Raw genomic sequence first — 57,671 nt, 5'->3', positions numbered from 1 at the left:
AATCAACCCTTGGAAATGAATGCAACTAGCCAAAATAATGATGATTTGGTTTTGTATCTAGTAAAGGAATTCGGATAAGAGACAAGGATTTTATTGGGGATGTGGGATTTCTCTACTTTATGGTATAATGGAAAGAGTGAATTGAAGGAGGAAAGGTGATGGATGCGAAATTAAGATATAAGGCAAAAAAGATAAAGGTTATTTTTTTTGATATTGATGATACGTTGAGAAACTCAAAGACTGGTTTTATCCCCACCTCAATTTCAACTGTTTTTAAACAATTGCGTGAAAAAGGTATTTTGACTGGGATTGCGACTGGTCGTGGGATTTTCGGTGTCGTGCCAGAGATTCGCGAGCTAAAACCTGACTTTTTTGTTACCTTGAATGGTGCCTATATTGAGGATAAAAAAGGCAATGTGATTGATAGTAACAAAATCGCTAAAGATAAAGTTGAAACCTATATTGCTTGGACCAAGGAAGTTGGGATTGAATATGGTTTAGTTGGTAGTCATACTGCTAAACTCTCCACTAGAACTGAGTTGATTAGTGAGGCCATTGATCCAATTTATCCTGACTTGGATGTTGATCCTGATTTTTATGAAAAAGAAGACATCTATCAGATGTGGACTTTTGAGGATCAGGGAGATGACCTGACTTTACCTGAAAGTTTAGCATCGACTTTGCGTATGGTACGCTGGCATGAACATTCGTCAGATGTGGTGCCGATTTCTGGCTCAAAAGCAGCTGGGGTTGCAAAAGTTGTAGACCAATTAGGTTTTAAATCTGAAAACGTCATGGTTTTTGGGGACGGACTTAACGATTTAGAACTCTTTGATTATGCAGGTATTAGTGTTGCTATGGGAATTTCTCATGATAAAATCAAAGAAAAAGCAGATTATATTACAAAAACATTAGAAGAAGATGGCATTTTTGATGCCTTAGAAGGATTTGGTATGGTAGAAAAAGAATTACAGTTTCCGCAAGTAGACATTGAAGCAGTAGAAGGTCCGATTGCGACTATTAAGACAAATCATGGAGAGTTGCGCATTAAGCTTTTCCCTGAACATGCACCAAAAACAGTAGCCAACTTTATCGCTCTGTCAAAAGATGGTTACTATGACGGGGTAATTTTCCACCGTATTATTAAAGACTTTATGATTCAAGGTGGAGATCCAACTGGAACTGGTATGGGTGGCGAATCAATCTATGGTGAGTCATTTGAAGACGAATTTTCAGAGGAACTTTACAATATTCGCGGAGCCCTTTCTATGGCTAATGCTGGACCAAATACAAACGGTAGCCAGTTCTTTATCGTGCAGAATCAACACTTGCCATATTCTAAGAAAGAAATTGCTCGTGGTGGTTGGCCAGAACCAATTGCGGAAATTTATGCGGAACAAGGTGGAACTCCTCACCTTGATCGTCGTCACACAGTTTTTGGACAGCTTGCAGATGAAGCTTCTTATGAAGTTCTGGATGCAATTGCAGGTGTAGAAACAGGTGCAATGGACAAGCCAGTTGAAGATGTCGTTATCGAAACGATTGAAATCGAGGACTAGGATGAAAATAGGTGATAAGCTAACAGGGCGAATTACAGGGATTCAGTCTTATGGAGCCTTTGTGGAGTTAGAGACTGGTATCACGGGCTTGATTCATATTTCTGAAATTCGTACAGGATTTATTGAGAATATCTATGATGTACTGAAAATCGGTGAAGAAGTTCAAGTCCAGGTTGTCGATTTGGACGAATATACAGGGAAAGCAAGTCTTTCTGTTCGGACTTTGGAAGAAGAGAAACATCAATTACCGAGACGGAGACGTTTTTCAAGTGACCGTGTCAAATACGGATTTGCTCCTTTGGCTCGCATGATGCCTATCTGGACCAAGGAAGCTATCTCTAATCTAAATAAGAAAAAGTCTTAATTGATTTCTCTCTCTTGAAATGTTAATATAGTTTGTTATAATAGAAGTATGGTAGAAGAATTATTAAAATCAGGAGAGAGAATCAATCAGCTCTTTTCTACAGATATCAAGATTATTCAAAATAGAGAGGTTTTCAGCTATTCGGTGGATAGTGTACTTTTGTCACGCTTTCCTCGCTTTCCTAAAAATGGCTTGATAGTGGATTTTTGTGCGGGTAATGGAGCTGTTGGACTTTTTGCCAGTAGTCGTACTAAGGCGAAAATTCTGTCTGTTGAAATCCAAGAACGATTGGCGGATATGGCAGACCGGTCAGTCCGATTAAATGGCTTAGAAGAACAGATGCAGGTCATTTGTGATGATTTGAAAAATATGCCTGCTTACATTCAAGGGAGTAAGGTTGATTTGATTTTATGCAACCCTCCCTATTTTAAGGTGGACCCAAATTCTAATCTGAACGAGAGTGAGCACTATTTGTTGGCTCGGCACGAAATTACGACCAATCTTAAGGAAATCTGCCGTAGTGCCCAAAGTATTCTCAAATCCAATGGGCGTCTAGCCATGGTTCATCGTCCAGATCGATTGTTAGATATTTTAGACACGCTTCAACAGCATAATCTAGCTCCAAAGCGTCTGCAATTTGTTTACCCTAAACGGGAGAAAGAAGCCAATATGCTTTTGATCGAGGCTATCAAGGACGGCTCCACTAGTGGTTTTAAGGTTCTGCCACCACTCATTGTTCATAATGATGATGGTTCCTATACTCCAGAAATTCAAGAGATTTACTATGGATCATAAGGCTTACATGTATGTGGTAGAGTGTTGTGATGGTACCTACTATACTGGCTATACAACGGATGTCAAAAAAAGAATCGCCGTTCACAATAGTGGTAAGGGAGCCAAGTACACACGAGCTCGGTTGCCAGTAAAACTTATCTATGTAGAAGGTTTCGATAGTAAAGAAGAAGCCATGTCAGCCGAAGCTCTTTTCAAGCGCAAGACACGTCTGCATAAAGTAAGCTATCTAAATGACAATCAAGATAGGAATTTAGCCAATATTTTCGAGATCTAGTGAGGAGTCCTTTGACTCCTCTTACTTTTGTCAAAAATTGAAAAAAATGCTACAATAGAGTGAATAAAGAAACGAGGTATTATCATGTCTAAGATTCTAGTATTTGGTCACCAAAATCCAGATTCAGATGCCATCGGGTCATCTGTAGCCTTTGCGTATCTTGCAAAAGAAGCTTATGGCTTGGATACAGAAGCGGTAGCTCTTGGGACTCCAAATGAAGAAACAGCTTTTGTTTTGAACTATTTTGGTGTGGAAGCACCGCGCGTGATCACATCTGCTAAAGCGGAAGGTACAGAACAAGTTATCTTAACTGACCACAATGAATTCCAACAATCTGTATCAGATATCGCTGAAGTAGAAGTTTATGGTGTTGTGGACCACCACCGTGTGGCTAATTTTGAAACTGCCAGTCCACTTTACATGCGTTTGGAACCAGTTGGATCAGCATCATCTATCGTTTACCGCATGTTCAAAGAACACGGTGTAGCTGTTCCAAAAGAAATCGCAGGTTTGATGCTATCAGGTTTAATTTCAGATACTCTTCTTTTGAAATCTCCAACAACACACCCATCTGATAAGGTGATTGCGCCTGAATTGGCTGAATTAGCTGGTGTGAACTTGGAAGAATACGGTCTTGCAATGCTCAAGGCTGGTACAAATTTGGCAAGCAAGTCAGCAGAAGAATTGATCGACATCGATGCAAAGACTTTTGAATTGAACGGTAACAACGTACGTGTTGCCCAAGTGAATACAGTTGATATTGCTGAAGTCTTGGAACGCCAAGCTGAAATCGAAGCAGCCATCCAAGCCGCAAATACAGCAAATGGCTACTCTGACTTTGTCTTGATGATTACTGATATTGTCAACTCAAACTCAGAAATTCTTGCACTTGGTGCCAACATGGACAAGGTAGAAGCAGCTTTCAACTTCAAACTTGAAAGCAACCATGCTTTCCTTCCAGGTGCCGTTTCACGTAAGAAACAAGTGGTACCACAATTGACTGAAAGCTTTAATGCTTAATTGTAATATAAAAATGGGGATACCCATTGTTAAAAAGGAGTCAAGACTCCTTTTTTGCTAGGAGAGAAGTATGTTAGAAAATGGCGATTTGATTTTTGTGAAAGATGATTCGGATATAGGACAGGCCATCCAGGAATCTACTGGTCACTATAGCCATGTAGCCATCTTTTTGGACGGACAGGTTTATCATGCAACGGTTGAAGGTGGTGTCATTGCACAATTACCTGAAGATTTCTTTGAAGACGGGAAAGTATATGACCTCTATAGCTATCCAAAGATAGATATTCAAAAGGTAAAGAAAAGAGCAGTCCAGCATCTGGGAGCTCCTTATAATTTTTCTTTTTATCCTGATGGGGATGGTTTCTATTGTTCCCAATATATCGCAGACATTCTACCGATTTTTGAAACCATTCCTATGAAATTTGGTGATGGGGAGCAGGAAATCAGTGATTTCTGGAGAGAATATTATCGAGATTTGGGGCTTCCTGTACCTCTGAATCAGCCTGGCACTAACCCGAGTCAATTAGCAGCATCACCACTTTTAGTTTGTAAAGAAAGGAATCTTCATGATTCAGATTTTTAATCCATCTCGTTTGACGCGACAACCATTCTTTAGAGATTTGGTAGACTATCTTGATCAGCATGATGATGTTATCCTACGTGAAATCAAGGCTCAGTTTTCAGAGGTTCCAGTTGACAAGTATTTGGAGGAATACATTAAAGTGGGCTTGATCTTGAGAGAAAACAAACGCTATTATCTCAATCTTCCCTTTCTAGAATCTACAGAATCTCTTGAACTAGACCAAGAAATCTTTGTGAGAGATGATAGTCCCATCTATCAAGAAATCCTGGAGAAACATTTTCAAACTGAATTGCGCAATCAAACAAATACAGCTATCCTGAAAGAGCGTACGGATTTTGCTAGGGAAAAGATGACCTTGTCTAATTATTTTTATAAGGTTAAGCATCAGTATCCTTTGACGGAAGAACAGCAGGCGCTCTATGGAATTTTAGGAGATGTCAACCCTGAGTATGCCCTTAAGTATATGACTACTTTTTTGCTCAAGTTTCTTAAGAAAGATCAACTCATGCAGAAACGACGTGATATCTTTGTTGATAGTTTAGTCTTATTAGGCTACATCGTTCAAAATGAAGATGGAAAATACGAGTTAGCTGTCGAATTTGATAAAGAAAGACTCATCTTTATAAAAAAATAGAAGAAGGCTAGGAAATTTCCTAGCCTTCTTTAAATTTACTATAGATAACGTTCAGCGATGGCTGCATCACCTGGATAGTCTTCTTTCTTGCCTTGGATGATTTGGTAGCAGTCAGCTCCTTTACCAGCGATAATGACAGCATCCAGTTCTTGATCTGTAACAGACATCGCAGCCTTGATAGCTTGCTCACGGTCAGCAATCTTTTCAACAGGATGATGGATGTAGCTACTGATTTCATCTGCAATGGCCATCGGATCTTCGTAGTTTGGATCATCAGCCGTTAGAAAGACTTGAATTTCAGGGTGTTGATTGAGAAGAAGTCCAAAGTCCTTACGACGGCTTTCTCCCTTGTTTCCAGTTGAGCCAAGTACTAGAGCAATTTTTCCAGTCTGATGTGTTTCAACAACTGAGATTAGTTTTTTAAGACTGTCACCATTGTGGGCATAGTCAATGAAAACTTTTGCGCCATTTTTCTGAGTGAGAACTTCCATACGACCAGGGACGCGAGTAGACGCAATCCCTTTTTTGATATCTTCAAGACTAGCACCTAAACGAAGACAGGCAAGTCCAGCAGCGATTGCATTTTCTTGGTTGAAATGTCCAATCAACTGGATATCATAGTCTCCAGCTAATTTACCAGTAGCTGAGAAGCTAAAGGCTTTGGAGTTTTCGATCTGGTTATTTGACTGGCTACCGTAGAAGTCATGCTCTTGGTTCACAACTTGTTCTTTCAGAACAGAGAAGTGGTCCATATCGCTATTAATGACAACTGCTCGGCTATTTTTCATCAAGAGACGCTTGTGGTAGAAGTAGTCTTCAAAGGTTGGATGCTCAATAGGACCAATATGGTCAGGACTGATATTGAGAAAAACTCCTACATCGAAAGTGAGACCGTAGACTCGTTTCACCAAGTAGGCTTGACTGGATACTTCCATGATAAGGTGAGTTCTTCCATTGTCAACCGCTTGAGCCATCATGTCAAAGAGGTCGATACTTTCAGGGGTTGTCAGAGCAGACTTGAAGAAAGTTTTACCGTCCAAAGTTGTATTCATGGTTGATAACATTGCTGGACGATATTGCTGATTTAAGATATTGTAGGCGAAGTAAGCTGCCGTAGTTTTTCCTTTAGTACCAGTGAAAGCAAGGATTTTCAGTTTCTCCTGAGGGTTGCCATAAAACTCCATGGCAATCAAACTCATAGCTTTTTTAATATCGCTAACGACAATAACAGGAATGCCTACTTCGTAGTCCTGCTCGGCTACATACCAACCGAGTCCTTGTGAGATTGCCGAAAGAAGAAATTCCTTCTTAAAAGCAGCTCCTTTTGCAAAAAAGAGGCTATTATCTTGTGCTTTTCGGCTATCGTAGCAGATGCTATCAAAGGTTACATCCCTGAAATGATAGTGGTAATGTCCTTGGTCGATAATCTCACGGAAGAGATCGTCTTTCTTTAAAATATCTAATACGGTTTCAATCTTTATCATACTTTCTATTGTAAACCGAAAGTCTGAATTTTACAAGTAACAAGGAAAAGTTTATAATGGAAGATAAGGAACATTTCCGTTATTAAAATTGAATGAGGAAGTTATGTCTAACGAAAATAATCATCAGCAGGCCCAGATGTTACGCGGAACTGCCTGGCTAACGGCTAGTAACTTTATCAGTCGCCTGCTCGGGGCCATTTACATCATCCCTTGGTATATCTGGATGGGGACTTATGCTGCTAAGGCTAATGGTCTCTTTACTATGGGTTACAATATCTATGCTTGGTTCTTGTTGATTTCGACAGCAGGTATCCCTGTTGCAGTCGCAAAGCAGGTTGCCAAGTATAACACTATGCAAGAAGAAGAGCATAGTTTTGCTCTGATTCGGAGTTTCCTGGGCTTTATGACTGGACTAGGTCTTGTCTTTGCTTTGGTCTTATATCTCTTTGCGCCTTGGTTGGCAGATCTTTCTGGTGTCGGTAAGGACTTGATTCCCATTATGCAGAGTCTAGCTTGGGCTGTCTTGATTTTCCCGTCTATGAGTGTTATCCGTGGATTTTTCCAAGGGATGAATAATCTCAAGCCTTATGCCATGAGTCAAATCGCTGAGCAAGTTATCCGAGTTATTTGGATGCTCTTAGCAACCTTTATCATCATGAAGCTTGGTTCAGGAGACTATCTAGCAGCGGTTACCCAATCTACCTTTGCGGCCTTTGTGGGAATGGTAGCTAGCTTTGCTGTCTTGCTTTATTTCCTCTATAAAGAAGGAATGCTTCAAAAAGTCTTTGAAACACGAGATAAGATTGATAGCAAACATCTGTTAATGGATACGATTAAGGAAGCTATTCCTTTTATCATAACAGGTTCGGCTATTCAACTCTTCCAAATCTTAGACCAGATGACCTTTATCAATAGTATGAAGTGGTTTACCAACTACAATAATGAAGATTTAGTTGTCATGTTTTCTTATTTCTCTGCCAACCCTAATAAAATCACCATGATTTTGATTTCGGTTGGAGTTTCGATTGGTAGCGTTGGGCTGCCTCTCTTGACAGAAAACTATGTCAAGGGGGATCTGCCAGCAGCAGCTCGTTTGGTTCAAAATAGTATCACCATGCTTTTCCTATTCCTCTTACCTGCAACGGTTGGAGTAGTCATGGTAGGAGAACCACTCTATACAGTCTTTTACGGTAAACCAGATAGCTTGGCGATGGGCTTGTTTGTTTTTGCAGTTTTGCAGTCAACCATTCTTGGATTGTACATGGTCTTGTCCCCTATGCTTCAGGCTATGTTTCGTAACCGCAAGGCAGTCTTGTATTTTGTTTATGGCTCAATTGCTAAGATTGTTTTACAATTACCATCAATAGCGCTTTTTCATAGTTATGGTCCTCTCATTTCAACGACTATCGGTCTTATCATTCCAATTGTTTTAATGTATCGCGAGATCTGTCAGATTACAGGGGTTCATCGAAAGATCATCCTAAAACGAACAATCCTAGTGATCATTTTAACTCTTGTCATGTTTATCTTGGTAGGCTTCTTACAATGGATGATAGGATTTGTCTTCCAACCAAATGGACGTTTTTGGAGCTTCATCTATGTCGCCCTAATCGGAACAATCGGTGGTGGACTCTACGGATTCATGAGTCTCTATACTCGTCTCTTAGATAAGGTTATTGGACAGGCAAAAGCTGACCAGTTACGAGCACGATTAAAATTATCATAATGCTTTATAAATAAAATGAACAATTTGAACTTTCAACTCTAAAAAAGTTTAAATTGTTCATTTTTTATTTAAAAAAGAGAGAAAAAAATAAAAAATGTAGAAAAAAATAAATTTTTAACACATAAACGCTTGACTAAAAAAAACTTTAACTGTATAATGATACAAATATTTAAATTTGGAGGTTCTGTTTATGAAAAAGTCTAAGGCAAAATATATGGCGCTGGCAGGTGTAGCTCTAAGTGCTGGTCTGCTATTGGCGGCTTGTAGCAATTCAACTAGTTCTACTAAAACATATAACTATGTCTATTCTAGCGATCCGTCTAGTTTAAACTATCTTGCTGAAAACCGTGCAACTACTAATGATATTGTGACTAATCTAGTAGATGGTCTCATGGAAAATGACCAATACGGGAACTATGTTCCATCCTTGGCAGAGGACTGGAGTGTATCCAAGGACGGTTTGACCTATACTTACAAACTTCGTAAGGATGCTAAATGGTATACCTCTGAAGGTGAAGAATATGCTCCAGTAACTGCCCAAGATTTTGTAACTGGTTTGAAATATGCAGCTGATAAAAAATCCGAAGCTCTGTATCTAGTTCAAGACTCTGTTGCTGGTTTGGATGACTATATCAACGGAAAAACAACTGACTTTTCAACTGTCGGTGTTAAGGCGATTGACGACCAAACAGTTCAGTACACTTTGACACGACCAGAATCTTATTGGAATTCTAAAACAACATCAACCATTCTCTTCCCTGTCAATGCAGACTTCCTGAAATCAAAAGGGGACGACTTTGGTAAGGTAGACCCTTCTAGCATTTTGTACAATGGACCTTTCTTGATGAAATCCTTTGTTTCAAAATCTGTTATCGAGTTCAAGAAAAATCCCAACTACTGGGATGAAAAAAATGTCTTTGTAGATGATGTGAAATTGGCCTATTATGATGGTAGTGACCAAGATGCACTAGCTCGTAACTTTGTAGAAGGAGTCTACAGCTACGCACGTCTCTATCCAAATAGCTCAAGCTTTGAAGGAATTAAAGAGAAGAACAAGGATAACATCATCTATAGTATGCAAAATGCAACTTCTTATTACTTGAACTTCAACTTGGACAGAAAGTCTTATAACTTCACTTCTAAGTCCTCAGATATCGAAAAGAAATCAACTCAAGAAGCAGTTCTAAATAAAAACTTCCGTCAAGCCTTCAACTATGCTTATAACCGTACAGCCTATGGAGCTCAATCTCAAGGGGAAGACGGAGCAACGAAGATTATTCGTAACCTAGTTGTACCTCCTACATTTGTAAGCATCAACGGAAAAGACTTTGGTGATGTTGTTTCAGAAAAGATGGTCAACTATGGCCAAGAATGGCAAGGAATCAACTTTGCAGATGCGCAAGACCCATACTACAATCCTGACAAGGCTAAGGCTAAATTTGCGGAAGCCAAGAAAGAATTGGAAGCTAAGGGTGTGCAATTCCCAATCCACTTGGATGTAACAGTTGACCAATCAGCTAAAAAAGGTGTACTTGAAGCAAGCTCTTTGAAACAATCCATCGAATCTGTTCTAGGAGCTGAGAATGTGGTTATCGATATCCAACAATTATCAACAGATGATTACGATAATTCTGGCTACCTCGCTCAAACTGCAGCTCAAAAAGACTTTGATATCTATAATGGCGGTTGGAGTGCGGACTACTTGGATCCATCAAGTTATCTTGATATCTTAAATGTCAATAACGGTGGTATGTTGCAAAACATTGGTCTAGAACCAGGTGAGGTAAATGACAAGGCTAAGGCAGTTGGTCTGGATACTTACACTCAAATGCTAGAAGAAGCGAACAAGGAGCAAGAACCAGCAAAACGTTATGAAAAATATGCTGAAGTTCAAGCTTGGCTCGTTGATAGCGCCCTTGCTATTCCAAACGTTTCTCAGGGTGGAACACCGACCTTGAGAAAGACAGTTCCATTCTCATCGCCATTCTCACAAGCTGGAAATAAGGGTGTCGAATCATACAAGTACCTCAAGTTGCAAGATAAGACTGTAACGGCTGATGAGTATGAAAAAGCTAGACAAAAATGGCTGAAAGAAAAAGAAGAATCTAATAAAAAAGCCCAAGAAGAATTAGCTAAACACATTAAATAATCAGTCTATTCAACAGGAAAAACGATAGTTTCTCAGGAAGCTATCGTTTTTATATAGTTTGAAACTATAACTAGCTCTTGAAAACAAGAAAACGAAGGATCCAAAATAAGTGGTACAATAGTTACTATAGATTTGGAGGTATTGTATGAGTAAATCATTTCACATCAACACAATTTTAGCACAAGCAGGGATCAAGTCTGATGAGGCAACAGGTGCTTTGGTTACACCTATTCACTTTTCAACGACTTATCAGCACCCAGAATTTGGTCAATCAACTGGATTTGACTATACCCGCACCAAAAACCCAACTCGTAGCAAGGCAGAGGAAGTTTTGGCAGCTATTGAATCAGCCAAGTATGCTTTGGCGACTAGTTCAGGTATGTCTGCGATTGTGTTAGCCTTTAGCGTTTTTCCAGTAGGAAGCAAGGTTTTGGCTGTCCGTGACCTTTACGGTGGTTCTTTCCGCTGGTTCAATCAAGTTGAGCAGGAAGGACGATTCCACTTTACCTATGCAAACACGGAAGAAGAGTTAATTGCCGAGCTAGAAAAGGATGTGGATGTACTTTATATCGAAACACCAACCAACCCTTTGATGTTGGAATTTGATATTGAAAAATTGTCAAAATTAGCTCATGCTAAGGGTGCTAAAGTTGTCGTGGACAATACCTTCTATAGCCCGATTTACCAACGTCCAATTGAAGATGGAGCAGATATTGTCCTTCATTCAGCGACAAAATACCTTGCAGGCCATAATGATGTTCTAGCTGGTGTAGTTGTGACAGATAATGCTGATTTGTACGAAAAACTCTTTTACAATCTCAACACGACTGGGGCTGTTTTGTCACCATTTGATAGTTATCAATTGATTCGTGGTCTTAAAACCTTGTCACTTCGCATGGAGTGCTCAACAGCTAATGCTCAAGAGATTGTAGCCTTTTTGGAACAATCACCTGCTGTCAAAGAAGTCTTGTATACAGGTCGTGGGGGAATGATTTCCTTTAAAGTGGCAGATGAAAAACGAATCCCTCATATCTTGAATACTTTGAAAGTATTCTCTTTTGCTGAAAGCCTGGGTGGTGTTGAAAGTCTGATTACCTACCCAACCACTCAAACCCATGCAGACATTCCGGCAGAGGTTCGTCATTCTTATGGACTGACCGATGACCTTTTACGCTTGTCTATTGGTATTGAGGATGCTAGAGATTTGATTGAAGACTTGCGTCAAGCCCTGGAAGGATAAGACTATGGGAAAATATGATTTTACAACTTTGCCCAATCGTTTTGGACACCATACCTATAAATGGAAAGAAGCAGAGACTGACCGTCAAGTATTGCCGGCCTGGATTGCTGATATGGATTTTGAGGTTTTACCAGAGATTCGTCAGACTGTCCATGATTATGCAGAGCAATTAGTCTATGGCTATACCTATGCTAGTGATGGATTGATTGAAGCTGTTCAAAACTGGGAGGAAAAACACCATGGTTATGGCTTTGAAAAGGATGCTCTAGTCTTTATCGAAGGGGTAGTGCCAGCTATTTCAACAGCCATTCAAGCCTTTACCAAAGAAGGTGAAGCGGTTCTGATTAACACACCGGTTTATCCTCCTTTTGCTCGGAGCATTAAGCTCAACAATCGTCGATTAATCACCAATTCTCTAGTAGAAAAAGATGGACTTTTTGAGATTGACTTTGATCAATTGGAGAAAGCCTTTGTCGAAGAGGATGTGAAGCTCTACGTTCTCTGTAATCCTCATAATCCTGGTGGACGTGTTTGGGAGAAAGAAGTCTTGGAAAAGATTGGACAACTGTGTCAAAAACATGGAGTTTTGCTAGTATCTGATGAGATTCACCAAGATTTAGCCTTGTTTGGAAATAAACACCAATCATTCAATACGGTAAATGAAGATTTTAAAGAATTTTCACTGATTTTAAGTAGTGCGACCAAGACCTTTAACATTGCTGGAACGAAAAATTCTTACGCCATTATCGAAAATCCCAAGTTGAGAGTGGCTTTCCAAAAACGCCAGCTGGCTAATAATCAACATGAAATCTCAGGTTTGGGATATTTAGCAACAGAAACTGCCTATCGCTATGGTGAAGATTGGTTGACAGAACTCAAAGAACTGATTGAGAAACACATCGATTATGTAGTGGATGTATTTGGTAAAGAAACTAAAATCAAGGTCATGAAACCTCAAGGGACCTATCTCATTTGGCTTGATTTTTCAGCCTATGATATTAGCGATGAGGAGCTAAGAAAGCTTTTAAGAGATGAAGCCAAGGTTATCCTGAATAGGGGCTTGGACTTTGGTGAAGAAGGAGCTCTACATGCTCGCTTAAATGTAGCCATGCCGACATCTGTCTTGGAAGAAGTTTGTCAACGAATCCTAACCACTTTCGCTAACCTTTAACAAGCTAGCCTTCTGGGGGAAAAGTACCCTAGAAGGCTATTTTCATAGGAAGAAATGTGGTATAATTAGGAGATAAAGAAAAGGGGAACATATGGCTAAATTGATTCCAGGTAAGCTTCGAATGGAGGGAGCTCAACTCTACGAAACTAGTCAGATTGAAATTATCAAAGAGAAAGACCATCGTCTCTATGCGCGTGTAGCAGATGAAGAAATTCGCTATAGCCTGGATGATGATTTGGTTTTTTGTGCTTGTGATTTTTTCCAAAAAAGAGGGTTTTGTGTGCATTTGGCAGCACTAGAACATTACCTTAAAAATGATCCGATTGGCCAGGAACTCTTAGGAAATCTGGAAAATGTGCACGAAAAGAAAGAAGAAGTTGAAACTCAGGTTACTTTTGGAGGAAAGTTTTTAGAATCCGTCCAAATTCCGAAACTTTCTGAAATCTATCAGTTGTCTGCTCAAGGGCAGGTTGAAGCAGGGACTAATCGTATTATTTGGACTTTGAGAGTCGGTCTTATTCAGATACAGAAATTCTATATAATCCGAGATATACCCCTTTTTCTGAAGGTTTTAGAAACTAGCAAACCCTATATGATTGGGAAGTTATATGAAACTTCCTTGAATATTCGTCAGTTTGATGAAAGTAGCCAATTTGTTCTGAATTTCCTTCAAGGAATTCTAGAAGATGATGCTGAAAATGCCCTCTTTTTCCAGAATCAAGGTCGTCATCTCTATTTCCCGCTGTCTTTTTTTGAGCAGGGTGTTAGTCTGCTGATGGGTTTAGATGCATTTCAATTTGACCATCAGATTTCGAATTATCACCACCTTGTATTTCAAGATTTTGATGGTCAAGCAGGTTTGTTTACCTTTCAAATTGAAGAAAAGTCCAACTATTATGAGATGGAAATTGTTCAACAGGTAGGGCTTAATTCGTTTTATAAGGGACAAGTCTTGTTTACTAAAGGTACATTTTATCTTCTGTCTAAAGAACAAGCTAGACTTATAGAAAAATTAAAAAAAGTATCTATCGATAAAAGTGGTAGAAAGATTTTACAATTTGATACCAGTGATCGAGACCTTTTAGCTTCGACCTTGTCGCAGTTTAAAGACATAGGAGAGGTAAAAGCCCCTGATGCGCTTCAAATTCAGTCTTTCCGTCCTTCTTTCTACATGGAAGGAGAAGAAGACGGTTCTATTCGTTTGGATATGCAGTTTCAGTATGAAACTTGCCTAGTAAGGAATTGTAATGAACTAGAGAATCTTCCTTTTGCTAGCGATATTCAACTAGAGAAAGAGATTTTTCAACTAGCTCTATCAGCTGGATTTGAAGCAGATTTTCGTTCATGGCGTCAAAGTTTGAAAGCTGATGCAGTCCATGCCTTCTTCCAGGAAGTTTTGCCAGCCTTTGCAGCACTTGGAGAATTAAAGATTTCTGAGAGCTTGCAAGACCTTTATCAGGTTCAGAAGCCTCAAGTTCACATCTCATCCAAGGGAAGCCTATTAGAAATTCAATTTGATTTTCAAGATATAGATCAAGAAGAAATCGATCGAGCGATGAAAGCACTAGTTGAGAAGCAGGATTATTACATCAGCTCTTCGAATCAGGTTTACTATTTCGATGATCAGACCAAGCGTATCCGTCAGGATTTAGAAGAATTAGGGATAGAGGACCTACAAGATGGAGCTTTTCGAGCTCGTAAATCCCTAGCTTATACCCTATCTCATCTATTTAAGGACCAGGATCAAATTTCTTTCACCGAAGAATTTCGCAATCTGGCCCATGATTTGACGCATCCAGAAGATTTTCCGATGAAAGTGCTGAATATCCAAGCAGAACTTAGAGACTATCAGAAAAAGGGAATTCAGTGGCTTCAAATGCTTCACCATTATGGCTTTGGTGGGATTTTAGCAGACGATATGGGACTTGGGAAGACCTTGCAAACCATCGCCTTTTTAAGTAGTCAGGTTCAAACAGATACTAGTGTCCTAATCCTTGCTCCATCTGGCTTAATCTATAACTGGGCTGATGAATTTCAAAAGTTTGCTCCAGATTTGGATGTAGCGGTTGTGCATGGCTTAAAATCTCATCGAGAGTCAATTTTGGCAGAAAATCATCAGATTTATGTGACAAGCTATGCTACTTTCCGTCAGGACAGTGAGATTTATCGAGACCTATCTTTTGATTTTCTTTTTCTAGATGAAGCTCAAGTGATGAAAAATGCACAAACGAAGATTGCTCAAAGTTTGCGACGATTTGTGGTTCCATCCGTCTTTGCACTATCAGGAACACCGATTGAAAACCATCTGGGAGAACTCTGGTCGATTTTTCAGATTGTCTTACCAGGCCTCTTACCTGCTAAGAAGGAGTTTATGAAACTATCAACTGAGAGAGTGGCTCAATTTATCAAACCCTTTGTCATGAGACGCAAGAAAGAAGAGGTTTTGACAGAGTTGCCTGACTTGATTGAAGTCGTCTATAAGAATGAACTGGAGGATCAACAAAAAGCTATCTATCTTGCTCAGCTGCAACAGATGCAGGAGCGTCTGGGACAGGTAAGCGATTCGGAATTTCAACGAAATCGCGTCGAAATTTTGACTGGTCTCATGCGTCTGCGTCAGATTTGTGATACACCTGGGCTCTTTATGGAGGACTACCAAGGAGAGAGCGGGAAACTGGATAGTTTACGAGATTTGCTGGTTCAGATTGCTGAAGGTGGACACCGTGTACTTATCTTCTCACAATTTAGAGGTATGTTGGATCGGATTGAGCAAGAGCTACCTGACTTAGGCTTGACTTCCTTTAAAATTACGGGTTCAACTCCTTCTCAAGAACGTCAGGAAATGACCAAGGCTTTTAACCAAGGAGAGCGCGATGTATTCTTGATTTCTCTAAAGGCTGGTGGGGTTGGACTCAATCTCACTGGTGCGGATACGGTCATTCTAGTAGACTTATGGTGGAATCCTGCAGTTGAATCTCAGGCTATCGGTCGAGCCCATCGTATGGGGCAAGAGCAGGCTGTTGAAGTTTATCGCCTTGTGACTCGAGGTACAATTGAAGAAAAGATTCAAGAATTACAAGAGAAAAAGAAAAATCTTGTTTCTGAAATCTTGGATGGAACAGAGTCTCGAGGAAGTCTGAGTCTAGCTGAAATACGAGAAATTTTAGGGATTTCATGAGCCTATACTTGAAAAATCAAGACATTACGCTATAATGGAGTATTGAAAGGAAATAAATATGACACAAAAACGATTTCCAATAGTGGCAGATGATGAAGTCATGTTGACAGAAATGCCAGTTATGAATCTCTACGATGAGTCTGATTTCATCAGTAATATCAAAGGTGATTATCAAGATAAAAACTACTTAGAGTGGTCTCCAATCACTGAAGAAAAAAAGCAAGAGAAAGCCAAGCCTCTTGTAAAACCGATTGAGAAAAAAGAAAAATCCTATGCTGAATTAGCACGTGAAGAAGCTCGTGCGGATTTGAAAAAGAAGCGCTCGGCTCGATATTTGACTCAGGATGTGAGTCATACGAGACGTCAAACGAAACCAAGCCAGGTGCGTCCAGCAAATCAACCGACAGCACCTTTTCAAAAGGAAAATCCAGGAGAATTTGCGAAATATAGTCAGAAGTTAGGTCAATCTCACTATATTTTGGCAGAAACAGTTTCTCAAGTGGAACATCCAATTTCAGACGGTGAAACAAGTCGTTCCAAGAAAAACAATTATGACTTTTTAAAGAAAAGTCAAATTTATAACAAAAAAAGTAAACAAAAAGAACAAGAACGTCAAGTGGCCCAAGAGCTTAACTTGACTAGAATGAGCGAATAGAGGGGAAGAAAATGGCAAAAACCTATCATTTTATCGGAATCAAAGGATCAGGTATGAGTGCCTTGGCTTTGATGTTGCATCAAATGGGGCACAAGGTGCAAGGTTCTGACGTTGAAAAGTACTACTTTACACAACGTGGACTAGAGCAAGCAGGAATTACAATTTTACCTTTTGATGAAAAAAATCTTCAAGGCGATTTAGAAATTATCGCTGGTAATGCCTTCCGTCCAGATAACAATGTTGAAATTGCTTATGCTGATCAAAATGGTATCAGCTACAAACGTTACCATGAGTTTCTTGGTAGCTTTATGCGTGACTTTATCAGTATGGGAGTTGCTGGTGCCCACGGTAAGACGTCAACGACTGGTATGCTTTCTCACGTCTTGTCACACATCACTGATACAAGCTACTTGATCGGAGATGGTACAGGTCGTGGTTCTGAAAATGCCAAGTATTTTGTCTTTGAATCAGACGAGTATGAGCGCCATTTCATGCCATATCACCCAGAATATTCTATCATTACGAACATCGATTTTGACCACCCTGACTATTTCACAAGCTTGGAAGATGTCTTCAACGCCTTCAATGATTATGCTAAACAAATTACCAAAGGTTTGTTTGTCTATGGTGAAGATGCTGAGTTGCGTAAGATTACAGCAAATGCCCCAATCTATTATTACGGTTTTGAAGCAGACAACAATGACTTTGTAGCTAGCGATTTACTTCGTTCTACAACAGGTTCAACCTTTACCGTTCATTTCCGTGGTCAAGAGTTGGGCCAATTCCACATTCCAACTTTCGGTCGCCACAACATCATGAATGCCACTGCAGTAATTGGTTTGCTTTATACTGCTGGCTTTGATTTGAATTTGGTACGTGAACACTTGAAGACTTTTGGTGGAGTGAAACGTCGCTTTACAGAAAAGATTGTCAATGATACGGTTATCATCGATGACTTTGCGCATCACCCAACTGAAATCATAGCAACTCTAGATGCCGCACGTCAAAAATACCCAAGCAAGGAAATCGTCGCTATCTTCCAACCGCATACCTTTACTCGTACAATTGCTTTGTTGGACGATTTTGCCCAAGCCTTGAATCAGGCTGATGCGGTTTACCTCGCACAAATCTACGGTTCAGCTCGTGAGGTGGACCATGGTGATGTCAAAGTAGAAGACCTTGCCAATAAAATCAACAAGAAACATCAAGTTATCACAGTTGAAAATGTTTCTCCACTCCTAGACCATGACAATGCTGTCTATGTCTTCATGGGAGCTGGCGACATCCAAACGTATGAATATTCATTCGAACGTCTCTTGTCTAATTTGACAAGCAATGTTCAGTAAGGAAGATCATGGAATTTCCAATTAAAATCAGGGAAGCTCAGCAATCAGATATTGATCAGATTTGCTTGATACAAGAAAGTATTTCAAGCTCCCTAGAAATATTGAATAGAAAAATAATAGAAGAACGTATCCGCAACCATGCGGGTACGTTTCTCTTAGCTAGCCTGGATGATCAAGGGATTGCTTATATCACTGCGACGATACTTCCTTTTCCCTCTTTAAGAAAATGGATGCTTGAGATTGGAGGTGAGAAATTCATTAATGAGAACTCAATCATCCTTGAAGATTTAGCTGTTCATCCAGATTACCAAGGGCAAGGTTTTGGAACTTTGTTGCTAGCAGCTTTGAAGGAAGTTACCCGTCAGCAAGATAGACCAGGTATTTATCTGCTTTGTGAGGATGAGTTGTTAGCCTACTTTGAAATGAATGGATTTGTAGAACAGGGGATTGTAGATGGAGAAAGGAGCAGTGAAGTTGCCTTTCTCATGCGTTGGCAGAATCCCTATTATTAGGAGGAAATATGATTATTAGACCAGCGAGATTGATAGATTTAGATCGTATCTTTGAAATTGAACTAGAAAATTTTTCAATTGAAGAAGCCATTCCTCGCCCTGTTTTTGAAGCTCATCTGAAGGAAATTAAGACTAGTTTTTTAGTGGCTGAAAAAGAGGGGGAAATACTAGGCTATATTGAGGGACCAGTAATCCCTCATCGATATTTACAAGACAAGTCCTTTACAGAAGACATTAAAGATTATAGCCATCAAAAAGGTGGCTATATCTCTGTTACTTGTCTATCCATTGCTAAGAAAGCTCAAGCTTTAGGTGTCGGACGAAAATTATTGACCGCCTTAAAAGAGATCGCTCTTGAGCATGAGCGTGAGGGAATCAATCTGACCTGTCATGACTATCTTATTGGTTATTATGAGAAACATGGTTTTGTGAATGAAGGAAAATCTAAGTCGACTTTTGCTGGGGAAGAATGGTATGATATGGTCTGGGAAAACACGAATTAGGCATCAGAAAGGCATCTATGGTTGCTTTTCTTTAGTTTTTAAGATATAATATTATGGATTATTAACAAGGAGGTAACACCTTTGAGCGAAAATTCTCGAGAAGAAGAAAAGTTAAGTTTTAAAGAACAAATTTTAAGAGATTTAGAAAGATTAAAAAGAGAAGACGGCATCGCGAATACTAAAAGTAGCAGCGATGATTTGTTTTCAAATTTAAGTAATAGTTCAGAAGCGGAAAAACCAGTGGAAGAACCTTCTGTAGAAGACTTGATGACCAATTCTGTTTCACTAGTGGATGAATTGCTTGCTAATGCACCAACAGTTCCACCACGTCCAGTATTACAAGATGATTCTGTTGGAACTTCTGTTGCTTCAGAACCAGCTGTAGCTCCAGATCCTCTACCATCAACAGAACCTGCTGAACCCGTTAAGCCTCTTGAACCTACTCAACCAGTGGAAGAAGAGAAAGAGTTCAATGCTATTTCGACAAGGATTCCAGTTTCTTATCGTACGAATCAGGCCAAACCAAGTCCTGCTAGAAAGAATATTAAACCTCAACCGAAACCAACAGTTCTTGCAAAAGAAACTCCAAGTCAAGAACCAGTTGCTCCAGTTGAAACTGGAACTGAACTTCCTAGAAGAAGTCGTAAAGAATCAGTGAAACCAATCAAGAAAAAGAAAAAATCACGCTTGAAAGGATTTTTCGTAACAGTATTTGTTTTATTGGTTTTACTAGGTGTGGGTGGTTTCTTTGGTTACCGTTATGTCGAATCTGCACTCCAACCAGTTGATGCAAATTCAAAACAGTATGTCACGGTTCAGATTCCAGAAGGAGCTAATCTTCAGCAAATTGGTGATACATTAGAGAACTCTGGATTGGTAAAACACGGATTTATCTTTAGCCTTTATGCTAAGTATAAAGACTATTCTGATTTAAAATCTGGTTACTACAATTTGCAAAAGAGTATGAGTACAGATGATATCATCAAAGAATTGCAAAAGGGTGGAACTCCTCAACCTCAAGAAGTTGCACTTGCAAATCTTACAATTCCTGAAGGTTATACCCTTGATCAAATCGCACAAACAGTTGGTCAGCTTCAAGGAGACTTTAAAGAACCCTTGACTGCGGATGCCTTCTTGGCAAAAGTTCAAGATGAAACCTTCATCTCTCAATTAGTTGCTAAGTACCCAACCCTTCTCGAAAGTCTACCAACTAAAGAAAGTGGTGTTCGTTATCGTTTAGAAGGATACTTATTCCCAGCAACTTATGCTATCAAAGAAAGCACGACTATTGAAAGCTTGATTGATGAAATGGTGGCAGCTATGGACAAAAACTTGTCAGGGCATTATACTGCAATCAAAGAAAAGAACTTGACAGTGAATGAACTCCTCACCATTGCATCACTTGTGGAAAAAGAAGGGTTGAAAACTGACGATCGCAAACTGATCGCTGGAGTTTTCTATAATCGTTTGAACCTTGGTATGCCACTTCAGAGTAATATTGCTATTCTCTATGCAGAAGGTAAGCTAGGACAAAATATTAGCTTGGCAGATGATGCAGCAATTGATACAACAATCAATTCACCTTATAATGTTTATACAAACCTTGGCTTAATGCCTGGCCCAGTAGACAGTCCAAGTCTGGATGCAATTGAAGCAAGTATCAATCAAACTAAGAGTGACAATCTTTACTTTGTAGCCAACGTACAAGATGGCAAGGTTTACTTTGCAACGACACGAGAAGAACATGATCGAAACGTTGCAGAGCATGTCAACAGTAAACTGACACAATCAAGTAGTTCAAACTAACTCTTAGAACAAGATTTGCTATTAAATCCGTGAATGTAGAAGAGAATCTCTTCTTTTTACGGGAATAGCAAGTCACACCGGTCTTTCCACTATGATCAGAAACGCCTGAAATCCATAAGTTTTAGGCGTTCGGAAATTGCGAAAGTAAAAACTTACCTCTTATTTGAATCTGAGTCTAGAAGTGATAGAATCATTAGGTTTAGTCACAGATTTTAAAAGGTCGATACTGACTAAAATCATTTAAGGAAAATTCTAAAAAGATTTTGTCTTCATTGTAAAATTATGTGGTTTACCACATAATTTTGCTTTACTATCTAAAGAAATTTAAATTTATTCAAAAGAAAGTTGAGAAAAATGGCAGAAAAAACATATCCAATGACCCTTGAAGAAAAGGAAAAACTCGAAAAAGAATTAGAAGAGTTGAAACTAGTTCGTCGTCCAGAAGTTGTAGAACGCATCAAGATTGCGCGTTCATACGGTGACTTGTCAGAAAATAGTGAGTATGAAGCAGCTAAGGACGAGCAAGCCTTCGTTGAAGGACAAATCTCTAGCTTGGAAACAAAAATTCGTTATGCTGAAATTGTCAATAGCGATGCGGTTGCTCAAGATGAAGTTGCTATCGGGAAAACAGTCACTATCCAAGAAATTGGTGAAGACGACGAAGAAGTATATATCATCGTGGGATCAGCGGGTGCAGATGCCTTTGCAGGTAAAGTATCAAATGAAAGCCCAATTGGGCAAGCCTTGATTGGTAAGAAAATAGGTGATACTGCTACAATTGAAACACCTGTAGGAAGCTATGATGTTAAAATCTTAAAAGTAGAAAAAACAGTTTAATAGGAATGAAAATAAGGAGTAGATGTAGGGAAAGCGCTTCCTATCACTCCTTTTCTTAATTCTAAAAACTAGAGGAGACTATATGAGTTCAGAAAATAAGCAAAAAAAGAAAAATAAAATGGAACGTGGGTTAACAAATCGCCATGTTCAAGTCATGGCCATTGCAGGAACAATTGGGACTGGATTGTTTCTAGGAGCTGGTCGCTCGATTAGTTTAACAGGACCTTCCATTGTTCTAGTCTATATGATTACGGGTGGCTTTATGTATCTTATGATGCGGGCTATCGGGGAAATGTTGTACCAAGATCCGGAGCAACATACCTTTATCAACTTTATTACGCGTTATCTAGGTCAGGGCTGGGGTTACTTCTCAGTTTGGTCATACTGGCTCTCAGTAGTCTTTATCGGAATGGCCGAGATTACGGCTATCTCTCACTATGTTCAGTTCTGGTTTCCATTCTGGCCATCTTGGTTGATTCAGGTTGTATTTCTGACAATACTCGGCTTGGTGAACTTGATTGCTGTTAAAATATTTGGTGAAGTGGAATTTTGGTTTGCTATGATTAAAATTGTGGCCATTCTTGCCATGATTGCAACAGGTGTTTTTCTAGTCTTGACTGGCTTTGAAACTCCTTATGGTTCAGCAAGCCTTGCCAATATCAGTGATCATTTCTCCCTTTTCCCAAATGGAGGTATGAACTTTGTCATGGCCTTTCAAATGGTTTTCTTTGCTTACTTGATGATTGAGTTTATCGGTGTTACAACATCTGAAACCAAGGATCCTCGAAAAGTATTGCCTAAGGCTGTTAAGGAAATTCCTTTGCGAATTATCTTTTTCTACGGTGGAGCTCTCTTAGCCATCATGTCTATTATTCCTTGGCGTGAACTTTCTGCAGCAGATTCACCATTTGTAACGGTATTTGAACTTGTTGGTCTTAAGTGGGCGGCAGCTTTAATTAACTTTGTTGTCTTGACTTCAGCAGCGTCAGCCTTGAATTCAACCCTTTATTCAACAGGTCGTCACTTGTACCAAATTGCCCATGATTCACCAAATCGTTTCTTGAAAGCTATTAAGGCAGACACGCTCTCACGTCACAACGTTCCTCAGAATGCTATCATTGCTTCTGCGGTATTGATTGGTTTTGCTGCCTTCATCAATGTACTTCCAGGCGTATCAGATGCCTTTGCTTTGATTACAGCTTCTTCATCAGGAGTTTATATCGCAATTTACATCTTGATCATGGTAGCCCATCTCAAGTATCGTAAGTCTAAAGACTTTATGGCAGATGGCTATCTCATGCCTCAGTATCGCTTGCTAAATCCTCTGACCATGCTCTTCTTTATCTTTGTATTTGGAACACTCTTTTTACAAGAATCAACCTATGTAGGAGCAATCGGATCAGCTATCTGGATTGTCGCTTTTGGTATTTATAGCCAATGGAAATTTAGAAAATAAGTCAAAAACTCATCAACTCAGGTTGGTGAGTTTTTCTAGTTTGACAGGCCTTTGAAATAGGGCTATAATCAAGCTATGAAGTATAGTCGAGGAGATTTAGATGCAAATTAGATTGGAAAATATAGAATCTCAGAAATCGCAAGTAATAGGAGACTTGATTCGCTCTTATAATCGTTCTAAAAGGGAAGCAGCTGAAAGTGAGCCACTTAATCTGTATATCGAAGACGAACAAGGTGAACTCATGGCTGGCTTAGTAGCAGAGACTTTCGGGAATTGGCTAGAAATCGAGTATTTATTTGTAAAAGAGGATTTGCGAGGACAAGGAATCGGCTCCCAACTATTGCACCAAGCAGAAAGTGAAGCTAAAAAGAGAAACTGTCGCTTTGCTTTTGTGAATACCTATCAGTTTCAAGCGCCAGCCTTTTATCAAAAGCAGGGCTACAAGGAAGTCTTTACCTTAAAAGATTATCCCTACATTGGACAAAGGCACTATTATCAAAAGGATTTGAAAACATAGAACTCTCTATCATGTAAGTGGTAGAGTTTTTTGTAAAAAAAATCGCACAAAATGACAGATATATATTGCGCAATGTAAAATATATGATATAATAAAGTTGAAAAAAGAAGCGCGACTTTTAAAATTATGGAGGAGGTAACAAGTGGTTAAGAATTTAAAATTAAAACTAGCTCGAGTAGAGCTTGATATGACGCAGGGTGATTTGGCAGAAGCTGTGGGTGTCACTAGGCAGACTATCGGCTTGATAGAAGCTGGAAAGTACAATCCTTCGCTTTCACTTTGCCAATCCATTTGCAGATGCCTAGGGAAAACTCTAGATCAATTATTTTGGGAGGAAGAAGATGAAAAATAGATTATTTTATTATCAATTACTGGACGAAAGAGAAGAACAATTAATCAATAAAGCTGGGGCGGAATCCTTTACCCTCTTCATTGGGCTTGTGCTTCTAAGTTATTTGGTTGCTGTATTGGCTCCATCTCTTTTTAATCCGAATTTTCTAGTGTATACTCTGATAGTAGGAATTGTCTTCTTTTTCAATCGTGCCCGTTATCTGGGAGTGACCTACTATAGTCGTTTTCATTTTACAATTTTAGGATGCCTGTTATTAAATCTAGTGATTACAGCTACCTTGATGCTACAAAACTACCAGTTTAATATCGAAATTTACCAGCACAACCCTCTACATCTTAAATACATTTATGCTTGGGTATTTACCTATATCTTTTATATTCCTTGGGTCTTTATTGGAAACTTAGGCTTAAAAAGTTATGGTGAATGGGCTCAGAAGAAGTATGAAAAAGATATGGATGAGCTCGAGAGCATAGAATAGCTTGTTAGCTTTTTATCAATATCGATAAAATGTGTTATAATAGTACTAATTTATGAGAAAAGAAGAAATATTTTCTTCTTTTTACAAATAAGGAAGAAGGACAGTATATGTACCCAGATGACAGTTTAACATTGCACACAGATTTGTATCAGATTAACATGATGCAGGTTTACTTCGACCAAGGAATTCATAACAAGAAAGCGGTTTTTGAAGTTTATTTCCGCCAACAACCGTTTAAAAATGGTTATGCTGTATTTGTAGGTTTGGAACGAATTGTGAACTACCTAGAAAACCTGCGCTTTTCTGATAGCGATATAGCTTATTTGGAGTCACTTGGTTATCATGGTGCCTTCCTGGAATATCTCCGTAATCTCAAGTTAGAGTTGACGGTACGTTCTGCTCAAGAAGGGGACTTAGTATTTGCTAATGAACCGATCGTTCAAGTGGAGGGACCTTTGGCTCAGTGTCAGTTGGTTGAAACAGCACTTTTAAATATCGTCAACTTTCAAACCTTGATTGCGACCAAGGCTGCTCGTATTCGTTCAGTCATTGAAGATGAACCTTTGATGGAGTTCGGTACACGTCGTGCGCAAGAGATGGATGCAGCTATCTGGGGAACTCGTGCCGCTGTCATTGGTGGTGCCAATGGAACTAGTAATGTGCGTGCAGGTAAGCTCTTTGGGATTCCGGTTTTAGGGACTCACGCCCATGCCTTGGTTCAAGTCTATGGGAATGACTATCAGGCTTTCAAGGCTTATGCCTCAACTCACAAAAACTGTGTCTTCCTAGTTGATACCTACGATACTCTTCGCATCGGTGTTCCAGCAGCAATTCAGGTTGCGCGTGAACTTGGTGACAAGATTAATTTCCTTGGTGTTCGTATTGACTCTGGAGATATCGCCTATATTTCTAAAAAAGTTCGTCAACAACTGGACGAGGCAGGATTTACTGATGCTAAGATTTATGCATCCAATGACCTTGATGAAAATACCATCCTTAACCTCAAGATGCAAAAAGCTAAGATTGATGTTTGGGGTGTCGGGACTAAGCTCATTACAGCCTATGACCAACCAGCTCTAGGAGCAGTTTATAAGGTTGTTGCCATTGAAGATGAAAATGGTCAGATGCGTAATACTATCAAACTCTCTAGCAATGCTGAAAAAGTTTCAACTCCAGGTAAGAAACAAGTTTGGCGCATTACCAGTCGTGAAAAAGGAAAATCTGAAGGGGATTATATTACCTATGACGGCGTTGATGTGTCAAGTATGACTGAACTCAAGATGTTCCACCCGACCTATACTTACATCAAGAAAACTGTCCGCAATTTTGATGCAGTTCCTCTCTTGGTGGATATTTTCAAGGATGGAAAACTAATCTATGATTTACCGAGTCTACCTGAAATTCAAGCTTATGCTCGCAAGGAATTTGATAAGCTTTGGGATGAATACAAACGTGTTCTTAACCCACAACATTATCCAGTAGACTTAGCGCATGATATTTGGCAAGATAAGATGGACTTGATTGACAAGATGCGTAAGGCAGCTCTAGGTGAAGGAGAAGAAGAATGAGTTTGCAAGAGACCATTATCCAGCAATTAGGGGTTAAACCTGTCATCGACCCTCAAGAAGAAATCCGTCGTTCCATTGACTTTCTAAAGAAATACCTAAGAAAACATCCCTTCCTTAAAAGTTATGTATTAGGAATTTCTGGTGGTCAAGACTCGACTTTAGCTGGTCGCCTTGCCCAACTAGCTATAGAAGAAATGCGAGCTGAAACCGGTGATGATTCTTATAAATTTATAGCAGTTCGCCTGCCTTATGGAGTGCAAGCTGATGAAGCAGATGCCCAAAAAGCCCTAGCTTTTATCCAACCAGATGTGAGTTTGGTCGTTAATATCAAGGACTCTGCAGATGCTATGACAGCAGCAGTTGAAGCAACAGGTAGTCCTGTTTCAGATTTCAACAAGGGGAATATCAAGGCTAGAAGCCGGATGATTGCCCAATATGCACTCGCTGGAGCTCATAGTGGAGCAGTTATTGGTACTGACCATGCTGCGGAAAATATCACAGGTTTCTTTACCAAGTTTGGTGACGGTGGTGCAGATATTCTTCCTCTCTATCGCCTCAATAAACGCCAAGGGAAACAACTCTTGAAGGAACTTGGAGCTGATCCAGCACTTTATGAAAAAGTTCCAACAGCAGATTTGGAAGAAGAAAAACCAGGTATTGCAGATGAAGTAGCCTTGGGAGTCACTTACAATGAAATCGATGATTACCTCGAAGGTAAGCAAGTAAGCCCAGAAGCCCAAGCAACCATTGAAAAATGGTGGTACAAAGGCCAACACAAACGCCACCTACCAATCACAGTATTTGATACGTTTTGGGAGTAAAAACCTCCGGGGGAGGTTTTTATCCCGAGTCTAGAAACAGGAGAACGAGGAAGGTCCGGGACCCTCTCACCTAGAAATAAGAAAGCGAAGAAGGTCCAGTGGACCTTTTTAGCTTGGGCATTCAAATAGAAAGCGAGTTACGATTATGAAACCACTAGGTACACAACCTATAGAAACTGAACGATTGATCTTGAGGAGATTTGTGGAAGGTGATGCTGAAGCCATGTTTGATAATTGGGCTTCACGCTCAGAAAATCTGACTTATGTGACTTGGAATCCACACCTGAATGTCGAACAGACTAGAAATTCTATTGGCAATTGGGTAGCATCCTACGACAATCCTAACTATTACAAATGGGCCATTTGTCTCAAAGATAATCCAGACTATGTCATTGGAGATATTAGTCTGGTCAGTGTGGATGAAGAAAAGTCTAGCTGTGAGATGGGATATATCTTAGGGATGGACTACTGGGGACGAGGACTCATGACAGAAGCCTTGAAGGCAGTTTTATCATACTGTCTAGATGAAATTGGATTTGAAGAGGTTGATGCTTGCTATGCAAGTTTAAATCTTGCCTCTGGTCGTGTGATGGAAAAGGCGGGTATGACTTTTTGGAAGACGATTCCTAATGCAGTTGAACGAAAAGGTTATATAGCTGATAAAATTTATTATCAAACCAAAAAATAAGATGGAAAAGAATAACTTTTCCATCTTATTTTTTATAATTTACTTTTTAATCAAAATAAAGCAAGTCTTTGCTGGTGCTTGTAAACAGATCGAAACCATCTTTGGTAACAACACCGCAGTCTTCGATACGGACACCGACTTTACCAGGAATATAGATACCAGGTTCAACAGAGAAACACATGCCTTCTTCGATGACCATGTCGTTTCCTTCCATGATAGAAGGGAATTCGTGGACATCCATACCGATACCGTGACCGAGACGGTGGTTGAAGTACTCACCGTAACCAGCTTTTTCGATGACTTCACGGGCAGCGCGGTCAACTTCATGTGCAGTCACACCTGGCTTGATAAAGTCAAGGGCAGCTTGTTGGGCTTCAAGGGTCAAGTTGTAGATATCTTTTTTGAATTGATCTGGTTTACCGACAGCGACCGTACGAGTCATATCTGAGGCGTAGCCATTAACCATGACACCGAGGTCAAAGAGGAGAAGGGCGTCTTTTTCGACCTTGTTAGCTCCAGGGATACCGTGTGGATTTGCAGCATTGTCACCAGTCAAAACCATGGTATCAAAACTCATTTCATAGCCTTCACGTTTTAAGGCGAAGTCGATTTGGGCGATGATATCTGTCTCTGTTTTATCAAGAGAGATATTGTCAAAACCAACTTTTACAGCTTTATCAGCATAGAGACCTGCAACCATCATTTTTTGGACTTCATCAGCTGATTTGATGAGGCGCATGCGTTGGATGCGAGGAGTGAGATTTTCAAACTCAGCAGTTTCAAAGACTGTTTTCAAACCGTGATATTTAGTCAAGATGAGATTGTCAAACTCAACTGCTACACGTTTGAAATCAAGCTGTGGAAGAGCATTTTGGATTTTCTTCCAAGGGTTTTCAGAGTCCACGTAGCCAACTACTGGGAAAGAGACAGTGCTAGTTGCACGCTCAACCTCAAGGGCTGGAACAAAGAGAAGTGGTTCCTGGTCTGCAAGGACAAAGAGGAACATCTGGCGTTCGTGTGGATCACTGTAAAAGCCAGTGAGGTAATTGATAGTGACGGGGTCAGATACGACTGCGACGTCTAACTTTTCAGATTCGAGATATGTTACAATTTGTTGTAATTTAGACATATGTTACCTTCTTTCTACCCCTCTATTTTTGCAAAAATTAGTGGAAAATGCAAGGGAGAAGGGGAAAAGAGCCTAAAAAAATTCCAACAGCTAATAGCATGTTGGAAATGGAAGTTTAGTTAAATTCTGCCTTGCTTTTCACATCGCTATATTCTTCAGCAACTTCTTGGCTAAGGATATCCTCATAAGCTGGAAGGTCGATGTCCTGACCATATTTTTTCTTAAGAGCAGTAGTGACCAAGCGGTAGGCTAGGTTGGCGTTACGAGATAAGATAGGCCCGTGGAAATAAGAACCAAAGACGTTTTTATAGTGAACACCTTCACCGACCTTTTCTTCGTTGTTGCCATTTCCATAGACAACCTGCCCCAATGGTTTTTGGTCATCTGAGAGGAAGGTGCGGCCTTGGTGGTTTTCAAAACCATAGTAGGTTTCATCGAATTCTTCGTTATGAATTTTAATGTCACCAATGAATCGGTTATTGGTTTGGTTGAGTGTGTAATGTCCCATGACACCTAGACCTTCTATGCGTCTTCCGGAAGCTTCAATATAGTATTGGCCTAATAGCTGGAAGCCACCACAGATAGCAAGGACGACACCATCATTTTGGATAAAGTTGTCGATACTTTCTTTTTTAGCAGGCAAATCACCAGCAATGATACTTTGTTCAAAGTCTTGGCCACCGCCGAAAAAGGCAATATCGTAGTGATGTTCATCGAACTCATCGTGGAGAGAAACGATATCAACTGTTACATGTGCACCCAGCTTTTCAGCGACGTACTTGAGCATGAGGATGTTTCCATTATCCCCGTAGGTGTTCATGAGATTCCCATAGAGGTGGGCGATATTTAGTTGGTAAGGATAATTGCCGTCTTTTGAGGAAAGTGAAGTATAAACCATTAGTTCATCTCCTTTCTAACAAGCTGACGATTGGCTAGCAATTCTCGGAATTCTAGCATAGCCGTATAAGTCGCAAGGATATAGGCATGCTTGCAGTCTTGAGCTTCAATTGTTTTAAGAACTTGTTCCAGGCTACTTGTTTCAGTGATCTTGTCAGCTGGATAGCCAGTAACACGTAGACGACGAGCAATTTCAGAATGACGAACTCCACCCGCATTGATTTCAGGAATGTCCATATCAGTAATTTGCTCAAAGTCAGCATCCCAAATCCAGCTGGTATCAATCCCGTCCGCATAGTTAGCATTGAGAAGAACAGATAGACTAAATGGGTAAGGAGCTAGTTTGATCATTTCGATGGCCTGGGTAGCACCAACAGGATTTTTAATAAGAACCAGTGTGCATTCCTTGTCACCGATATGGAAGGTTTCTTGTCGTCCAAAGACAGCACGACTCTTGTCAAATCCTTGTTTAATCAGTTGAGGATCAGCGCCTAGGTAACGGGCGATAGCAACTGCAGCCAGAGCATTGTAGATGTTGTAGAGACCACCGATTTGAATACCATATTCCTGACCGTCAATAACAAAACGAGAACGATTGTTAGTCAACTCAACCAATTCTGTCAGACGGTAGTCCAAGTCAGGTCGTTTACATCCACAATTTTCACAGATATAAGCTCCCAAGTTGGCATATGTATTTAGCTCATATTTCAAAATACTTTGACATTCAGGGCAGAGGATACCTTCAGTATTGTAGTGAGCAAGCTTTGCTGGACCTTTTTCCAAATCAAAACCAAAATACTGAACAGGATTTGGAATTGTAGGTTTGTAGAAAAGAGGACTGTCACCATTCAGCAGAACAGTAGCAGTAGGAACTTTTCGAATAGCGTCCAAAATCATGTTGTAGGTCGTATAGATCTCACCGTATCGGTCCATCTGATCGCGGAAGATATTAGTGATAACGAAAAGACTAGGCTGGATATAGTCACAGATATGTGAGAGACTAGCTTCGTCGATTTCAAGAACTGCTATATTTTTTCCAGTTTTTGAAGATTTTGCAGTCAAGAAAGTAGTCGTGATTCCTGTTATCATGTTGGCACCACTAGGATTAGTTAAAACTTGACCATAAATTTCCTTTAGGATACCGACAGTGAGAGCGGTTGTCAAGGTTTTTCCATTGGTACCAGTAACCACAACAATCTCGTAGTTCTTCGCTAAATGTTGTAAAATATCTTTATCAAGTTGAAGGGCAAGTTTTCCAGGGAGAGTACTTCCACGTCCAAGACGACTCAAAATAAAATGAGAAGAACGCCCAGCAAGAAGGCCCAAAGTAGTTTTTAATTTCATGTTTCTATTATATCATAAATGCTGAAAAAGACAGATTTGAGATTTTAGAAAAAGAAAAACAGCCCAAGGTGGGCTGTTCGATGTGATGAAATTTCAACTTAAATCGCAAACAAGTCATTCAAGTTTTCAGCCAAGGTTGGGTGAGTGAAGATTTGTTTTGTGAAGTAAGTGTATGGGATTTTGTTGTCCATAGCAACAGTAATAATGTTGATGATTTCTTGTGATCCTTCAGAGAAGATAGTTGCACCGAGAATTTCTTTAGTTTCAGTATTGACAACAGCTTTGAAGGCTCCACGAAGGTCTCCGTTTACGTGACCACGAGGCATAGCAGCGACAGGAATTTCCTTAACAGCATATGGAAGTTTCAAATCAGCTGCTTGGCTTTCAGTCAAACCAACTTGTGAAAGGGCAGGTGTGATAAACATAGTGTTTGGCACATTGAGGCGGTCTTCAAGTGTGTAGCTGCCATCACCAGCAAGGTAGCTGTAGACAACACGGAAGTCATCAAGTGAAATGTAAGTAAATTGAAGTCCACCATTGACATCTCCAACTGCAAAGACACCAGGAACATTTGTTTGACAATGTTTGTCTACTTTAATAGCCCCACGTTCAGTTAGTTGAATATCTGTATTTTCCAGTTGAAGTGGCTCTACGTTTGGTTTACGTCCAGTTGCGTAAAGAAGGACATCGAAACGGTAGGTTTCGTTTTCAGTTACGACAAGGACTTGGTCGCCATCATTTTTGATTTCAGTAGTACGGATATTTTGAAGCAATTCAATACCGTCTTCTTCCATGTATTGTTTAGCAAGAGCAGCGATGGAAGGTTCAGCGCGTGGTAAGAAAGTGTCCAAAGCATCTAAGACTGTTACCTTGCTGCCAAGTTTATTGTAAAGACCTGCAAATTCAAGACCGATATTACCACCACCGAGAATACCAAGTTTTTCTGGTAATTGTTCCAAGTTTTGGATACCAGTTGAATCAAAGACATTCTTACTAGTAGACAGTCCTGGAATAGGCAAAACGTTTGAAACAGCACCAGTGTTGATGACAATTGTTTCAGCAGTTAGTTCTTGTTTTTCATCACCAGCTTGAATTTCGATGACTTTATTGGATACAAAGTGAGCTTCAGCATCAAAGATATCTACGCCTGTACCAGCTACAGTAGCATAGTTTTTACCATTGAGGCGTGTAGTAACCGTATTTTTTGTTGCCATGACCTCGTCAAATGACAGGTCTTTTTCTGCAGCAACTAGCAAAGTTTTAGTTGGGATACAACCGATATTGATACAAGTACCGCCGTACATCGCCTTACTACGTTCGATAAGGGCAACTTTTTTACCAGCTGAAGCTAGTTTTCCAGCAAGCGTCTTACCAGCCTTACCAAATCCAATGACAATTAAATCGTATGTTAACATTTTTATTCCTCCTGTTCGATTTTCATTCTAGCACAAGAAAAAGACTTTTGCACAAATCTGCTACGGAAAATAGTTTCAGGAACCGAATGCTCTAACAAATACTTTTTGAGTGAAGCAAATCGAAAGAAAATCGTTTACATGATTTAATCGGGAGGTTAGACTATCTTTTGCCCCTCTCTTATGTTATACTAGATAGGTTGCAAAGAAAGCAGTACTTTTCTTTTGTGGAAAAGAAGCAACACGGTCTTTCATAAAAGATATGAAAGTACGTCATGACAAGAAAAGTATAAACTAAGCGCTATAGGATGGCTTCGCACCATCTTTAGAAAGAAGAATAACGTGAAATTTAATGAATTTAACCTTTCTGCTGATTTATTGGCAGAAATTGAAAAAGCAGGATTTGTAGAAGCAAGTCCTATCCAAGAGCAAACCATTCCTTTGGCTCTTGAAGGGAAAGATGTTATCGGACAAGCTCAAACCGGTACAGGGAAAACTGCAGCCTTTGGCTTGCCAACTCTTGAAAAAATTCGTACAGAAGAAGCAACTATCCAAGCTTTGGTGATTGCCCCAACTCGTGAACTTGCAGTTCAAAGCCAAGAAGAGCTTTTCCACTTTGGTCGAAGCAAAGGTGTAAAAGTTCGTTCTGTTTATGGTGGTTCAAGTATTGAAAAACAAATCAAGGCTCTTAAATCAGGAGCTCATATCGTAGTTGGAACGCCTGGTCGTCTCCTAGACTTGATTAAACGCAAGGCTTTGAAATTACATGATATTGAAACCTTGATTTTAGATGAAGCAGATGAGATGCTGAACATGGGATTCCTTGAAGACATCGAAGCAATTATCTCTCGTGTTCCAGAAAATCGTCAAACCTTGCTCTTTTCAGCGACTATGCCAGATGCTATTAAACGTATTGGTGTTCAGTTCATGAAAGAACCTGAGCATGTGAAGATTGCTGCTAAAGAATTAACAACAGAACTGGTAGACCAGTACTATATCCGTGTTAAGGAACAAGAAAAATTCGACACCATGACTCGTCTTATGGATGTTGATCAACCTGAGTTGTCAATCGTTTTTGGTCGTACCAAACGTCGTGTAGACGAGTTAACTCGTGGGCTTAAAATCCGTGGTTTCCGTGCAGAAGGTATTCATGGAGATTTGGATCAAAACAAACGTCTTCGTGTCCTTCGTGATTTTAAAAATGGTAACCTTGATGTCTTAGTTGCAACAGACGTTGCAGCACGTGGTTTGGATATTTCAGGTGTGACCCATGTCTACAACTACGATATTCCTCAAGATCCTGAGAGCTATGTTCACCGTATCGGCCGTACAGGTCGTGCTGGTAAATCAGGTCAGTCTATTACCTTCGTTTCACCTAATGAAATGGGTTACCTCCAAATCATCGAGAACTTGACAAAGAAACGTATGAAAGGTCTCAAACCTGCAAGTGCAGAAGAAGCCTTCCAAGCTAAGAAGCAAGTAGCTCTTAAGAAAATTGAACGTGATTTTGCAGATGAGACAATCCGTGGCAACTTTGAGAAGTTTGGCAAGGATGCTCGTCAATTAGCCTCAGAATTCAGCCCAGAAGAATTGGCTATGTATATCCTCAGCTTAACTGTTCAAGACCCAGATAGTCTTCCTGAGGTTGAGATTGCACGTGAAAAACCTTTACCATTTAAACCATCTGGTGGTGGCTTTGGTGGCAAAGGTAAGGGAGGTCGTCGTGGAGATGACCGTCACGATCGAGATCGCCGTCGCGACAATCGACGTGGTGAACGTCGAGATGACTTCAAAAAAGGCAGTCGCAAAAACGACCGCTTTGAGAAGGAAAAACGTTACCGTAAGGATAATAAAAAACCACGCAATACTTCAAGCGAGAAGAAAACTGGTTTTGTAATCCGTAACAAGGGTGATAAATAATAAAAAAAGCGGTTCACTGAGGTGGATCGCTTTTATATATAAGGAGACCGAGAGTCAAGAAAAGTTTCATACGAGAAAATAGATTTATATACTTGTTATCTTGTAATATTATATTATCAAAAATTTAGGGACCTGTCAATAAGAAAATTAAAAAAACTAGTAAAAATTTTCGAACAGTCATGAATTGCAATTCAATAAACAATTTTCAGATAATTATTGAAATAATGGTCATTTTATGATATAATGGAAGCGATTAAATACGAGGTGAAAAATGGCACATTTATTAGAAAAAACGAGAAAAATTACGTCTATCCTGAAGCGTGCAGAGGAGAAATTACAAGATGATCTTCCATATAATGCCATCACACGCCAATTAGCGGATATTATTGATTGCAACGCTTGTATCCTAAATAGTAAGGGACGTCTTTTAGGATATTTTATGCGCTACAAGACTAATAATGATCGTGTAGAGCAATTTTTCCAATCAAAAATTTTTCCTGAGGACTATATTCAAGGTGCAAATATGATTTACGATACAGAAGCAAATCTGACTGTAGATCACGAATTAAGCATCTTTCCAGTTGAGAGTCGTGCAGATTTCGCAGAAGGTTTGACAACCATTGCTCCAATCCATGTTTCTGGGATTCGTTTGGGATCTTTGATTATCTGGCGTAATGATAAGAAATTCGAAGATGAAGATTTGATTCTTGTTGAGATTGCTAGTACGGTGGTTGGTATTCAGCTTTTGAACTTCCAACGTGAAGAAGACGAGAAAAATATCCGTCGTCGTACAGCCGTAACGATGGCAGTCAACACCCTTTCTTACTCTGAGTTACGAGCAGTATCAGCTATTTTGGGTGAATTGAAAGGCAATGAAGGACAATTAACTGCGTCAGTCATTGCAGACCGTATTGGTATTACGCGTTCTGTGATTGTCAATGCCCTTCGAAAACTCGAATCAGCAGGAATTATTGAAAGTCGTTCACTGGGGATGAAGGGAACTTATCTTAAGGTCTTGATCCCAGATATCTTTGAAGAAGTGAAAAAGAGGGACTATTAATGGCTAAGGCTTTAATTTCGATTGACTATACAGAAGATTTTGTAGCGGATTATGGAAAATTGACAGCAGGAGCTCCTGCTCAAGCAATATCAGAAGCAATCAATCAGGTAACTAGATTAGCATTTGATCGTGGAGAGTATATTTTCTTTACCATTGATGCTCATGAGGAAAATGATGTCTTTCATCCAGAAAGTAAACTATTTCCCCCTCATAATCTGATTGGGACTAGCGGGCGTAATCTATATGGTAAGTTAGCTGAATTTTATCAGGAACAGGCCCAGGATAGTCGTGTTTTCTGGATGGACAAACGTCACTATTCAGCTTTTTCTGGCACAGATTTGGATATCCGTCTGAGAGAGCGTCGCGTGGCTACAGTCATCTTAACAGGTGTTCTTACAGATATCTGTGTATTGCATACGGCTATCGATGCCTATAATCTTGGGTATCAGATAGAAGTTGTCAAGCCAGCAGTCGCATCCATTTGGCCTGAAAACCATCAGTTTGCACTTGGACATTTTAAGAATACATTGGGAGCGAAACTCCTTGATGAAAACCTAATTGAAATCAAAGAATAATGTATTCAAAAAAACTGAAAAAAATCTGAAAAAAGTGTTGACAAAGTTTTTGAAAGTTGATATACTAGTAAAGTAATCGACGCGGGGATGGCGGAATTGGCAGACGCGCAGGACTAAGGATCCTGTGACCGCTTTAGGTCGTGAGGGTTCAAGTCCCTCTCTCCGCATAGGAAAAGAGTTAGCTTCGGCTAGCTCTTTATTTTTATATAAATAAGGGCAAAGATTTTGCTCTTTTTTTGTGATTTCATAAACATTTCATATTTGAATATTATAATGGTTTTACAAATATGGAGGTGCTATATGAATCCCACTCAAAGAGCTTGGGCTTACGTCAGCAGAAAACGACTGAGAAGTCTCATATTATTCTTGATTCTATTTGTCTTATTGGCTGGAATATCGGCTTGTCTGACGCTTATGAAGTCCAACAAAACAGTAGAAAATAATCTCTATCGCTCACTGAATACATCTTTTTCTATTAAAAGAATTGAGCCGGATCAGACTTTTCAATTGTCTCAACTAGATGACCTTAAAAACATAAAGGGGCTTGAGGAGATTTCTCCAGAGCTTGAAACAATAGCTAAGTTGACTGACAAAGAAGTGGTTACTGGAGAACAAAGTATCCAAAGGGATGATTTGACAGAGGCTGAAAAAAATCTTATCAGTTTGATTGCCTTAGAAGACTCTTCCAAGGATGTTTCTTTCACAAGTTCCGCCTTTACCCTTAAAGAAGGGAGACATATCGAAAAAGGGGATCGTAAAAAAATCTTAGTCCACGAAGCTTTAGCAAAGAAAAACAATCTAAAGCTAGGAGATCAGATAAGCTTAAATCCTGGTCAAGTAGAAGGAAATACTGGACAAAGGCTAGACTATGAAATCGTAGGTATTTTCTCAGGTCAGAAGCAAGGGAAATTCACTGGTCTTTCGTCAGATTTTAGTGAAAACACGGTCTATACAGACTACGAAAGTAGCCAAACTCTTCTTGGAAATAAGGAAGCTCAAGTTACTGCCGCTCGTTTCTATCTAGAAAATCCAAAAGATATGGATAGTATCATTCAAGAGGTTGAAAAGTTATCTCTGGAAAACCAAGGTTTCCAAGTCGAAAAGGAAAATAAGGCCTTTGAACAAATCAAGGATTCAGTTTCGACCTTCCAAACTTTCCTCAAAATTTTCCTCTATGGCATGATGATTGCTGGTGTAGGAGCGCTGGTCTTGGTCTTGTCACTTTGGTTACGAGAGCGAGTCTACGAGGTTGGTATTTTATTGGCACTAGGGAAGGGAAAAGGAGCAATCTTTAGCCAATTCTGCTTGGAAGTCATCATAGTTTCATTGGCAGCTATTCTGCCTGCATTTGTGGCTGGGAATGCCATCACTTCCTATCTCTTGAAGACTGTACTAGCAAGTGGCGATCAAGCCGTACTACAAGATACTCTGGCAAAAGCAACGAATCTTTCAACAAGTCTTCTATCATTTGGAGAATCTTATATTTTCCTACTTATAATTAGCTGCTTGTCAGTTGCACTTTGTTTCCTATTTTTATTTAGAAAATCACCTAAGGAAATTTTATCATCCATTAGTTAATAAAGGAGAAATCATGACTTTACTACAATTACAAGATCTTACTTATCGTTATAAAAACACTGCAGAAGCAGTCTTATATAAAATCAATTATGATTTTGAACCTGGCAAGTTCTATAGCATCATTGGAGAATCTGGAGCAGGGAAATCGACGCTCTTGTCTCTCTTAGCAGGACTTGATAGCCCAGTAGAAGGTGCTATTAAGTTTGAGGGAAAAGACATTCGTGAACAAGGTTATTCTTATCATCGCATGCACCATATCTCGCTAGTTTTCCAAAACTATAACTTGATTGATTATCTTTCTCCATTGGAAAATATCCGCTTGGTTAATAAAAAGGCTAGCAAGGATGCCCTTCTTGAACTTGGTTTAGATGAAAGTCAGATCAAGCGAAATGTTCTCCAATTATCAGGTGGACAGCAACAACGGGTTGCCATTGCTCGTAGCCTTGTATCTGAAGCACCAGTAATTTTAGCAGATGAACCAACAGGAAACCTAGATCCTAAGACTGCTGGAGATATCATCGATTTGCTCAAATCTCTTGCTGAGAAAACAGGCAAGTGTGTGATCGTTGTGACCCACAGCAAGGAAGTAGCACAGGCGTCAGATATTACACTTGAATTGAAGGACAAGAAACTGACTGAAACAAGAAAAAATAGTAACTAAAACTTTTAAACATATTAAAAACGGAAGTAAATCTAGAAAGGAATCTTATGTTACACAACGCATTTGCCTATGTCACAAGAAAATTTTTCAAGTCTATTGTGATCTTTCTTATCATTCTCTTGATGGCTAGTTTGAGTTTGGTCGGCTTGTCTATCAAGGGTGCGACAGCCAAGGCTTCTCAAGAAACCTTTAAAAATATCACCAATAGTTTCTCCATGCAAATCAACCGCAGGGTCAACCAAGGAACTCCACGTGGTGCGGGGAATATCAAGGGTGAAGATATTAAAAAAATTACTGAGAATAAGGCCATTGAATCCTACATTAAACGGATTAATGCTATCGGTGATTTGACAGGATTTGAACTAATTGAAACGCCTGAAACCAAGAAAAATCTAACGGCTGATCGAGCACAACGTTTTGGAAGTAGCTTGATGATAACAGGTGTAAATGACTCTTCTAAAGAAGACAAGTTTGTGTCAGGCTCTTACAAACTAGTCGAAGGTGAGCATTTAACAAACGATGACAAATACCAGATTCTCATGCACAAAGACTTGGCTGCTAAACATGGCTGGAAGGTAGGGGACAAGGTCAAACTTGACTCCAATATCTACGATGCAGATAATGAAAAAGGAGCCAAGGAAACAGTAGAAGTAACGATCAAAGGACTTTTTGATGGACACAACAAATCTGCTGTAACCTACTCACAAGAACTCTATGAGAATACAGCTATCACAGATATTCACACAGCTGCCCAACTCTATGGTTATACAGAAGATACAGCTATTTATGGAGATGCTACCTTCTTTGTAGCTGGAGATAAGAACCTAGATACTGTTATGCAAGAACTAGGGTCTATCAACGGCATCAACTGGAAGATGTATAGCTTGATTAAGAGTTCATCTAACTATCCTGCCCTCGAACAATCTATCTCAGGCATGTACAAGATGGCTAATCTCCTCTTCTGGGGAAGCTTGAGCTTCTCAGTTCTCCTGCTTGCTCTCTTACTGACACTATGGATTAACGCCCGTCGTAAAGAGGTTGGAATTCTCCTTTCAATTGGTCTAAAACAAGCAAGTATTCTAGGACAATTTATCACAGAAGCAGTTATGATTGCAATTCCAGCACTAATTTCAGCTTACTTCTTAGCTAACTATACTGCTCGTGCCATTGGAAATACAGTTCTTGCAAATGTCACATCAGATGTGGCTAAGCAAGCTAGTAAGGCAGCCCAAGCCTCTAATCTTGGTAGTGGTGCAGAAGTTGATGGCTTTAGCAAGACTCTTTCAAGTTTGGATATTTCCATTCAAGCTTCTGACTTTGCTATCATTTTTGTACTTGGATTAGTTCTAGTGGTACTAGTTATGGCACTTGCTTCAAGCAATCTCCTCTTTAAACAACCGAAAGAACTCTTGTTGGATAGTGAATAAAAAACCTGCTACCTATTCTCATTCAAATGAGATATAATATAGGTAGCATTTTTGATAGAAAAGGATTTATATGAAAATTCTAATTGTAGAAGATGAAGACATGATCCGTGAGGGGATTAGTGACTATTTGACGGATTGTGGCTATGAAACCATTCAGGCAGCAGATGGCCTTGAGGCCTTAGAACAATTTTCCAATCACCAAGTTGCCCTGGTTCTCCTAGATATTCAAATGCCAAAACTCAATGGTTTAGAGGTTTTGTCAGAAATCCGTAAAAGCAGCCAAGTTCCGGTCTTGATGTTGACAGCCTTTCAGGACGAAGAATATAAGATGAGTGCCTTTGCTGCATTAGCAGATGGTTATTTGGAAAAGCCTTTTTCTCTATCTTTGTTAAAAGTACGAGTGGATGCCATCTTTAAACGTTATTATGATACCGGTCGTATTTTTACCTATAGGGACACCGAGGTAGACTTTGACAGCTATAGCGCCAAAGTGGCTGGTCAAGAAGTGGCAGTGAATGCGAAAGAACTGGAAATTTTAGATTATCTGGTAAAAAATGAGGGTCGAGCCTTAACACGGTCGCAGATTATCGATGCTGTATGGAAGATGACAGATGAGGTTCCTTTTGACAGAGTGATCGATGTCTATATCAAGGAACTACGGAAAAAATTGGATTTAGACTGTATTCTTACCGTGCGTAATGTTGGTTATAAATTGGAGAGAAAATGAGACGTTCAGGTTTATTTAAAAAAATTTTTATCTATACCTTCTCGGTATTTTCTACCTTGGTCATTTGTTTGCATTTGGCCATCTATTTTCTCTTTCCTCCGATCTATCTCAGTCATCGTCAGGAGAGCATAGGGCAAAAGGCTACAGAAATTGCCCAGTCCCTCCAAGGTAAGGACAGTCAAGCTATTCAGGAAGTCCTTGAACTTTATTCTCAAAGCAGTGATATAAAGGGAGCTGTTAAGGGAGAGATGACTCAGGATAAGTTGGAGGTCAATGACAATCTTCCTCTGGATAGACAACGTCAAACTGCTTCTTTAGTTATTGAGGAAAGAGAAGTTCAAACTAAGGATGGTCAGACGATGACCTTGCAGTTTTTGGCTTCAATGGATTTGCAGAAAGAAGCAGAAGACATCAGTCTGCAATTTTTGCCTTATACTTTATTAGCGTCATTCATCATTTCGCTTCTCATCGCCTTTATCTATGCTAGAACCATTGTTGCTCCTATTTTGGAAATAAAACGAGTGACTCGACGGATGATGGATTTGGATGTGGAAGTGCGTTTGCGCGTGGATTCTAAGGATGAAATTGGCGATCTCAAAGAACAAATCAATAGCCTTTATCAGCATCTCTTGACTGTGATTGCAGATTTGCATGAGAAAAACGAGGCCATTCTCCAGCTGGAAAAGATGAAGGTTGAGTTTTTGCGAGGTGCTTCCCACGAACTGAAAACACCTCTAGCTAGCCTAAAGATTCTTCTGGAGAATATGAAAGCCAATATTGGACGCTATAAAGATCGTGACTATTATCTGGGAGTTTCTTTGGGTATTGTTGATGATTTGAGTCATCACGTTCAGCAAATCTTATCCCTTTCTTCAGTGCAGGAGTTGCGAGATAAGAAGGAAGTAATCAACCTTCTTGAAATGACAGATTTTCTCTTAAAGGATTATGATTTATTAGCCAAAGAGAGAGAAATCTTAGTCGTGAATCAACTGACTGACCAACAAACATATCTAAATCCTTCGGTACTCAAGCTGATTCTTTCCAATCTTATCAGTAATGCTGTGAAACACTCTGTTCAAGGTGGTTATCTAAAAATTGGGGCAAAAGATAGTTGGATGTTTATAGAGAACGCCTGTACACCTGAGGAGCAAGGTAAGTTTGAACAATCCTTCACGTCCTCTAGTCGACAAAGCAAGGGAGCTGGTTTGGGACTCTTCGTCGTCAAAAGTTTATTGGAAAACGAAGAAATTAACTATCGCTTTGAAAGACATGATGATCACTTGGTATTTTATATGAACTTGCCTAAGAACAAGGAGTAGAGCAAGTGGGAAAAGGTTTACATATCTGAAAATAGAAGAAATTCAATCGAAACCACGGGAAAAACTAGCTTTTTTTGTGAAAAAGTGATAAAATGAACAATGTAAATGGGATGTCCCATAAAAATATACAGGAGGCCTGATAAAATGGCAATCGTTTCAGCAGAAAAATTTGTCCAAGCAGCTCGTGACAACGGTTATGCAGTTGGTGGATTTAACACAAACAACCTTGAGTGGACTCAAGCTATCTTGCGTGCAGCAGAAGCTAAGAAAGCTCCAGTACTTATCCAAACTTCTATGGGTGCTGCTAAATACATGGGTGGTTACAAAGTATGTAAAGCCCTTATTGAAAACCTTGTAGAATCAATGGGTATTACTGTACCAGTTGCTATTCACCTTGACCATGGTCACTACGACGATGCTCTTGAATGTATCGAAGCTGGTTACACTTCAATCATGTTTGACGGTTCACACCTTCCAGTTGAAGAAAACCTTAAATTGGCTAAAGATGTCGTTGAAAAAGCACATGCTAAAGGTATCTCAGTAGAAGCTGAAGTTGGTACTATCGGTGGTGAAGAAGACGGTATCATCGGTGACGGTGAATTGGCACCAATCGAAGATGCTAAAGCAATGGTTGCTACAGGAATCGACTTCTTGGCTGCAGGTATCGGTAACATCCACGGTCCTTACCCAGCAAACTGGAAAGGTCTTCACCTTGACCACTTGCAAAAATTGACTGAAGCTGTTCCAGGATTCCCAATCGTATTGCACGGTGGATCAGGTATCCCTGATGATCAAATCCAAGCAGCGATCAAACTTGGTGTTGCGAAAGTTAACGTTAACACTGAATGCCAAATCGCATTTGCAAATGCTACTCGTCAATTCGTACGTGAATACGATGCAAACGAAGCAGAATACGACAAGAAGAAACTCTTCGACCCACGTAAATTCTTGAAACCAGGTTTCGAAGCAATTACAGCAGCTGTTGAAGAACGTATCGACGTATTCGGTTCAGAAGGTAAAGCTTAATTAGGCTATAGATAGAAAATCTCGCTACGGCGGGATTTTTCTTGTATAATGAATCTAGGAAATGTCATACGGAGGCAATGAAAAGATGAACTTCAAAGAGAGAATATTTAGTGTTGTCATTGATCGGCCGGTGGGGTTTGAAGATTCTTTTGGGAATGTCTATCCGATTAACTATGGCTACATACCTGAACTGATGGGGGGAGATGGCGAAGAGCAAGATGTTTATATTGTTTCCCATGATCAGCAACAGCCTCTGGAAGTCTTTACTGGAAAGTTGGTTGCTATCATTCGACGTCGTGATGATATAGAAGACAAGTGGGTTTTAGCACCCTTGGATGAGAAGGTTAATAAAGGTTTGATTGCAGAGCAGACCTATTTTATGGAGCAGTATTTTGATTCTTGGATTGAAATGGTGGAGGAGAATAATGATTTAAGTAAGGGAGGTTATAAATAAGGATGAAAAATCTTTTCTTACGGCAGAAATTCTAACTGATTTGCAAAGTTGTTTGGAATTCATGAAACCTCCGGAGCATATATTGATGACTCTTTAATTGCAGTTTTAGCTACACTAGGTTCATTTGGAAAGCTTGTTGACATTGGAGTGCTAGCGATTATAGGTTTTTCGATGTTTAGGTGTGAGAAGATTACAGTACTTGTGAAAGGAAAAATAGCCATGATATTCGATCAGTCCTTGCAAGCCTACGTTCATGAAGTAGATGATGTTCTTGTAGCTTGGGAAGAAAAACCAAGTGGAAATTATGAGGTGGAAGCTTAGTTGCTTGCAGCTAATTACCATAAAAATAGATCTCGTATTCTTGCTTTTATACTGCCTCATTTACAAGAATTTTATGGGTATTTCACAGATGAAGAAGCTACTGAAAAGTTGGGTAAACCCATCATCGAGCCAGAAAGACAAACCGTTACTTTCTGCAATCAAACTTTTGATGATATTCATATCTTTTCTTTTGACTATCAGGGGCAGGCATTTGAGAGCCTGGAGAATTTTGCCATTGATGGTTAAGGTCTTTTTTGAGTTTTAAAAAGAAGGAGAGAGACTGATGAGTACTGCTGATTTTGTCTTTATTGAGAGTAAAAACCCCATATTCCTAGATTTACAAGCCTTTTGTACTTCTTTGAGAGAAAAATTCCCAGGTATTTTGATCAGAGAAAGGACTAATCCTGAAAAAGCTTACTCGCTTTCTTGGGATTATCAAAGTCCTCAGCTTACTTTGGAAAGTTCACTGAGTAGCAAGAAAAATGTTTTTGTGATTGATTACTTTGATTCAACGAACAGGTTACAAGATTATGCCTCCTATATCATCTGGCTTCGGAAATGGTTTCCACCTGAAGAGAAAGCTTCCTTTTGTGATGAAGGATATGAGTATGTGTTTGAACTTCCTAGTGATTTATCTCAAAAGGAGTTGGAAAACTACTTACGAACAAGGTTTGATGAGTGAAGAAGAAGTTCGAAAACGAATAATGATATGGAAAAGTTGAAAAGGAGAATCAGATGCTTACTAAAGATGATATGTTAGTTGCTTTGCATGATGCAATTACTGAAGACCAAGAATTTGAGTTGGCAGACGAGATTGTAGATGCCATGGAGGCTTACCCTCAACCCTTTGATTTGGTTGACCCCGTCTTAGACTTTATTTCCAAGCATCCAGAAGTAGATTTTGGGGCTCCAGGTGAGTTGGTTCACTTTTTGGAGCGATTTTATCATCAAGGCTATGAGGAATTATTGATGGAGTCAGTTCTAAAAAGTCCAACTGTGCATAACATCTGGATGCTTCATCGATGCTATAATGACAATGATCCAAATCTAGTCCGGCAGATTCAGACTTTGGTTGGAGAACTGAAGAAGGATAAGACTCTTGATTCACAAGTAAGAAGCATGATTGAAGCCTTAACTTGGTAGAGGGAGGTGATGCAGCATCACCTTTTTATCTTTTCTTAGGGATAAAAATTTTCGATATAAATTAGCACTTGTTTTCCTTAGATATTTGCACTATAATAGGGTGTTATTCGGGCTTTCTTTCCTTATGTTGAAAAAGAAGGCAGGTTTTTGTGTATCTTAAGTAAACTATTAAACCAGAATTTCTGATTCAAAAGTATTATTTTAAGAGAGAAATCTCTAATTTCATAATCTATAAGCAAACGCTTGCATTCCTTTTTTTATTGAATTATAATAGGTTGGTATAAATCCTTCTGTAATAATATTGAGAAGGTTTAGAAAGTAAGGATTTAGAATATTTGTAGTCAAAAATACAATGTTGTTTCTTACGATAGGGAGATAGATATGACAATGATAGAAGTGCAACATCTTCAGAAAAATTTTGTGAAGACAGTTAAGGAGCCGGGCTTGAAGGGAGCTTTGCGCTCCTTTATTCATCCTGAAAAGCAGACTTTTGAAGCGGTCAAGGATTTAACTTTTGAAGTTCCAAAAGGGCAGATTTTAGGATTTATCGGGGCAAATGGTGCTGGGAAGTCAACCACCATCAAAATGCTGACAGGGATTTTAAAACCGACATCTGGTTTTTGTCGGATTAACGGCAAGATTCCACAGGACAATCGCCAAGATTATGTCAAGGATATTGGAGTAGTCTTTGGACAACGCACCCAGCTATGGTGGGATCTGGCCCTACAAGAGACTTATACGGTCTTAAAAGAAATTTACGATGTGCCAGACTCGCTCTTCCATAAGCGCATGGAATTTTTGAATGAAGTTTTGGATTTGAAGGATTTTATCAAGGATCCTGTGCGGACTCTTTCACTGGGTCAACGGATGCGGGCGGATATTGCGGCTTCCTTGCTTCACAATCCCAAGGTTCTCTTTTTAGATGAGCCGACCATTGGCTTGGACGTTTCGGTCAAGGATAACATTCGTCGAGCAATTACCCAAATCAATCAAGAGGAAGAAACTACTATTCTCTTGACCACTCACGACTTGAGCGACATTGAGCAACTCTGTGATCGGATTTTTATGATTGATAAGGGGCAGGAGATTTTTGATGGGACGGTGAGTCAGCTCAAGGAAACCTTTGGCAAGATGAAGACTCTCTCCTTCGATCTGACGCCAGGTCAAAGTCATCTCGTCTCTCATTATGAAGGCTTACCTGATATATCCATTGATAGACAAGGAAATAACCTGACTATTGAATTTGATAGTTCCCGCTACCAATCAGCCGATATTATCAAGCAAACCTTATCTGATTTTGAAGTCCGTGATTTGAAGATGGTGGATACAGATATTGAAGATATTATCCGTCGCTTCTATCGAAAGGAGCTCTAAGATGGTCAAATTGTGGAGACGTTATAAACCCTTTATCAATGCAGGGATTCAGGAGTTGATTACCTATCGAGTGAATTTTCTTCTTTATCGGATTGGCGATGTCATGGGGGCTTTTGTGGCCTTTTATCTCTGGAAGGCTGTCTTTGATTCCTCGCAAGAGCCTTTGATTCAGGGCTTCAGTATGGCGGATATCACCCTCTATATCATCATGAGTTTTGTGACTAATTTATTAACTGAGTCAGATAGCTCCTTTATGATCGGTGATGAGGTAAAAGATGGCTCTATTATCATGCGCTTATTAAGACCAGTACATTTTGCGGCCTCTTATCTTTTCACCGAGCTTGGTTCCAAGTGGTTGATTTTTATCTCTGTTGGACTGCCATTTTTAAGTGTCATTGTTTTGATGAAAATCTTATCTGGGCAAGGTATTGTAGAAGTACTGGGATTAACGATTCTTTATCTCTTTAGCTTAACTCTGGCTTATCTGATTAACTTTTTCTTTAATATCTGTTTTGGTTTTTCAGCATTTGTGTTTAAAAATTTATGGGGTTCTCAAGTATTTAAGGCTTCACTAGTATCCTTTATGTCTGGAAGTCTGATTCCTTTGGCTTTTTTTCCAAAGGTGGTTTCAGATATTCTCTCCTTCTTGCCATTTTCATCCTTAATTTACACTCCGGTCATGATCATTGTTGGGAAATACGATACCAGTCAGATTCTTCAAGCACTTTTGCTTCAGCTTTTCTGGCTTATAGTGATGGTGGGCTTGTCTCAGTTGATTTGGAAACGAGTTCAGTCATTTATCACCATTCAGGGAGGTTAGTATGAAAAAATATCAACGCATGCATCTGATTTTTATCAGACAGTACATCAAGCAAATCATGGAATACAAGGTAGATTTTGTGGTTGGTGTGTTGGGAGTCTTTCTGACTCAAGGCCTGAACCTCTTGTTTCTTAATGTACTCTTTCAACACATCCCCTCGCTAGAAGGTTGGACCTTTCAAGAGATTGCCTTTATTTATGGATTTTCCTTGATTCCCAAGGGATTGGATCATCTCTTTTTTGATAATCTCTGGGCACTGGGGCAGCGCTTGGTACGAAAGGGAGAGTTTGACAAGTATCTGACTCGTCCTATCAATCCTCTCTTTCATATCCTCGTTGAGACCTTTCAGATTGATGCCTTGGGTGAACTTTTGGTCGGTGGAATTTTACTAGCGACAACGGCGACTAGCATTGCTTGGACTCTTCCCAAATTCCTGTTTTTCCTAGTCTGTATTCCTTTTGCAACCTTGATTTATACTTCCTTGAAAATTGCAACAGCCAGCATCGCTTTTTGGACCAAGCAGTCAGGTGCCATGATTTACATTTTCTATATGTTTAATGATTTTGCCAAGTACCCGATTTCCATTTACAATTCGCTCCTTCGTTGGTTAATTAGCTTTATTGTACCTTTTGCCTTTACGGCCTACTATCCTGCCAGCTATTTCTTGCAGGGCAAGGATGGACTCTTTAATATTGGTGGTTTGATTCTGATTTCTCTTATCTTCTTTTGCCTCTCTCTGAAACTCTGGGATAGGGGATTAGACGCTTACGAAAGTGCAGGTTCGTAAGAGCTAAAGTAAGACTAAAATCAAGAAAGGAACTTATGATGCTTGTTATTAAAGAAGTTAAGGATGAAGAGCAAAAAATGGCAGTTGTCGCTGAGGTTTTAAAGGATTTGCCAGAATGGTTTGGAATTCCAGAAAGTACGCAAGCCTATATCGAAGGTGCCAAGGACTTGCAAGTGTGGGCCGCCTTTCAGGAGAGTGATTTGCTTGGCTTTGTAAGCTTATCCTATTCTAGTGAAGATTGTGCAGAGATTGATTGTCTCGGTGTAAAAAAAGCTTATCAAGGTAGAGGAATTGGTAGTCAGTTACTTGCTACTTTAGAAAGTGAAGCACGCAAAAACGTTGATTATTTACAAGTGAAAACAGTAGCAGAAGGCTCTAATAAAGATTATGATCGAACAAATGTCTTTTATCGCAGACTTGGCTTTAAAAAACTAGAGATTTTTCCACAACTGTGGGGACCCCAAAATCCTTGTCAGATTTTGATTAAAAAGATAGATTAAGAATCCCTTGACATCCTTCCTTATAGTGCTATACTATAAGTGGATTCGCCGATTTAGCTCAGTTGGTAGAGCACCGCACTCGTAACGCGAAGGTCACAGGTTCGAACCCTGCAATCGGCATTTTAAGAAAAGTAAAGAAAGACAAAGAAAATTCATTTTGTTTGTTTATAGGCAATCATCACAATTTAGTTTTTTAAAATAGGTTAGTATATTTTGAATTTTTGACCAAAAATTATATTTTGTCAATGGCTAGAGAATAAAATGGATCATGAAAATGTCTTTGATTTATAGTAGTGTTAAAAAAGGACTTCCTTTATTGGAATGTCCTTATTTTTATTATGGAATTGACAAATGAGTTTAAGGTTCAGATCTATGAACTCAGAAAGCAAGTATAAAGATTCAAACAAGTTTCAAAAAATTTTGTGTTGATTTTTCTAGACTAAAGTACACGACAAAATTAATTGATCGTTATTTAATATAGAGTTTTAAAAATGTGAAGAATCGATACTATTCCACTGAATTAAAACAAGAAATAATCAACAAGAGTCTATGTAATAACAAATATATTAAAAATAAAAAGATTTAGTTCAGTGTAATGCAGAACCAAATCTTATAGATAAATTATTTTTCTAATTTTTTAGAATTACATCTTTAAACGATATTATTTAACAATTATATTGTTAGATCTGGCTTAAATCTCTGGTTTAATTTATTTATTGTAATACTGTCATTATATTTCTTAAATATTCTCATAGCTTTAGAACATTCTTTTTTACCTAACTCTATTTAATTAGTTTTTATAAGATAAATACCTCTTAGAAAGAGCAAATAATTCTTTTTAAAACAATATCCTTGCCTAGTAAGTAAATTTTCTAAATCATCAATAAAAACATGTTCTTAGTCCTAGTAAGTGGACTATTCTTGATAGAGCTAAACTGTGCCATTGTTTTTATAGGTATGTATGGACTTTATCTTTTCTTTACAGAGACTGAACTTTACACGGAAGATTTGGCACAGAATGGTCTGATCAGTTTTACAGGATTTTATGCGGTATTTAATCTATCCTTACTTTTATGTGGTGTTTTGAAAATCATTAGTTGGACAAGAAGATTAAAAAGTATCTGAGCAAGAGATTGTTCAGCTACTTTTTAATTGGGCACTATAAAAATTTTTCTCGAAAATAAGAAACTTGCACGATTTACTCATTACTTAGCCAATACTAGAGTTTATACTAGTTACTGTAAAGATGATCATCTAAAAGAAGGAAGGAGGCAACCTTATGGCTAAAAATACAAGTCGTCCAGAGATTGATTCTCTAAGTTTCGAGGTTGAAAACCAAGAACTTTCCGGGGAATCAGGAGCTAGTGGTGCATAGCTTTTAAAATGACACTAGCAGGTCGCTGTGGATTGTGTTTCACCTGTTCCTATGAGTGTACGACAAATAATGTTCGTTGTTAGATAAAACAAAAGGAAAATTCTAGTATTTTATTACAAAACTTTGACAACGCTTTGATTTGGTGTTATATTTACGAGGAGAAATACAAATGAAACAAGACCATTTTGAGATTGATTCTTTGGATTATGAAATTAATAGCCAAGAGTTAAATATTAAATATACTGCTGGGTGAGGTACGACTGTTAGATTAACAGTACAAGGTCGCTGTGGTTGGTGGTTTACATATTCTTCTGAATGTACTTCGCCAAACGTGCGCTGTGGATAAAACTACCTCTATTTTTTGATAGGAGAATAAAATGGAAGGAATTATTGGAACACTAGAATTCTATGCACCTGTACTGGTCTTAGGAGTTATTGTCATAGGGATTGTTTACTTTATGAAAAAAAGAAACGATCGCAAATAATCAACATCGACCGATACCTGAAAAAGGTATCGGTTTTTTATAACTTGAATATATTGCACAAAATACTCATGGAAAACCTTGAAAGAAACCGTATAATGAGAGAGTAATAAAGAAACGGAGGAATGAAATGATGAAACAGCTTATTGTGACAGGATTAACGAAAACATTTGGTCAAGGGGATAATATCGTTCATGCTTTATTAGATGTGAACTTGTCCGTTGAAAAAGGTGAATTTCTGGCAATTATGGGTGCCAGTGGTAGTGGAAAAACAACACTCCTCAACTGTATTTCAACGATTGATAAACCAACATCAGGTGAGATTCGATTTGAAGATTTTGACATCATCCATGCCAAGGAAAATGAACTAGCTGACTATCGTGCTAAAAACATTTCCTATATTTTTCAAGCCTACAACTTGGTGGAAACCTTGACGGTCTATGAAAATATCATTCTACCTCTTCAAATTCAGGGGAAAAATATCAAAAAAAATCAGGATAAGATTGAGGAAATTTTGGATAAGTTGGCCATTCAAAACTTAAAAGATAAGTTTCCTAATCAGTTATCAGGTGGCCAGCGACAACGTGTGGCAACTGCTAGAGCCTTGATTGATGATTCTAAACTGATTATCGCAGATGAGCCGACAGGAGCCTTGGACTCTGCCAATTCTGAAAAACTGATGGCACTTTTGCAGGAAATCAATAAAAGTTTTGGTATTACCATTTTACTGGTTACGCATGACCCTGCCGCAGCCAAGTACTCTTCACGGATGGTGCTACTTAGCGATGGAAAGATTATGGATGATTTGGAACGTAACAGCTTATCTAATGAACAGTATTTGCAAGAGATTTACAGCCGTACCAGATAGGAGGAAGAGAGTATGTATCCAAAATTAATTTTACGAAATGTATTTCGAAATTTACAGACTTACACCATCTACTTTTTCAGTCTAACCTTGATTTATAGCTTGCTCTATGCTTTTAATGCTTTACCAAGCCATCCAGTGATGCAAAGTTTATCAGGGGCAAAGGAAATGTTAACGACGGTGATGAGTCAGTACATGGGCTTGCTTTCCTATCTGATTCTATCGGCGATTGCCTTTCTCGTCGTTTATTCCACAAACTTTGTCCTGGGACGGCGTAAGAAAGAGCTGGGACTTTATGCAACGCTGGGAATGAAGAAGAAGCAGATTATCCGTACCCTGTTCTTTGAAACCATGCTGGTCAATATCTTTTCCTTGATTCTAGGTTTCTTGCTTGGCTTGATTTTACTGGTCATTCTATCTAAGGTTGCATCTGAGTTTTTTATGGCCAATTACTTTGGTAGTCTGCTTTTTTTTGATAGCAAGTCTGTCATCTTACTAGTTTATTCCTATTTGGTAACCAGTTTTATTGTTGGTGTCATGGACATTCTTACCTTTAGAAAGCAAAATATCATTGCACTCATTCAAGAAAATGGGATCAAGAAATCTGTCTTGGCAAAAGGCAAGCCAGTTCTTCAAGCACTTCTCTTTATTCTTTCGACAGCTGTTATCGGTTTTGGTGCTCTCTATTTTTCAGACTATCACCATCTATCATTCTTGAAAAGCTGGGGTATCTTGCTGGTATCTGTCTTCGTGATTTTTGTGATTTTATTTTACAATACCTTGAGCCATTTTATCTTGGTTTCCCTTAGAAAACTGCCTCAAACCTACTATAACAAATTAAACACTTTTAAAATCCGTCAATTTTCAAAACAAGCTGATAGTAATTCGGTCACGTTGGCTGTCTTATCCTTGACCTTGACACTGGCTCTCAGCTTACTAGTTTTTAGTGGTAGTGCCTATACGACTATGAACCGAGAGCTGAACAAATACTCACCTTATGATGTAACTGTCAATCTCTATCGTGGTCAGGAGTTCCAGTTTTCTCAGGAATCTGTCAAAGACAGATTAAAAGCAGATGGATTTGACTTTAACCTCATCAAAGAGGAGTACAGCTATCCTATCTATTCTAGTGATTTAATCTATAAAGATTTGATTGATACTAGCAATCTCTGGGCGCATGATAAGGAACTTCCTGAATCAAAAGTACCGATTTTAGGAATTTCTGCCTACAATCATCTCCGCAAACTGCAAGGGGAAAAAGCGGTTGACTTGGCAGATAACCAATTTCTGGTCAATGCTAACTATAAAGGAACTGCCAAGCAGATTCAGGACTTTCTATTAACGACAAAAAACCTCATGATTAACGGTTATTCTCTTAATCTTGCGTCTTCAAAGCCACTTGAAACAGTTTACTTTTTATCGTCAGTGGGTACAAATGACACAGGAACCTTAATTGTACCAGATAGGGTAGTAGTTGGATTGACGGAAGACCACACGACCTATGTTGCCAATTTCAAAGAAAATATCGACAAACGGAAAGTAGAAACATTCTTAAGTCAGTGGATAGAAAAATACTACTTCACTCGTGATGGAGCAGAGTTGAATCCGTTCACCTATCAAACCAAAGGAAGAATTTTTGAGATTTATCTTGGATTTATGGGCGTCATTGTCTTTGTCATGATTTTTGTCAGTGTTATTTTTATCATTATTTCCCTCAGTATCTTGTCCCTTCAAACTTCTACAAGTGCTTTGGATAGTGTCAATGATTATCAAATCTTATATCTTCTTGGGAATAAGAGGAAGCAAAATCGCTCTATTCTTTTGCAACAGATTCTAAGTTATTTCTTGGTTCCGCTGGTCATCGCGGGTCCGCTAGCATTTGCCTTGAGTACCGCTCTTTTGGGCTATTTTGAGAATTTCGCTAATACCAGCATTTCTATTGATATCACCTATCTGGGAGTAGCGGTTTTACTCTTTGTCCTTTACTTGCTAGTGACTTACAGAGTAAGTTGGCAAATTATTGAAAATTAAGTCAAATACCAGAGTTGCCTATCCTGCAATTCTGGTATTGTGTTATAATAATATTAAAGTAGTTCAGGAAGTAGATACATATGAAACAGTTTGTCAAATTGTTCTCGAAAAACTCACTTTTATTGTGGTGGTTGACGATTTTGAATCATCTAGCTTTAATGATTTATATTTATCATAGGATCCCTCTGGACTTTTCGACAGATTTTTCCTTGCAGATGGTTTTATTGCTGATTATTGCTTTAATTGTATTTAGCTATATTTGTAATATTGTGACCTTTCGGTATAGTGAGTTGAAACTTTGGTTGCTCCTGATGATGTTTCTCATTAGCTGGCAATCCATATATAATCAAGGAGTTGCGAGCACCCTGTTGCACTTTTTTGATATTCTTCATCCGCTCAACTCTTTTTTATTGGTGTATAGTTCTCTGTCTATTATCTTTCTGGGAGAGAAAATAGGAGAAGAACTGTTGAGTGTGTCCTTTGTGTTGACACTAATCACCATTAGTTCGTATCTGTTAAGTCCTTCAATTTTTCTATTTCTGTCCTTGTTTGCGTCTTTCTTTTTAAACCTTGTTCCCTTGATTTTACTGATTTTATATCATAAAGAGTTGAAAAGTAAACTCAAGTATCAGAGACGAAATTTGTGGATATTAGCTTTGATATTGCCTCTTTCTTATTTCTTTTTGTATATCAATACGACGGGCTCAGGAGTGATGAATCTAGTCTGGTATCTAGAAATTCTTGGTATCTTAGCTTTTTTACACTTCAAAACGATTGTCAGCTCTCTTCAAAAAAAGGTATCAGAGTTGAAATTGTCCTATATAAAAGCTTTTTCACACTTGTTTTTACTGGTTATGTTTTTGTTAGTAGGTATTTTCATCATCTTTCGTCTAGACTTAAACACGAGCTTTTTGGTCTTGAATATCGTGTTACTATTGTTCGGGATTTGTTCGGAAGAATTGATTCGCCTCTTTCGTTCTGCTGAAATGCTAGATTCTAGGGATTATGTAAAAGTTCTCTTTTTAAAGCGTAACCGTATGGTGAAAAATCTGCTAGCAAATGAAGATACAGAACAACAGTTCTCCGAATTTCTTCACAATGAAATCCTGCAAAATGTGATGGCAATAAAAAATTTCAATAAATATAGTAGCAATCAAGCTTTTGGTGAACAGATCAATCTGGTAACAGAGGAGTTAGTTCAGCGGATTCGTGAGCGGATGGATTATTATCAGCCAATGGTAGAAACAGACGAGCAGTTAGACATCCAGTATCAAGGGCTGATTAATCGGATTGTCAAACGCTATCACGCAGAAAATGAAGTCGTCACACAGTTTCCTGCCCACTTTAGGCTTTTATCTCCTTACGATAAAATTGCCTATCGTCTGGTTGAGGAGTTGGCGACCAATGCCGTTAAGTACGCTAGTGGTGGAAGGATTTCTTTGAAGATTGATGTGCATGATGACGCTGTTTTTATCATTTCTGAAAATGACTGCCTTCAAACAGAAAAATCCTTAGGTTATGGCTTGAAAAATATGTCTAATAAAATTAGTGTTTTAGGTGGTCAAATGCAGATTTTTGAAAATAATAAGAAATTTCGTGTAGAAATTACTCTCCCGATTGATAAGGAGTTGTGTTATGAAAATTTTGTTAATTGATGATCATAAATTATTTAGCCAAAGTATCAAGATGATTTTAGAGTTATCGGAAAACATTAAAAAGGTCCAGTTAGTGGATAATTTTTCGACTATTTCGGAGATTGCTTTTAATGACTACGACATTATTTTGATTGACATCAACCTGACGAGTCTGTATCAAGATGATGGGCTGACCTTGGCACAAGAGATTATCGACAATGGTTGTTCTAGTAAGGTTGTGATTTTGACAGGTTACAGTAAAAAAATGTATGAACACCGAGCTAAAGTTATGGGGGCTTATGGCTTTCTGGACAAAAGTATGGACCCAGATGAGTTGGTGAAAAAACTGGAAAAGATTTATATAGGTGGTAAGGTTTTTTCAGATGAAGTGATGGTAGAGGTGCTAACACCACGAGAAATCGAGATACTAGAACTGGTTAGAAATGGCTTGACCATTGATGATGTCTGTGACAAGGTCTATGTGAGTAAACGTACAGTTTCCAATCACTTGGCCAATATCTTTTCAAAATTGGGAGTGACTAACAGGCAGGAGGCGATTCATATCGCTGAGCAGTTGGGTTATTTTCCACCAGATTAGAAAGCTGCAGAAGATGTAGCTTTTTTAATTTATTTACAAAAATTTCACATATTACTCATTCTAATAAACGGTATATTTGATAATCTATTAGTAATTAAGGAGAAAATCATTATGTTTATGGTATCTGAAAAATGGTTTGTATAAAAAACTTTATCAGACGGATTACTAATTTTGTAAGTTATATTGGCCACCTTCGGATGGCATTTTTACTTCTGTGATACTTTTTTCGGCATTTTAGAAATGTAAAGAAAGACAAAGAAAATTCAAAATGTTTAATTGAAGGCAATTATCACAAGTTCATTTTTAAAAATAATTTAGTATTTTTTATCTCGCCCCTAACGGAGCGAGACGGAATGAAAGTCACATAAAGAAAAAGGCTGGATAATCCAACCTTCTCTATTTATTCAGCTAAGAGAACTTCTTTAATCGTTTGTTTTTTGAGTTTTCTGTTGGATAGATAAAAGAGGCTTTCATAAACCACAGCAAAACCGATCAAAGTCCAGAAGCAAACATTCCCATCAAAGTGATGCTCAATCTTTTCAGGAACCGTATCTTTGATCACACCGATCAAGATTTCCATGATACTGTACTGATAAGCCGTCCCAAGAACAAATCCTAGATAGGCCCAGAAACGATAGGGAGATAGGATATGACCTTGGCATTCACGATCTGTGTAGCCAAAAGCCTTCATAAGAGCCAAGGTTTCGCGACTTTCTGAGACGACAATCCCCAATGACAAAAAGAGAATAGAGAAAGAAAGGATCAAGCCAATCATGATCATCATGGTTTGGATGATGTCATCTGTGTAGTCCCTTAGGCCAAAGGACAATTGAACCATGGCCGCGAAACACATGGAGCCAAAGACCACAAAAAACAGGATCGATTTTCTCCCCCAAATCAGCGACGAAGACAGCTCTTTTAGGAAGGATTTTTCTTTCTTAGGAGCACTTTTTTTCCTTTTGACCTTAATCGGTGTTGGGGATTTTTTCAATAGGCGAAGGGCCGGAGTTTGTAGTTGTCTTCTAGCATAGCCAATTGCAAGAACCATAAAGAAAGTCGTTGGCAGTATCACTAAAGCGACCAAGAGCTGCCAGTGAAAATGAATGGTAATTTCTGGCAAAATCCCCCTCTCATTGCGAAAGTCATAAAAATGTCCCATCATGAGAAAGGAAGCTAAATAGCCAAGAAGCGCTCCAACTCCAAAACTTAGTCCAAAAGCCCAAAATCGTTTAGCCAACTGGCCATTGCTATAACCCAAGGCCTTTAAAATTCCTAATTGTTCCTTGTGGTCATCGACAAATTGTTTGATATAAAAACACATGAGAAGGATCGATGTTAAGGACAAGACAACCCCACTGACCATGGCCACCATCCAGGAAAGCGAAACCTGGGCATCATAGTAGGTCTGAATCATCGGATTGGTTTTAGAAATCTCCAACTGCTCGATATCCAGGTAAAAATTCAAGAAGAGATTGGCCACAAATACGGCACAGGCCCCAATAATACTGACGACAACTAATTTTCGAATATCTTTTACTGAAAACATGGCTTACCATCCAATCTCATAGGCAGTCTGAGGCTGATCATTGGTCACAACTTCGGTGATATTGCCGCTATTGACACGAATGATGGTTCTGGCCATATCCGCAATATTTTGGTTGTGCGTCACCATGATGAGGGTAAAACCAAGCTTTTTCTTTAACTTCCAGATATAGTCGAGAATCTTGCGCCCCGTTTCTTCATCCAGGGCTCCCGTCGGCTCATCTAAGAAAAGAATCTCTGGCTTTTTGGCCAAGGCCCGAGCAATGGAGACTCTCTGTTGTTCCCCACCTGACAATTCACTCGGATACTTGTCCAGCTTATCGCCAAGTCCCAAATCCTCGATAATCTGCAAAAAATCATGATTGTCTGCCAGGTCAGCTCCCATCTTTACATTCTGTCTGACCGTTATATTCGGCAATAGATAATACTGCTGGAAAATAAAGGCAATCTTCTCACGTCTAAAGGCTGTCAATTGAGCATCCGTGAGTTGTGATAAATCTTGTGCTTGAATGAGGATATGCCCCTCGTCTACCTTCTCTAATCCTGACAATACGTTTAAGAGAGTTGACTTGCCTGATCCAGAAGGACCTAGGATAACTACATCATCCTGGTCTTGAATCTGCAAATCAATCCCTTTTAAGACCTTAGTCTGGCCGTAACTTTTGTGAACATTTTCTAGTTGAATCATTTCTTTCCTACCATTTCTTTGATGAGCGATTGACAAACCTCTGTCAGTAATCCAATTACTTCTTCCATGCTGAATTGATAAATACCAGAAGCAACCATAGAGGCCATCCCGTGTGAGTAGATAAATAGATGCTGGTACAAGCGACTAGCCTCCTCTACAGTCAAAGGATAGTCTGCGACAATCGAATCCAGAACCAATTGGTAACTATGATCCTTCATGGGAAGAAAATCTTGAAAGCGACGAATCGGATCTTTGCTAGGATTTTG

The 57,671-nt window shown here is 39.1% G+C and carries 55 protein-coding genes, 2 tRNA genes and 1 pseudogene (1 of these 58 running past the window's edge); 50 read left to right on the top strand and 8 right to left on the bottom strand.

Annotation, left to right across the window (positions count from 1 at the left end):
• The 8 genes from ADH90_RS07310 to ADH90_RS07275 all read left to right on the top strand — a co-directional run.
• On the top strand, nt 1–78 hold the 3' end of the coding sequence (locus ADH90_RS07310) for a GNAT family N-acetyltransferase (protein ID WP_049530705.1). 426 nt of this gene lie to the left of the window's left edge; 78 of the gene's 504 nt are visible here — the last part of the coding sequence; its start codon lies beyond the left edge, outside the window; it ends in the stop codon at nt 76–78.
• Between the two features lie 80 nt (nt 79–158).
• The gene (locus tag ADH90_RS07305; protein WP_049530658.1) at nt 159–1,559 is read left to right on the top strand and encodes a bifunctional Cof-type HAD-IIB family hydrolase/peptidylprolyl isomerase; all 1,401 of its coding nucleotides are present in this window, start codon (nt 159–161) and stop codon (nt 1,557–1,559) included.
• A 1-nt stretch (nt 1,560) separates the two neighbouring features.
• Nucleotides 1,561–1,923, top strand: coding sequence for a S1 RNA-binding domain-containing protein (locus ADH90_RS07300; RefSeq protein WP_049530657.1), 363 nt, complete (start codon nt 1,561–1,563; stop codon nt 1,921–1,923).
• 48 nt (nt 1,924–1,971) lie between these two features.
• Nucleotides 1,972–2,718 carry a tRNA1(Val) (adenine(37)-N6)-methyltransferase gene (locus tag ADH90_RS07295; protein ID WP_000229054.1) on the top strand — a complete coding sequence of 249 codons (747 nt, stop codon included), beginning with the start codon at nt 1,972–1,974 and terminating at the stop codon, nt 2,716–2,718.
• Nucleotides 2,708–2,992: a GIY-YIG nuclease family protein gene (locus ADH90_RS07290; RefSeq protein WP_049530655.1), complete on the top strand. Its 285-nt coding sequence runs from the start codon at nt 2,708–2,710 to the stop codon at nt 2,990–2,992. Before ADH90_RS07295 ends, ADH90_RS07290 begins: the two co-directional genes overlap by 11 nt.
• Before the next feature lie 84 nt (nt 2,993–3,076).
• Complete coding sequence (locus tag ADH90_RS07285) at nt 3,077–4,012, top strand: manganese-dependent inorganic pyrophosphatase (protein WP_049530654.1); 936 nt, start codon at nt 3,077–3,079, stop codon at nt 4,010–4,012.
• Between the two features lie 70 nt (nt 4,013–4,082).
• On the top strand, nt 4,083–4,595 hold the full coding sequence (locus ADH90_RS07280) for a YiiX/YebB-like N1pC/P60 family cysteine hydrolase (RefSeq protein ID WP_049530652.1): 513 nt from the start codon (nt 4,083–4,085) through the stop codon (nt 4,593–4,595).
• Nucleotides 4,579–5,229, top strand: a complete 651-nt coding sequence (locus tag ADH90_RS07275; RefSeq protein WP_049530650.1) for a DUF1803 domain-containing protein — start codon at nt 4,579–4,581, stop codon at nt 5,227–5,229. The genes ADH90_RS07280 and ADH90_RS07275 overlap by 17 nt, the downstream gene beginning before the upstream one ends.
• Before the next feature lie 38 nt (nt 5,230–5,267).
• Here ADH90_RS07275 and ADH90_RS07270 read toward each other — a convergent pair whose 3' ends face one another.
• Nucleotides 5,268–6,713, bottom strand: coding sequence for a UDP-N-acetylmuramoyl-L-alanyl-D-glutamate--L-lysine ligase (locus tag ADH90_RS07270; protein ID WP_049530649.1), 1,446 nt, complete (start codon nt 6,711–6,713; stop codon nt 5,268–5,270).
• A 103-nt stretch (nt 6,714–6,816) separates the two neighbouring features.
• On the opposite strand from ADH90_RS07270, the gene ADH90_RS07265 reads away from it, so the two are divergent.
• From ADH90_RS07265 to ADH90_RS07180, 18 genes are all read left to right on the top strand, one after another.
• Nucleotides 6,817–8,439: a putative polysaccharide biosynthesis protein gene (locus tag ADH90_RS07265; protein WP_049530648.1), complete on the top strand. Its 1,623-nt coding sequence runs from the start codon at nt 6,817–6,819 to the stop codon at nt 8,437–8,439.
• A gap of 190 nt (nt 8,440–8,629) precedes the next feature.
• Entirely contained in the window at nt 8,630–10,588 is a 1,959-nt protein-coding gene (locus ADH90_RS07260; RefSeq protein WP_049530646.1) for a peptide ABC transporter substrate-binding protein, read from the top strand.
• A 145-nt stretch (nt 10,589–10,733) separates the two neighbouring features.
• The gene (locus ADH90_RS07255; RefSeq protein WP_049530645.1) at nt 10,734–11,828 is read left to right on the top strand and encodes a cystathionine gamma-synthase; all 1,095 of its coding nucleotides are present in this window, start codon (nt 10,734–10,736) and stop codon (nt 11,826–11,828) included.
• Between the two features lie 4 nt (nt 11,829–11,832).
• On the top strand, nt 11,833–12,999 hold the full coding sequence (locus tag ADH90_RS07250; RefSeq protein WP_049530643.1) for a MalY/PatB family protein: 1,167 nt from the start codon (nt 11,833–11,835) through the stop codon (nt 12,997–12,999).
• Between the two features lie 91 nt (nt 13,000–13,090).
• A complete protein-coding gene (locus ADH90_RS07245) occupies nt 13,091–16,177 on the top strand; it encodes a DEAD/DEAH box helicase (RefSeq protein ID WP_049530642.1) in 3,087 nt (1,028 codons plus the stop codon).
• A gap of 58 nt (nt 16,178–16,235) precedes the next feature.
• A complete protein-coding gene (locus ADH90_RS07240; protein WP_000192398.1) occupies nt 16,236–16,832 on the top strand; it encodes a hypothetical protein in 597 nt (198 codons plus the stop codon).
• Nucleotides 16,833–16,843: 11 nt separating this feature from the next.
• A complete protein-coding gene (gene murC / locus ADH90_RS07235; protein WP_049530641.1) occupies nt 16,844–18,178 on the top strand; it encodes a UDP-N-acetylmuramate--L-alanine ligase in 1,335 nt (444 codons plus the stop codon).
• A gap of 8 nt (nt 18,179–18,186) precedes the next feature.
• The gene (locus ADH90_RS07230) at nt 18,187–18,690 is read left to right on the top strand and encodes a GNAT family N-acetyltransferase (protein ID WP_049530640.1); all 504 of its coding nucleotides are present in this window, start codon (nt 18,187–18,189) and stop codon (nt 18,688–18,690) included.
• A gap of 8 nt (nt 18,691–18,698) precedes the next feature.
• Nucleotides 18,699–19,193, top strand: coding sequence for a GNAT family N-acetyltransferase (locus tag ADH90_RS07225; protein WP_049530639.1), 495 nt, complete (start codon nt 18,699–18,701; stop codon nt 19,191–19,193).
• 81 nt (nt 19,194–19,274) lie between these two features.
• Nucleotides 19,275–20,999, top strand: a complete 1,725-nt coding sequence (gene mltG, locus ADH90_RS07220; RefSeq protein WP_049530638.1) for an endolytic transglycosylase MltG — start codon at nt 19,275–19,277, stop codon at nt 20,997–20,999.
• Between the two features lie 354 nt (nt 21,000–21,353).
• The gene (gene greA / locus ADH90_RS07215; protein ID WP_049530636.1) at nt 21,354–21,836 is read left to right on the top strand and encodes a transcription elongation factor GreA; all 483 of its coding nucleotides are present in this window, start codon (nt 21,354–21,356) and stop codon (nt 21,834–21,836) included.
• Nucleotides 21,837–21,918: 82 nt separating this feature from the next.
• Nucleotides 21,919–23,292, top strand: a complete 1,374-nt coding sequence (locus ADH90_RS07210; protein ID WP_049530634.1) for an amino acid permease — start codon at nt 21,919–21,921, stop codon at nt 23,290–23,292.
• Between the two features lie 100 nt (nt 23,293–23,392).
• On the top strand, nt 23,393–23,809 hold the full coding sequence (locus ADH90_RS07205; protein WP_080982638.1) for a GNAT family N-acetyltransferase: 417 nt from the start codon (nt 23,393–23,395) through the stop codon (nt 23,807–23,809).
• Between the two features lie 142 nt (nt 23,810–23,951).
• Nucleotides 23,952–24,161 (top strand): helix-turn-helix transcriptional regulator, encoded by a 210-nt coding sequence (locus ADH90_RS07200; RefSeq protein WP_006151491.1) that lies wholly within the window; start codon nt 23,952–23,954, stop codon nt 24,159–24,161.
• Nucleotides 24,151–24,639, top strand: a complete 489-nt coding sequence (locus tag ADH90_RS07195; protein ID WP_049530632.1) for a DUF6773 family protein — start codon at nt 24,151–24,153, stop codon at nt 24,637–24,639. The genes ADH90_RS07200 and ADH90_RS07195 overlap by 11 nt, the downstream gene beginning before the upstream one ends.
• Before the next feature lie 107 nt (nt 24,640–24,746).
• On the top strand, nt 24,747–26,207 hold the full coding sequence (locus ADH90_RS07190; protein ID WP_049530630.1) for a nicotinate phosphoribosyltransferase: 1,461 nt from the start codon (nt 24,747–24,749) through the stop codon (nt 26,205–26,207).
• Nucleotides 26,204–27,028 carry an ammonia-dependent NAD(+) synthetase gene (gene nadE, locus ADH90_RS07185; RefSeq protein ID WP_049530629.1) on the top strand — a complete coding sequence of 275 codons (825 nt, stop codon included), beginning with the start codon at nt 26,204–26,206 and terminating at the stop codon, nt 27,026–27,028. Before ADH90_RS07190 ends, nadE begins: the two co-directional genes overlap by 4 nt.
• Before the next feature lie 145 nt (nt 27,029–27,173).
• On the top strand, nt 27,174–27,716 hold the full coding sequence (locus ADH90_RS07180) for a GNAT family N-acetyltransferase (protein WP_049530627.1): 543 nt from the start codon (nt 27,174–27,176) through the stop codon (nt 27,714–27,716).
• 46 nt (nt 27,717–27,762) lie between these two features.
• Here the strand turns inward: ADH90_RS07180 and ADH90_RS07175 are convergent, their stop codons facing one another.
• The 4 genes from ADH90_RS07175 to ADH90_RS07160 form a co-directional block, all read right to left on the bottom strand.
• Nucleotides 27,763–28,845 (bottom strand): M24 family metallopeptidase, encoded by a 1,083-nt coding sequence (locus ADH90_RS07175; RefSeq protein WP_049530625.1) that lies wholly within the window; start codon nt 28,843–28,845, stop codon nt 27,763–27,765.
• A 115-nt stretch (nt 28,846–28,960) separates the two neighbouring features.
• Entirely contained in the window at nt 28,961–29,743 is a 783-nt protein-coding gene (gene gatD, locus ADH90_RS07170) for a lipid II isoglutaminyl synthase subunit GatD (protein ID WP_049530624.1), read from the bottom strand.
• A complete protein-coding gene (murT, locus tag ADH90_RS07165; RefSeq protein WP_049530622.1) occupies nt 29,743–31,086 on the bottom strand; it encodes a lipid II isoglutaminyl synthase subunit MurT in 1,344 nt (447 codons plus the stop codon). The genes gatD and murT overlap by 1 nt, the downstream gene beginning before the upstream one ends.
• 98 nt (nt 31,087–31,184) lie before the next feature.
• Nucleotides 31,185–32,501 (bottom strand): FAD-containing oxidoreductase, encoded by a 1,317-nt coding sequence (locus ADH90_RS07160; RefSeq protein ID WP_049530621.1) that lies wholly within the window; start codon nt 32,499–32,501, stop codon nt 31,185–31,187.
• A gap of 339 nt (nt 32,502–32,840) precedes the next feature.
• On the opposite strand from ADH90_RS07160, the gene ADH90_RS07155 reads away from it, so the two are divergent.
• The 24 genes from ADH90_RS07155 (at nt 32,841) to ADH90_RS07035 (ending at nt 55,175) form a co-directional block, all read left to right on the top strand.
• The gene (locus ADH90_RS07155; protein WP_049530619.1) at nt 32,841–34,418 is read left to right on the top strand and encodes a DEAD/DEAH box helicase; all 1,578 of its coding nucleotides are present in this window, start codon (nt 32,841–32,843) and stop codon (nt 34,416–34,418) included.
• A 271-nt stretch (nt 34,419–34,689) separates the two neighbouring features.
• Entirely contained in the window at nt 34,690–35,478 is a 789-nt protein-coding gene (codY, locus tag ADH90_RS07150; protein ID WP_000940719.1) for a GTP-sensing pleiotropic transcriptional regulator CodY, read from the top strand.
• Nucleotides 35,478–36,053 (top strand): cysteine hydrolase family protein, encoded by a 576-nt coding sequence (locus ADH90_RS07145; protein WP_049530618.1) that lies wholly within the window; start codon nt 35,478–35,480, stop codon nt 36,051–36,053. Before codY ends, ADH90_RS07145 begins: the two co-directional genes overlap by 1 nt.
• 81 nt (nt 36,054–36,134) lie before the next feature.
• Nucleotides 36,135–36,220: transfer RNA gene (locus ADH90_RS07140), tRNA-Leu, on the top strand.
• A 133-nt stretch (nt 36,221–36,353) separates the two neighbouring features.
• Nucleotides 36,354–37,631 (top strand): ABC transporter permease, encoded by a 1,278-nt coding sequence (locus ADH90_RS07135; RefSeq protein WP_049530617.1) that lies wholly within the window; start codon nt 36,354–36,356, stop codon nt 37,629–37,631.
• 13 nt (nt 37,632–37,644) lie between these two features.
• Nucleotides 37,645–38,292, top strand: coding sequence for an ABC transporter ATP-binding subunit Vex2 (vex2, locus tag ADH90_RS07130; protein WP_049530616.1), 648 nt, complete (start codon nt 37,645–37,647; stop codon nt 38,290–38,292).
• A gap of 47 nt (nt 38,293–38,339) precedes the next feature.
• On the top strand, nt 38,340–39,719 hold the full coding sequence (vex3, locus tag ADH90_RS07125; protein WP_049530615.1) for an ABC transporter permease subunit Vex3: 1,380 nt from the start codon (nt 38,340–38,342) through the stop codon (nt 39,717–39,719).
• A gap of 70 nt (nt 39,720–39,789) precedes the next feature.
• Nucleotides 39,790–40,446, top strand: coding sequence for a response regulator transcription factor VncR (gene vncR, locus ADH90_RS07120; RefSeq protein ID WP_006151546.1), 657 nt, complete (start codon nt 39,790–39,792; stop codon nt 40,444–40,446).
• Nucleotides 40,443–41,765: a sensor histidine kinase VncS gene (gene vncS / locus ADH90_RS07115; protein ID WP_049530613.1), complete on the top strand. Its 1,323-nt coding sequence runs from the start codon at nt 40,443–40,445 to the stop codon at nt 41,763–41,765. The genes vncR and vncS overlap by 4 nt, the downstream gene beginning before the upstream one ends.
• A gap of 144 nt (nt 41,766–41,909) precedes the next feature.
• Nucleotides 41,910–42,791 (top strand): class II fructose-bisphosphate aldolase, encoded by an 882-nt coding sequence (locus ADH90_RS07110; RefSeq protein WP_003004573.1) that lies wholly within the window; start codon nt 41,910–41,912, stop codon nt 42,789–42,791.
• 61 nt (nt 42,792–42,852) lie between these two features.
• Complete coding sequence (locus ADH90_RS07105; protein ID WP_342666707.1) at nt 42,853–43,245, top strand: inorganic diphosphatase; 393 nt, start codon at nt 42,853–42,855, stop codon at nt 43,243–43,245.
• 321 nt (nt 43,246–43,566) lie between these two features.
• Entirely contained in the window at nt 43,567–43,812 is a 246-nt protein-coding gene (locus tag ADH90_RS07100; RefSeq protein ID WP_239681999.1) for a hypothetical protein, read from the top strand.
• Nucleotides 43,813–43,849: 37 nt separating this feature from the next.
• Nucleotides 43,850–44,248, top strand: coding sequence for a hypothetical protein (locus ADH90_RS07095; RefSeq protein ID WP_049530611.1), 399 nt, complete (start codon nt 43,850–43,852; stop codon nt 44,246–44,248).
• A gap of 53 nt (nt 44,249–44,301) precedes the next feature.
• A complete protein-coding gene (locus ADH90_RS07090) occupies nt 44,302–44,709 on the top strand; it encodes a hypothetical protein (protein WP_049530610.1) in 408 nt (135 codons plus the stop codon).
• A 381-nt stretch (nt 44,710–45,090) separates the two neighbouring features.
• Entirely contained in the window at nt 45,091–46,083 is a 993-nt protein-coding gene (locus ADH90_RS07085; protein WP_049530609.1) for an ABC transporter ATP-binding protein, read from the top strand.
• 1 nt (nt 46,084) lies between these two features.
• A complete protein-coding gene (locus tag ADH90_RS07080) occupies nt 46,085–46,903 on the top strand; it encodes an ABC transporter permease (protein ID WP_049530608.1) in 819 nt (272 codons plus the stop codon).
• Between the two features lies 1 nt (nt 46,904).
• A complete protein-coding gene (locus tag ADH90_RS07075; RefSeq protein ID WP_049530606.1) occupies nt 46,905–47,690 on the top strand; it encodes an ABC transporter permease in 786 nt (261 codons plus the stop codon).
• Between the two features lie 38 nt (nt 47,691–47,728).
• Nucleotides 47,729–48,190, top strand: coding sequence for a GNAT family N-acetyltransferase (locus ADH90_RS07070; protein WP_000960221.1), 462 nt, complete (start codon nt 47,729–47,731; stop codon nt 48,188–48,190).
• Between the two features lie 47 nt (nt 48,191–48,237).
• Nucleotides 48,238–48,310, top strand: a tRNA-Thr gene (locus ADH90_RS07065).
• Nucleotides 48,311–49,081: 771 nt separating this feature from the next.
• A complete protein-coding gene (locus tag ADH90_RS11635) occupies nt 49,082–49,315 on the top strand; it encodes a DUF5966 family protein (protein WP_414717260.1) in 234 nt (77 codons plus the stop codon).
• 865 nt (nt 49,316–50,180) lie between these two features.
• A complete protein-coding gene (locus tag ADH90_RS07050) occupies nt 50,181–50,915 on the top strand; it encodes an ABC transporter ATP-binding protein (protein WP_049530702.1) in 735 nt (244 codons plus the stop codon).
• Nucleotides 50,916–50,927: 12 nt separating this feature from the next.
• Complete coding sequence (locus tag ADH90_RS07045) at nt 50,928–52,943, top strand: FtsX-like permease family protein (protein ID WP_049530605.1); 2,016 nt, start codon at nt 50,928–50,930, stop codon at nt 52,941–52,943.
• A 713-nt stretch (nt 52,944–53,656) separates the two neighbouring features.
• Nucleotides 53,657–54,598: an ATP-binding protein gene (locus ADH90_RS11625; protein ID WP_239681998.1), complete on the top strand. Its 942-nt coding sequence runs from the start codon at nt 53,657–53,659 to the stop codon at nt 54,596–54,598.
• On the top strand, nt 54,579–55,175 hold the full coding sequence (locus tag ADH90_RS07035) for a response regulator transcription factor (protein ID WP_000698197.1): 597 nt from the start codon (nt 54,579–54,581) through the stop codon (nt 55,173–55,175). The genes ADH90_RS11625 and ADH90_RS07035 overlap by 20 nt, the downstream gene beginning before the upstream one ends.
• A 400-nt stretch (nt 55,176–55,575) precedes the next feature.
• Here the strand turns inward: ADH90_RS07035 and ADH90_RS07030 are convergent, their stop codons facing one another.
• The 3 genes and pseudogenes from ADH90_RS07030 to ADH90_RS07020 all read right to left on the bottom strand — a co-directional run.
• Nucleotides 55,576–56,721 (bottom strand): FtsX-like permease family protein, encoded by a 1,146-nt coding sequence (locus ADH90_RS07030; protein ID WP_049530603.1) that lies wholly within the window; start codon nt 56,719–56,721, stop codon nt 55,576–55,578.
• A gap of 3 nt (nt 56,722–56,724) precedes the next feature.
• A complete protein-coding gene (locus tag ADH90_RS07025; protein ID WP_049530093.1) occupies nt 56,725–57,405 on the bottom strand; it encodes an ABC transporter ATP-binding protein in 681 nt (226 codons plus the stop codon).
• Nucleotides 57,402–57,671: pseudogene (locus ADH90_RS07020) on the bottom strand (TetR family transcriptional regulator); the annotation flags it as partial. The gene ADH90_RS07025 and the pseudogene ADH90_RS07020, both read right to left, overlap by 4 nt.

The organism is Streptococcus pseudopneumoniae (assembly GCF_001073085.1).
GTDB lineage: Bacteria > Bacillota > Bacilli > Lactobacillales > Streptococcaceae > Streptococcus > Streptococcus pseudopneumoniae_M.
The sequence above is the reverse complement of the archived record's forward strand: the minus strand, read 5'-3'. Positions and strand labels throughout refer to the sequence as shown.

Coding starts and splice junctions, on each gene's coding strand:
- ADH90_RS07050 (WP_049530702.1), top strand. CDS start 50,181: ATGAAACAGCTTATTGTGACAGGATTAACGAAAACATTTGGTCAAGGG.
- codY (WP_000940719.1), top strand. CDS start 34,690: ATGGCACATTTATTAGAAAAAACGAGAAAAATTACGTCTATCCTGAAG.
- ADH90_RS07265 (WP_049530648.1), top strand. CDS start 6,817: ATGTCTAACGAAAATAATCATCAGCAGGCCCAGATGTTACGCGGAACT.
- ADH90_RS07095 (WP_049530611.1), top strand. CDS start 43,850: ATGAGTACTGCTGATTTTGTCTTTATTGAGAGTAAAAACCCCATATTC.
- ADH90_RS07210 (WP_049530634.1), top strand. CDS start 21,919: ATGAGTTCAGAAAATAAGCAAAAAAAGAAAAATAAAATGGAACGTGGG.
- ADH90_RS07025 (WP_049530093.1), bottom strand. CDS start 57,405: ATGATTCAACTAGAAAATGTTCACAAAAGTTACGGCCAGACTAAGGTC.
- murC (WP_049530641.1), top strand. CDS start 16,844: ATGGCAAAAACCTATCATTTTATCGGAATCAAAGGATCAGGTATGAGT.
- ADH90_RS07135 (WP_049530617.1), top strand. CDS start 36,354: ATGAATCCCACTCAAAGAGCTTGGGCTTACGTCAGCAGAAAACGACTG.
- vncR (WP_006151546.1), top strand. CDS start 39,790: ATGAAAATTCTAATTGTAGAAGATGAAGACATGATCCGTGAGGGGATT.
- ADH90_RS07090 (WP_049530610.1), top strand. CDS start 44,302: ATGCTTACTAAAGATGATATGTTAGTTGCTTTGCATGATGCAATTACT.
- ADH90_RS07195 (WP_049530632.1), top strand. CDS start 24,151: ATGAAAAATAGATTATTTTATTATCAATTACTGGACGAAAGAGAAGAA.
- ADH90_RS07275 (WP_049530650.1), top strand. CDS start 4,579: ATGATTCAGATTTTTAATCCATCTCGTTTGACGCGACAACCATTCTTT.
- vex3 (WP_049530615.1), top strand. CDS start 38,340: ATGTTACACAACGCATTTGCCTATGTCACAAGAAAATTTTTCAAGTCT.
- ADH90_RS07080 (WP_049530608.1), top strand. CDS start 46,085: ATGGTCAAATTGTGGAGACGTTATAAACCCTTTATCAATGCAGGGATT.
- ADH90_RS07030 (WP_049530603.1), bottom strand. CDS start 56,721: ATGTTTTCAGTAAAAGATATTCGAAAATTAGTTGTCGTCAGTATTATT.
- gatD (WP_049530624.1), bottom strand. CDS start 29,743: ATGGTTTATACTTCACTTTCCTCAAAAGACGGCAATTATCCTTACCAA.
- ADH90_RS07175 (WP_049530625.1), bottom strand. CDS start 28,845: ATGTCTAAATTACAACAAATTGTAACATATCTCGAATCTGAAAAGTTA.
- nadE (WP_049530629.1), top strand. CDS start 26,204: ATGAGTTTGCAAGAGACCATTATCCAGCAATTAGGGGTTAAACCTGTC.
- ADH90_RS07075 (WP_049530606.1), top strand. CDS start 46,905: ATGAAAAAATATCAACGCATGCATCTGATTTTTATCAGACAGTACATC.
- ADH90_RS07245 (WP_049530642.1), top strand. CDS start 13,091: ATGGCTAAATTGATTCCAGGTAAGCTTCGAATGGAGGGAGCTCAACTC.
- ADH90_RS07300 (WP_049530657.1), top strand. CDS start 1,561: ATGAAAATAGGTGATAAGCTAACAGGGCGAATTACAGGGATTCAGTCT.
- ADH90_RS07230 (WP_049530640.1), top strand. CDS start 18,187: ATGGAATTTCCAATTAAAATCAGGGAAGCTCAGCAATCAGATATTGAT.
- ADH90_RS07205 (WP_080982638.1), top strand. CDS start 23,393: ATGCAAATTAGATTGGAAAATATAGAATCTCAGAAATCGCAAGTAATA.
- vncS (WP_049530613.1), top strand. CDS start 40,443: ATGAGACGTTCAGGTTTATTTAAAAAAATTTTTATCTATACCTTCTCG.
- ADH90_RS07190 (WP_049530630.1), top strand. CDS start 24,747: ATGTACCCAGATGACAGTTTAACATTGCACACAGATTTGTATCAGATT.
- ADH90_RS11635 (WP_414717260.1), top strand. CDS start 49,082: ATGTTCTTAGTCCTAGTAAGTGGACTATTCTTGATAGAGCTAAACTGT.
- ADH90_RS07295 (WP_000229054.1), top strand. CDS start 1,972: ATGGTAGAAGAATTATTAAAATCAGGAGAGAGAATCAATCAGCTCTTT.
- ADH90_RS07160 (WP_049530621.1), bottom strand. CDS start 32,501: ATGTTAACATACGATTTAATTGTCATTGGATTTGGTAAGGCTGGTAAG.
- ADH90_RS07285 (WP_049530654.1), top strand. CDS start 3,077: ATGTCTAAGATTCTAGTATTTGGTCACCAAAATCCAGATTCAGATGCC.
- ADH90_RS07250 (WP_049530643.1), top strand. CDS start 11,833: ATGGGAAAATATGATTTTACAACTTTGCCCAATCGTTTTGGACACCAT.
- ADH90_RS07290 (WP_049530655.1), top strand. CDS start 2,708: ATGGATCATAAGGCTTACATGTATGTGGTAGAGTGTTGTGATGGTACC.
- ADH90_RS07270 (WP_049530649.1), bottom strand. CDS start 6,713: ATGATAAAGATTGAAACCGTATTAGATATTTTAAAGAAAGACGATCTC.
- ADH90_RS07255 (WP_049530645.1), top strand. CDS start 10,734: ATGAGTAAATCATTTCACATCAACACAATTTTAGCACAAGCAGGGATC.
- ADH90_RS07305 (WP_049530658.1), top strand. CDS start 159: ATGGATGCGAAATTAAGATATAAGGCAAAAAAGATAAAGGTTATTTTT.
- ADH90_RS11625 (WP_239681998.1), top strand. CDS start 53,657: ATGAATCTAGTCTGGTATCTAGAAATTCTTGGTATCTTAGCTTTTTTA.
- greA (WP_049530636.1), top strand. CDS start 21,354: ATGGCAGAAAAAACATATCCAATGACCCTTGAAGAAAAGGAAAAACTC.
- vex2 (WP_049530616.1), top strand. CDS start 37,645: ATGACTTTACTACAATTACAAGATCTTACTTATCGTTATAAAAACACT.
- ADH90_RS07180 (WP_049530627.1), top strand. CDS start 27,174: ATGAAACCACTAGGTACACAACCTATAGAAACTGAACGATTGATCTTG.
- ADH90_RS07035 (WP_000698197.1), top strand. CDS start 54,579: ATGAAAATTTTGTTAATTGATGATCATAAATTATTTAGCCAAAGTATC.
- ADH90_RS07110 (WP_003004573.1), top strand. CDS start 41,910: ATGGCAATCGTTTCAGCAGAAAAATTTGTCCAAGCAGCTCGTGACAAC.
- ADH90_RS07260 (WP_049530646.1), top strand. CDS start 8,630: ATGAAAAAGTCTAAGGCAAAATATATGGCGCTGGCAGGTGTAGCTCTA.
- ADH90_RS07070 (WP_000960221.1), top strand. CDS start 47,729: ATGCTTGTTATTAAAGAAGTTAAGGATGAAGAGCAAAAAATGGCAGTT.
- ADH90_RS07225 (WP_049530639.1), top strand. CDS start 18,699: ATGATTATTAGACCAGCGAGATTGATAGATTTAGATCGTATCTTTGAA.
- ADH90_RS07145 (WP_049530618.1), top strand. CDS start 35,478: ATGGCTAAGGCTTTAATTTCGATTGACTATACAGAAGATTTTGTAGCG.
- ADH90_RS07085 (WP_049530609.1), top strand. CDS start 45,091: ATGACAATGATAGAAGTGCAACATCTTCAGAAAAATTTTGTGAAGACA.
- ADH90_RS07105 (WP_342666707.1), top strand. CDS start 42,853: ATGTCATACGGAGGCAATGAAAAGATGAACTTCAAAGAGAGAATATTT.
- ADH90_RS07045 (WP_049530605.1), top strand. CDS start 50,928: ATGTATCCAAAATTAATTTTACGAAATGTATTTCGAAATTTACAGACT.
- ADH90_RS07280 (WP_049530652.1), top strand. CDS start 4,083: ATGTTAGAAAATGGCGATTTGATTTTTGTGAAAGATGATTCGGATATA.
- murT (WP_049530622.1), bottom strand. CDS start 31,086: ATGAAATTAAAAACTACTTTGGGCCTTCTTGCTGGGCGTTCTTCTCAT.
- ADH90_RS07240 (WP_000192398.1), top strand. CDS start 16,236: ATGACACAAAAACGATTTCCAATAGTGGCAGATGATGAAGTCATGTTG.